Here is a 57,671-nt window from a genome sequence, read left to right on the forward strand (position 1 = left end):
ATAAAGCGGCCGACAACAACAATCAGAACAACAGTTGCGCCGATAAAAATCATACTTCGTGTAATCTTTCGGGCAACAATATTGGTCACTTTCATGTACTTCACCGAACTTTTGTCAAATGCTTTATTGAATGATTTGAAAAAGCGCCCAAGAATACCACCTGGTAATTCTGGCTTTCGCAAGAGTATTGAAGCAAGGGCAGGAGAGAGTGTGAGAGCGTTAATTGATGAGAAGCAAACGGATACAACTACCGTGATGGCAAACTGTTGGTACAGCTGGCCTGTTATACCACCCATGGATGCGACCGGAATAAACACTGCAATTAGTACGAGAGTTGTGGCTATAACGGGTGCCGTTACCTCCTTCATTGCAGCAATCGTTGCTTCGCGGTTATTCATGCCTTTTTCAATATTCACCTGAACTGCTTCAACAACCACAATGGCATCATCAACTACAATACCAATTGCAAGCACTAGTCCTAACAGTGATAAGGTGTTAATAGTGAAGCCTAACATTGGGAAAATCGCAAAAGCTCCGATAAGGGAAACAGGTATGGCAATGGTTGGAATAAGCGTTGCTCGCCAATCCTGAATGAATATGAAAACAACTAATATTACCAGTATCAGTGCAACAATTAAAGTGATAGCAACCTCCTTAAGTCCTGCTGTAATAGGAGCTGTGGCATCAAGCGCCACATCGTAAGTTACGCCTTCGGGGAATGAAAGGGCCAGTTCATCCATGGTTTTAAGGATTTCTTCTCCCATGGTTACCGCATTAGTCCCCGGTGACTGATAGATTGCAATTAAAGCACAAGGCTTACCTTTAAATTGTGCATTTGAGTTATAACTTTCGGTTCCCAGTTCAATGGTAGCAACATCTTTAAGAAGTATTTGGCTACCATCGATATTGGTTCTGATGGCGACCTTGCCAAACTCTTCAGCTGTTACTAAACGATCTGGTAAAGTTACAGTATAGGTGTGTTCGGTTCCTGCCGGGGCAGGTTCTGCACCAAATTTACCACCCGGAACAATCACATTTTGCTCGCGTATGGCAGCTGTTATTTCAGGCACCGTTAGGTTTAACTGCGAAAGCCTATCCGGTTTTATCCAAATTCGCATCGAATAGTCGCTGGCACCCATTACTTGTACTCTTCCAACGCCGTTGGTACGCGCCAAAATATCCTGAATATTAATGATAGAGTAGTTACCTAAGAACTCCTGATCAAAACGTCCATCACTGTAAACAGCAAGTGCCATTACAATACTACTCATACTTTTTTGAGTTGTTACCCCTAGACGTTTAACTTCTTCTGGTAACTTTGCTGTTGCAGCGGATGCTCTGTTCTGTGCAAATACAGTATTCATATCAGGATCTGTACCTACTTCAAATGATATATTAATCGCCATACTGCCATCATTGGCATTAGTCGATTTCATGTATATCATATTTTCAACACCATTTAACTGTTGCTCAAGTGGTGTTGCTACTGATTGCTCCACATTTAATGAATTGGCACCAGTATAATTAGCACGCACCTGAACCATTGGTGGAGTAATGTCTGGAAATTGCTCCATTGGTAGTTGCAGAGCTGAAATACTCCCAACCAATAATATTATAATGGCAATAACCATGGCCACAATTGGCCTTCTAACAAAGAAACTTCCCATAATAATTATTGATTATTGCGTATTGACTTAAATGCTTTCTCTTGTGGTATTATTGTCATTCCAGTACGTATCCTGTTAAGACCTTCCATAACAACTTGTTCATTGGTTTTAAGGCCGGAGGTAATAATGACCATGTCCATGAGTGTTTGACCAATTTCTACTGAGCGATATTCTACTTTGTTATCGGCATCAACTACAAACAAGCTGTATTGTCCCTGCACTTCTTGCAGGCACTTTAAAGGAATAACGACAACATCATTAGGGTTGTCAATGGTTAAACGAAGCTTTGCAAATTGTCCTGGACGAACCAATTCTCTTGGATTTGGAAATGAAGTTTGTACTAATAGCGTTCCAGTTGTGGGATCTACATTTCTTCCAACAAAATCTACTTTTCCTAAGTGTGGATGTCGGCTACCATCAGCGAAAAACAGTTCAACTTCTGCTTTTTCTTCTTTACGAGGGTTTGTAACTGCTTCTTGAGCTTTGGAAAAGTTGATAATATTAAGATATTGTAGTTCTGTGAGGTGAAACTGAACTAAAATAGTATCAAGACGAGATACTGTATTTAATACAACCGGATTTGGTTCTCGACCGACATAATCACCAACTTTAGCTTTCGATCGACCAATTAAGCCATTTATTGGCGAATAAATCTTCGTGTAACTCTGTTGAATTTTAGCATAATCCAAAGAAGCCTCAGCAGCTTCAAGAGAAGCTTGGGCAGCACCATAACTTGCTTTTGCAGCATCGTAATCACTTTGACTCACCGCATTGCTCTCAGCTAATGGTTTATAGCGTTTATAGTCACTCTCCGCTTTAACTAAATTTGTTTTGGCCTGAGCAACCATGCTTAAGGCTTCTGCAACTTTGGCATTTAATGGAGCTGGATCAATTGAATAAAGTAACTGTCCTTTTTTCACTTTACCACCTTCGTCAAAATGTATGCCTTCAAGGTATCCATCTACTCGTGCTCTGATGGAAATGTCAAACAGGCCATATGTTTGTCCTACAAAGTCTTTGTGTAAGGCGATGTTCTCAGTTTGTGAAGTGTAAACGGGTATTTGTGGAGGTCCCATATCTGGGCGTTTGTTCTTACACCCGATAAGTAAGGTTATTAACAATAGAATTGATAATGTGTTTCTCATAATGTGAAAGGTTGATTAGTCTATAGTTTATTAATCTAGGCTGTATAAAAGTATACATTTTAAGGGAATACCTATAACTGTTTAATTGTAATAGTTAAATATATTACAAAAACAGATGATCTTGCTGAATGTTTAGATATTTTAGATTGAAATTTTAATAATTTGCATATATGAGTGAGATTAGAAAAATACGTAACCCTTTTATCGAAGAAAAGGGAGATAATTATAATTGTTTTGGGTGTTCTCCACAGAATTCAATAGGTTTTAAATTGCACTTTTATGAAGAGAATAATGTGGTGTTCACCAAATGGAACCCTGTTAAAAACTTTGAAGGTTATACCAATGTTGTTCATGGTGGCATACAGGCCACTTTAATGGATGAGATTGCCAGTTGGTATATTTATTCGATGTTGGATACGGCAGGCGTCACAAATCGTTTAGATGTCAATTACCATAAGCCTCTATATATTAGTGGTGGTGAAGTCACAATTAGAGCATACCTAGAAGAGCAAACCAGACGATTGGCACGCATAAAGACCGAGATTGTTAATTCAGCTGGAGTCATCTGTAGTTCAGCTATCGTTGAATATTTTTTGTTTCCAACAAACGTAGCCAAAGCCAAATATATGTATCCAGGTAAAGAGGCGTTTTGGGAATAAAAATGCCCCGCTCGGTTTGGAAAGAGTGTCAGAACGGGGCAAGGGGAAAACAACCTGTCAGGAAAGATGTTACGAAGATAAGTAAAAACGTGATGGCTAATACTGGAAAGTTTCTGTATTGTGATAAACGTTTGATTTTTTTAGACTAAAATGGAAAAATATTCCATTAGTAGCATTGATTATTATTTTTAGTAAGAATAGTCATGTTCAAAACCTTATTATAGGTTAATCGCAGTCTTTTATAATTATTTCCTCTGGTATTATCAACTCTTTTCGATGTTGTTGTTAGGCTATGTTGGTAATGAAATTGTTGTCATATAAATGACAAGTTCACGTGATTCTTTAGGAAAGGCTACAATTCCTAAAAAAGATGATTGACCAAATGGCTGATTATATTCATAAGCAGGGATATGCCCCTGTGGCCTAGGATGATGCTGCCGATTTTGGTGTAAAAACTCATACCATTATTCAAAATTGGCAATGGCTCGATACGCCTATTGATGTTGAAGCTTTAAACAAAGGCCTCCAATTAATTCTATCTCCTTCAAACTTTATGTATCTTGACAACCCGGAACATCTGGATGAAGCAGGAGCGGATTGGAAAGGAGTTATTAATGATGTTAATTCAGTTAAGATGATCTATAACTAGAATCCGATTAAAGTGACTTATGAAGCATCAAAACTAGATAATATCTTAGGCATAAAGGCCGCAATATGGACGGAGTTTATTAGTAATCAGAAACGTCTGGAATATATGAAATATCTGCGTTTGATGGCGATTGCTGAAAAAGCATGGACCATAGACAGCTGTCTGGATTGGGATTTATTCCAAAAGAAAATGGTGATGGAATTTGAACGCTATAATAATTTAGGAATTAATTATCGCATTCCGGCAATGGGTATTCAACGACGGAAAGAAATACAACCAGAAGCTTTTGAAGGACCTATACCGAGTGTTAAAAGTAAGTTTTTAAAATAAACGTAATCATTAAGGTACACATGAGTTATTTTTTGAAATTATTTATAGCTATTGCATTATCTTTTTATCTCCTTTCTTGTAATGGTTCATCAGGAAATTTAATGGAGCTTAACTCTACAATTGAAATAAACGATGATGATTCGAAGGATAGCATAATTTTAAAGGCAGCCCATGTAATCCCAACCTCCAATCAGTTTGAAGCATTAAAGAACGAATACATTGCCTTTATTCATTTTGGCCCTAATACATTTACCCGAATGGAATGGGGTAGCGGCATGGAAGATCCAGCAAGTTTTGACCTGCAAAATCTGGATACCGACCAATGGTGTGAAGCCATGGTTGCCGGAGGAATGAAAATGGTTATTCTTACCGTTAAGCACCACGATGGCTTCTGTTTGTGGCAGTCGAGGTATACGACTCACGGCACTATGTCATCGCCTTACAAAAATGGTAAAGGTGATGTTCTTAAGGAGCTTTCCGAATCATGTGCCAAATATGGTTTAAAACTAGGTGTTTATTTATCTCCAGCTGATTTATACCAGATTGAAAATGAACGAGGGCTTTATGGGAACTTGAGTAAGTACACAGAACGTGTAATACCAAGGCGCGTCGATGAGCGTCCTTTTGAAAATCAGACAACATTTAAATTCATTGTTGATGATTACAACGAGTATTTCCTTAACCAGCTTTTTGAGTTATTAACCGAATATGGACCTATTCATGAGGTTTGGTTTGATGGCGCTCATCCAAAACGAAAAGGAGGACAACAATACAACTATCTGGCATGGAAAGAGCTTATTCAAACATTGGCTCCTGAAGCTGTGGTTTTCGGAAAGCAAGATATTCGCTGGTGTGGCAATGAAGCGGGAAAAACGCGTCATAGTGAATGGAATATCATTCCGTATCAGAAAAATCCAGCTTTGATGAATCGTTTTGGTGATTTAACGGCTAAGGAATTGGGCGAAAGAGCACAATTATACGAAGGTAAATTCTTGCATTATCAACAGGCTGAAACCAATACATCGATACGAGAAGGATGGTTTTACCGCGACGATACCGATCAAGGTGTACGCAGTGCCGATGATGTATTTGATATGTATGAGCGATCGGTCGGAGGGAATTCAACATTTTTGTTGAATATCCCACCTAATCGTGAAGGTCAATTTTCTCCACGTGATGTGGCAGCTTTAAGAGAATCCGGCGAACGAATCAATGCTACTTATGGTCATAACATTCTGTCAGGAGCAAAAGGACCGAAAAATGTATTGGATGGTAATATGGATACCTATGTATTATTAGAAAATACGAAGACCATAGAAATTAATACCAAAGAGCCAGTCACTATTAATCGTTTTGTTATTCAGGAATCTATTCAAACTCATAGTGAACGCGTTGAAAGGCATACTATGGAAGCCTGGATTAACGATGAATGGAAAGAAATTGCAACAGGCACCAATATTGGCTATAAACGCATTTTACGTTTTCCGGAAGTGAGTTCTGATAGATTTCGTTTCAGGGTGACTGCAGAAAGGTATACGCCAGCCATTTCAACAATTTCAGCTCATTACTATAAAATGCGTCCGCCACAATTGGAGGTGAAGAGCGATGTCAATGGAGCAATCACCATTCAGTTAAAGCAACACAAATTCGGATGGAAGCAACATGGCGAAGACTTCTTGTCAAACTTAAACAAAGGATTAGAAATCAGATATACTACTGATGGAAGTATCCCTACACATGCTTCAGAATTATATACCGGAACTTTTAATTTCTCTTCCGGGATTGTTCATGCATGCGCTTTTGATAATGACATTGCAGGTCCGCTTACAAAAGCATTCATAGGTCTGGTTAAGACAGATTGGAAATTACTAAGTGCCTCGAGTAATGTTGCGGATAATAATGGAAAGCAAGCTTTTGATGGAAGTGTGAATACCTTTTGGCAATCAAAGCCGAATGAGCACCATAGTAATCTGGCAATTGATTTAGGAGCCATTTATACGATTAATGGATTTATGTATACGCCACCACTTGATAATAAGGAGGGAATGATTGAAAAAGGCGTATTGAAAATCAGTTTCGATGGCAGAACGTGGCAAGCAGTTGAAACATTTGAATTTGGTAATTTAATAAACGATCCATCGCCACGCCGACATTTCTTTGATAAGCCGGTTAAAACCAAATATATTAGGATTGAAACCATTGAAACAGCACAAGGAAGTAGTTCATCTGCCATAGCAGAAATTGATTTGCTTTAGATGTAATACCGGAATTCAAATTGTAGAAAAAAATAGTAGATATGAAAGCTTTTATTCTAAGTTTAATTTGTATTACAATGCTTGCCTCTTGTAAGTCTGAAAAAACTTCAGAGGTAAAGAAAAAATCACGACCCAATATCATTTTCATCATGTCCGATGATCATGCTTATCAGGCAATTAGTGCCTATGATGATCGCTTGATTGAAACGCCTAATATTGACCGCTTAGCAACTGAAGGCATGTTGTTTACGAATGCATGTGTCACCAATTCTATTTGTGCACCATCTAGGGCTACAATATTAACCGGTAAACACTGCCATCTACATGGTAAAATTGATAACCATTTTGCCTTTGACACCACACAGGTAACTTTCCCTCAAATATTTCAGAACAACGGCTATAAAACTTCCATTTTCGGGAAGCTACATTTTGGTAATAACCCTAAAGGCGTTGATGAGTTTAGCATACTTCCGGGGCAAGGTAACTATTTCAATCCCGATTTTATTACCAGTAAAGGCGATACAAGCATACAAGGTTATGTAAGCGATATTATTACCGATATGGCAATTGATTGGTTGGACCGTGAAGCTCAGGATGATGAGCCATTTATGATGATGTATATGCATAAAGCACCGCATCGCCCATGGTGGCCGCGTCCCGATAAGTTTGAAGAGTTTACAAAACGAACATTTCCTGAGCCGGCAACACTATTCGATGATTATAGCAACAGAGGTACAGCAGCCAAAACAGCCGAGATGAATCTTCTAACGCATATGCACTATGGTCATGATAGCAAAATAAGGCCCGAAACTAAGTCTGAAATGGGTGACCAATTGGTACCGCTTGTAGAAGAATGGAAAAATGGCTTTGCCTATCCTTATGGACGCGCTTCAAAAGAGCAAAAGGCACAACTGGATCCTGTTTTGGATAGTATCAATAACTATTTCAAAGCCAACTGGCCAACAATGTCAGATAAGGAAAAAATGCAATGGAAATACCAGCGCTATATGCAGGATTATTTAGCATGTATTTCTTCGGTGGATGATAACATAGGTCGTTTATTGGAATATCTGGATGAAACAGGATTAGCAGAGAATACGATAGTGGTGTACACATCGGATCAAGGCTTTTACCTTGGTGAGCATGGTTGGTTTGATAAACGATTTGTATATAACGAGTCGTTTAAAACGCCTTTGTTAGTTCGATGGCCAGGTGTTGTTCAGGCAGGAACTGTTGAAAACGAAATGGTTCAAAATCTGGACTTCGCTCAAACACTGTTGGAAGCAGCTCAAATTGATAGACCAGCTGATATGCAAGGTGAGAGTATTATACCATTGCTAAGGGGCGACAAAGATAATTGGGAGAGAGAAGCGGTATACTATCATTATTACGAATACCCGAGTATTCACATGGTTAAGCGTCATTATGCCATTGTCACAAAGGAATATAAACTCATCCATTTTTATCACGATGTAGATGAATGGGAGTTGTACGATCGACTTAATGATCCCAATGAGGTAAACAGTATATATGATGATCCTTCGTATGCCGATGTGGTGAAACAGCTGAAAGCGGATTTAGTACAGATGCGTGAAAAATATAAAGATTCACCTGAACTGGATAAAAAGTTTATCGAAAAGTATAATCAGAAATTAATAAACAGATGACAATGAGAAAAATAAGTCTTGAAAAGCTATTAATATTTATTTTTATTGCATTTAACACTTTAGTCGCCTTTAGCGCCTGTGCCGAGAAAGAAAAGAAAGATGAACTGAAAACCATGTCCATCGCCTCATTTAATAGATTTAAAGAGGTATGGGATTTTAATGACTTTTGGAAACGAGGCAATACCTTTGATGCTTGTTTGGTGTTTGCCGATGCTGCGCTAATGAAGTGGCCTAATGACCCGGAGGTTCTTCAAATGCAGCAGGATATAAAAGGAATGCTGGAGGAAAACTTGGTGTTTTTTAATCGCTTCGATCCGGGTAGCTTATGGGCAGATGATTTTGGTTGGTGGGGATTACAGGCATTAAATGCTCGAAAGCACCTGCTTAAAATGGGAGAAAATGAACTAGCTGATAAATTTTGGAAACTTTCAACGGATTTATGCTGGGAGTACAAAAAGAAAACAGCCTATGATCATTCGCCCGATGCTTTACCGGTTGCTCACGGATGTCGTAACGGGGATGCTAATGGACAGAGTTTAGGTGTAAAAAATACAGTTACCAATGCTTTGTTATTTTTGTTATCATCCAGAATTTATAGAGTTGCCTTAGAAGAAAATGTAGCAGATCGGGATAAGTATCTGGATATGGCTTATCGACAATGGGTCTGGTTCGAAAAATGGTTCCAATTGGAGGAATATGAATACCTGAAAAAAATATCTGAAGATGCAGCTTTGGTGCAGGAGCGTCCAATGGCTGAGTTTGAAGGTTCAGGATATATCGAAAAGATTCATCCACCATGGGCCAAAGGATGGGTTTGGACAGGCGATCAGGGAATGATTGTTGGAGCATTAAGTGATATGTTATCAGTTCAGGATGAATTAGAGGTATTTGTGAAGGCCAACTATCCAAATGATGGATTTGATAAATCTATTTTTGACAATCAGGCAAGAACAGTGATAGCCATGATTGGTCAAGGTGTGAAAACAGCACTTGTGGCACAAGTCGATAATATTATTCGTGAGGCACCTTGTTACTCAAGCTTCGGCCCAAATCACGGAAATGATTACCTGGCAGGACGTGGTATTATGATGCGATACCTTGGTGCAATGGAAGAAAAAGCCTTGTTAGCTGTTGATTTGAGTGAGAATGTTACAGCCACCCTTCAGGCTATTTGGAATTCGCGTGATAAAAGTAGTAACCAGTTCCAGCCTGAATTCACTAATGAAGCCAATGATAAAATGTATATCGAACAATTCAGAATACAATGGGGGATTGCTGATGATATTCGTGTTTGGGATATCAAGAATATGAAAGAGATGAACAAGTTTGGAGTCTGTCAATCCATAGGATTGGATATCTTAGGAGCCGCTATCAAACAATAATCATTCATTTGACAATTAGTTGAATATGATCTAATAATACACGCAAATACTAATGTTTGTGTACGCCTTAGCCATATTGGTATTAAATTTTATGTACTCAGCAGAAGCAGCAAAACATCATTTGTATCATGAGTGTTGACCACTCTGCTGTCACCATTTGTGCCTATGGAGAGGCGGTTAACGTGCCATTGGTCGTTCACTATCGGAAGTAGGAAATAACAACAGAAACAGTATCAGATTATTTTTGTTTCGAAGCTTGACTTTGTTGCACGATATTGATTATTCACTATTAGGTTTTCTTAGATAACTTTTCAGCGTATAATGATTTTTTTAGTATAAACACTAAAATTTTTGGGATTGTGTTTTAAATAGGGATTTTCGTCAAATAAAACCTAACGTTCGTCAAACAAAAGTAGCTGTTGCACTGTGGAAAATAGTCTGGTGACATTTATCATATATTACAATACCTGTCTTCTATTATTTTCATATTAAGTATTGCAAAGTATTCCGCCGACTGGTCATCAACCTGGCATTGGAGTGCTCACTTTGGAAGAGGAAGTCGGCGGAACTTCTGCAATATATCACTAAATGAGTAAAAAGTATCATGGCTAGGCATTTTAGAGGTTCTGTTTCTATGAATGGCTATTTACAGACAATGAAAGCATGGTCTTAGCTCATTTAAAAATCCAAATACTATGGCTCTAGATTACAAAGTTGTAGAAAAAGGTCAGCCAGGCGTTGCCGGCGGAGGTATAAAAAAGTTTTATGCCCAAATAATCAATGGCAAAGAAGTGACCATTGATTAGTTAGTTAAGTCAATTGAAAAATTCAGTGCATTATCTGAAGCGGATATCCACGGTGTGATTATCGCTTTAGATAATGTGATTCAGGACATGTTAGCCCAGGGGCGAATTGTTCGATTGGATAAGTTGGGCAGCTTATATGCTACTTTAAGCAGTCAAGGCGAAGAAGAGGCCGATAAAGTAACCGCTAATTCCATTCGTAAAGTTGGCGTTAACTACCGACCGGGTAAGCGCATTATTGAGAGCATCAAACGTGCCGGGTTCACTAAGAAATAAGTACTTTTTAAAAACCTAGTGTGCTTTCACTCAAAACCACACTAGGTTTAACCTAAAACCACCTTAGGTTTTGCTTCAAACCACAGCAGGTTTTACAGAAAAGCACGTGTGATTTTAAAAAAAGCTTTAAATGTGATCATTTCTTTATTGAGTCTGTACAATATTGATGTATGAATAAGGGGGCGGTGAGCTCCCTTTTTTTATGAGTAAAAATGAACACGTATCACTTAATTGGATTGAACTTGAATTAAATAAAGAATCAATAATTCTTCAATAATTATAGATATCTAATCGTTTGCTAGAGACTTCATTTATTCATTACGGTCTAAAAAGAGTCATTTACAAGATAAATCTAAAGGTCATGGTAGTGGTGGAACTTATAGCGAATGGATTCAGATGGATTTTAACGTTCCAAAAGAGGAAATTAAATAGATTATTAATAAAAGGAATCCGAAAGAATTTGATGCTAAAGAAGTAGTAAAGTATATTCGCATTATCGAATTTTTATAAAAAGAATATCACTAGTGACCGATTAAACTTTTAAAAGAGGGTACTCCCTTAAGGTTTCCCCTCAAAGTTGTAAATTGATTTTGCACAAACATTTTACAACATGAGTAAAAATAACGAAATAAATTTTGTCGGTCAGCCGATATTCAAACAGATAATAGATTTGCTTAAAGTCGTAGACATATCATCGCTCATTAAGCTTCACAATAGTGACCATTACTACAAAGCTTTTAAGACTAGAACCCATATTATTACCATGTTGTTTGGGATTTTTAGCCGTTGTGATTCTGTGACTGAAATCTGTGAAGGACTGCGGGCCTTAGGCGGAAAGTTAAACCATTTGGGTCTTGATAAGGCACCTGCCAAGAGTACGGCAGGAGATGGATTACGTAATCGGGACAATCAATTTTTTGAATCATTATATTTCGAATTGGTTAAGAAATACCAAACATTTTTGTCGGACAGCCGAACTTATGGCTTGACCTTCAAAGAGGTGCTTTTGATTGATTCTACAACTATTCGTTTATTTAGTGATGTACTTAAAGGTGTTGGTCGCAATCCTAAAGGAGATGGCAAAAAGAAAGGCGGACTAAAAGTACATATGCTTATTGATGCCGTGCAATCAGTCGGTAGGTTTGTAAAAGTTACAGCAGCTAAGGTGCATGACAAAAACTTTCTCAAGAGCTTAGAACTAATATCGCACAGTATGATAGTTTTCGATAAAGCTTACAACTATTATCATCAGTTTGCTTTGTGGACTAACCAACAGGTGTACTTTGTCACTCGTTTAAAGAAAAATGCTGTTTTCACAGTGGTAGAAACACATAAAACAGGTTATCGAAAGAAAGGCATTGCCAAGGTTCTAAAGGATCAGACCATAGAGTTAGAATACTATCCGGAGAATGAGGATGGCGGCAAACAGTACAAAATTAAGAAGTTGTTAAGGCTAAGAAAAGTAGCTTATCAAGATGAGCAGAATCGCTACTTTGAATTCTTAACTAATAGTTTTGAAATCACAGCGGAAGAAGTGGCTTTTCTATACAAGAAACGCTGGGGTATAGAACTGCTCTTCAAAAAGATGAAGCAAAACTTTCAACTCCACTACTTCTATGGCGAAAATGAAAATGCTATACGCACGCAAGTATGGTGTACTCTAATAGCTCAGCTTTTAATGACTGTTATCCAAAAGAAGGCACAAACCAAGAAGGCTTTTTCTGTGGTCGCATCACTTGTGAGAATTCACTTGATAAGCATGCTTGAATTAACAGAGCTTTTACGCAACACCAGTAGGAGTTTCAAAAAGCAAGTTGGAGGCTCACCAGGTCAATTAAAGCTGAATTGGAATGGGGTCTAACTTGAAAGTAAAAAATGAACGCCCAATAAATGGGCGTTATAGAAGATATTTTTATGAATCCCGACTTTAGTCGGTTAATAGTGAAAGAATATATGACATCAACAGTTCAAAAAACAATGGGAAAGCAATATCTGGTATTGTTATTAGTAATTGTTTCAGCAATTTCCTGTTCCAAGCCAATTGAGCGACCCAATATTATATTTATCATGAGTGATGATCATGCTTACCAGGCTATCAGCGCCTACGATGGTAGTTTAAATCAAACACCTAATATTGATCGTTTAGCTGAAGAAGGAGCTATTTTTAACCATGGTTTTGTTACGAATTCAATATGTGCACCAAGTAGAGCTGTTATGCTTACCGGCAAGCACAGTTTTGTAAATGGTAAAATTGATAACCATTCTAAATTTAACTGGAATCAGGATAATGTAGCTAAGCAATTGAAGAATTCAGGATACCAGACGGCTTTGGTTGGTAAAATTCATATCCCGGGAAAACCTCAAGGATTTGACTACTACAATATATTACCTGGTCAGGGCCACTATTACAATCCTGATTTTATTGAGAATGGTGAGAAGAAAAGATACGAGGGCTATTGTACAACCATCACCACTGATATCGCTTTGGATTGGTTGCAGAATAAGCGTAAGCAGGATAAACCTTTCTTTTTGATTTATAACCAGAAAGCACCTCACAGAACCTGGATGCCAGAAGCCAAATACCTTGATTTGAATGGAGATAAAATATTTACGCCTCCAGCTAATTTCTTTGATAACTACGAAGGAAGAGAAGCGGCTGTAAATCATGAAATGGGGATCTTTGAGCACATGGATTTGGTATATGACTTAAAAATGGTTGATGCTGAGATTGACAGTAAGTATGCCAAGTGGGGAAAAAGTTTATATAACCGTTTAACAGAAGAGCAAAAATTAGCCTGGGATGCACATTACAATCCTATTATTGAAGATTTTAAGGCCAAAGGTTATGAAGGAAAAGAATTAGCCTTATGGAAATATAACCGTTATATGCATGATTATCTGGCTTCTATTCAGTCAGTTGATGATGGAGTAGGTACGATGCTTGATTATTTGGAAGAGAATGGATTAAGTGAAAATACCATTGTGGTCTATACGTCTGATCAGGGGTTTTACTTGGGAGAACATGGTTGGTTTGACAAGCGCTTTATGTATGAAGAGTCATTCAGAACACCATTATTGATGAAATATCCACGTGAGATAGAAGCTGGAACAGTGGTTGATGAATTGGTTCAAAACCTGGATTTTGCATCAACCTTCATGGATTATGCGAACATCGAAATACCTCAGGACGTTCAAGGTGAATCTTTCCGTAAAGTGGTGAGTGGTGAGTCAGACGATTGGCGTGATGCCATTTATTACACATACTACGAAAATCCGGGTGAGCACAATGTGCCGCGACATCATGGTATCAGAACGGACAAGTATAAATTGATTCATTTCTATCATCCATACGACGTATGGGAAATGTATGATATGGAAAAGGATATTGCCGAAATGAACAATATTTATGATGACCCTGCTTACGCTGATGTTCAAAAGCAAATGCACGCTAAATTAGAGGAGGTACGAGAGAAGTATGGAGATAGTGATGAGTTGGATCAGAAGTTCATATCACAAATAAAAAAGAAATAAGTAAAGCATTAGAGAATTTGTAAATGTTGCTGAGCTAATAATAGGAAATAATGAACGGGAAAGAGAATTTAGGTTTTAGCTTAAGTAAAATAGTGTTTGTCGTTACATTATAGTAATGGTGAATCAAAGGGATTTTTGCCTAATAAATTAATGGGTGTTTTTAATGAGTTATCATTGTTAGACTCACCATTGAAAATGGCAGTAATTAACCTTGTACTCAGCAGTAATTACGTGGTTGTTACAAGTGTAAATGAGTTATTAGAAATGTTCGATGTGATAAAGCTAAAGCGCAAGTATGCGAAGAGTTATCATGCATAACATACACCAATATTATTCGCACTTATCTGATAAAAACTTCATTTACTTCGAATCAATCTGTGTTTCAAAAAACTTCCAGATTTCATTACTTATATTTATATCCTTATTACCCCAGGCGCCAGGCCAGTCATGACCACCATTTATAATTTTATAATATTGAACATCGTTCTTGGAATTAGTACTCAGAAAATGGTTTTTAATGACAAAACTGCTATCTTGATGTAATTTGTCTGGTAATGTGTCAACAACTGCTTCATTACAAGAGTTTGTGAGAGCCCAGTAAGCAATACTGCTCTCTATTGACTGATAATCTCCCCATCCATCAGCATTGATAGAATCACCTTCATATCGTGTTACATCATCTGCTGTGCCAAATGTTGCAAATACAGGAACAGGACTATTTTGTGCATTCTCATAAAATGAATGGAGCATCATACCTGCAACAGGAGCTATGGCCTTGAATGCATCGGGTTGCTCACAGGCTACTTTGTAACACATTTCGCCACCATTTGACATGCCTGTAAGGAATGTATTGTGGGATGAAAGTTGATATTTCTTCTTTATATATTCAGTAAGTAGTATTATAAAATCAACATCATCAGTTCGTATGTTTTGATGGAAATCATAACCCACATTCCAAAATGTATTTGAATCATTATCCAAGGTGCCTTGGGGGTATAAGACAGCAAAGTCATTTAACCTGGCCAGTTCATTGAATTTAGTGTAATTCATAATTTTTTCAGCACTGCTGGTAAAGCCATGAAGTACAACCACCAAAGGACTGTTTTGAGTTAGTTCAGATGATTGATAATAGATGTACTCGCGCTGTATTCCATCATGATGGAATGTGCCAACTATTGGTTTGTCAGTTTGTTGGCAGGCCAAAAGCAGAAAAGTAATTAATATAAATGGATGATATTTCCTTAATTTAAGTCTCATTATTAGACTGTTGATTCTATTATATGCAAGCCTGATGTCTGTTTATCGTCAATCGTTTACTCTTTTATCAGCTCATAGGAAAGTTGCTGAAATTGTTCATGTATATTGTGCTTATTGTTAGGGTACATTTGCAACAATAGAACAGCAGATATTTCAGCTTTGGGGTCGGTCCAGCTATAGGTATCAAAAAAGCCTCCAAAGCCATATGTTCCCTCATTGGTAAGGCCAGTTTGTGAACCTTGCTTATTGGTCACCCAGGCTGCATATCCCTGGTAAGAATTTTCTTCGGCCAATGAAGATTGTTTGCTCAACATGGCATGCACCGATTCAGGCCCTAGCACCTGCTGCCCATTAATTGTACCGCTGTTACCCAGCATTTGTAAGAAAAGATGATAGTCTTTTGCGGTTGAACATAAATCGGCTCCTCCTGAAAAAAACTGTCTGTCAGTCAGGCATGGATACGTTGTATCGGCATATGATGCAATTTGTAAGCCTCCATCTTCATTAGGTTCATAAACAGTGGACAGTCGATGATGATGAGCTTCTGGGATAATAAAATAACTATCAGACATGCCACAAGGTGTTAAGATGTATTGAGTGATATAGTCATCGTAACGTAAGCCAGACACTTCTTCAATTAGCACACCAAGTACATCAAAACTTAATCCATAAGTATAAGCCTCACCTGGTTCATGCAATAGAGGCAATGCTGCTATTTTTTTAATATTATTTCTTGATGTTCTGTTATCAAAACCAAACCCTTCACTTACATTGTTTTTCAGAATGAGAGCATTGTATTTATCATCTTGAAAACCATAACCAATTCCCGAGGTATGTGTTAGTAGCTGATGAATGGTTATTTCGGATTTCGCCGCTTGTGCGACAAAGTTTGAATCAGGTAGCACTTCAATTAAAAGCTGTGGTTCTTTAAATTCTGGTAAGTATTGATGAACAAAATCATCAACGTGAAGCTTGCCTTGTTCCTGAAGTTGCAGTACGGCAACAGCTGTCAGAGCTTTTGTCATAGATGCTAATCGGAATATATCATTTACCTTTTGACGTTCATTGTCATGAATGGTATTATAACCAAAAGCCTTATGATAGATGATTTGATCATGATGGGATATAAGGGCTACAGCACCCGGAATTTCATTATTTAACACGGCAGCATTAAACATTGAATCTATGTGGCTAAAATGGTAATTTTCAGGTGAGTAATTGTTTTTGCATCCCAAAAGTATGGATACAACAATGCTTATAGAAATTAATAGATTAATTTTCATACGATTATAGTTTTCTGTCAAATACCACCTTGAAAGTACCAACATGAATTGTAGTCCTTCCAAAAACTACACGTGATGGCCCTATTGTAGATGAAGAAAAAAAAAGTCCACCCTAAATTGATGAAGGTGGACTTGCTTAAACAGGTTATTTTACTCTTGCCAAATTAAGGCACGTTTTAAATAATAATCGAACAGCACAGTGTATGTACCAGCCTGATTCTTAAATTTCAGGTCCTTACTTCCATCACCTTCTTTGATTTTAACCCAACTCACAGGAGCTGTTACTTCTTGTTCACCAACGTCAAAACCAGCATCGTAAGGCCCCCATCCATCAGTTTGTCCAATAAATTTGATGCTAACATCATCACTAAACTCAAGGCCTTCGATTAGGAAAATATGCTCACCATATCCATAAGGATTTGCAGTCATAGGTATGGCTTCTTCGGTATTCCAATTCAGAGCAGGGTATCCAGGGAATCCACTACCTACGATATACATTTCTGTTTTAGGCGTAACAACATCGGTAATATCTTCAACAGAATACTGCATGATGTAAGGATTGAACCTTACTTTTTTATAGGCAGGATTAGCGCCATTGGCACCTAATAATATAGCTGCACTGCTATCGTCATTAAGCATTCCTTTTGATGGGTCAGCTTGATCAACTAATCCCCAGTTATCTGGATTCCAACCTAGTTGACCTAAGAATTTTAATTCGTCAAACCCATCCCAACAATTTACGGGTACTTCAAACCATTTATCATCATTAGGATCCTTATCCATCGGGTATGCTAATTCCGGATTCCATGTCCACCATTGAAAACCACCAGCGATGTAAATATTTTCATAAACGATATCTTCGCCGGATAGGTTAACTTTCATTGGTAAGGTTGTTGCCCGGTTGGCTAAATTGGTCACCTCAACTGTTCCGTTGTGCATTTTCATTTCAGAAGCTACCGGAATAGTATAGGTATAACTTAAATCATAGCTTGTTGGATTGCCTGCCAACTCAATGATATGATCTAAACCAATTCCAGCGTTAATCAATTTAATTTCTGTTAAACCCTGGTCATCTGTAATGGTTCCTTCAAAAACAATATCCTCGCCTGGCAGTGCTACAAAGTCAACACTAATGTCAACAGATGGCGGAGTTGCCACATCAACTTTTGTTGAGTATGTTTCGGTTGCACCACCCAGTGCTTCAGCAGATATGGTGATGTCATAAACCTTTAAAGCAGCTTCTTCAGGTAATGTGAATTTATAATCTAAAAAATACTGGGTTACATGGTTGGCAAATACGATTTGCTTATCAAGCATGATTTCATCGTTTGATAAAGTGATCTTTGAAAAGCCGTCTTCAGCATTAAAGGTACCTTCAAAGACTATTTCATCTCCGGGTTCGGCAAGTATTTCGGTTGTAACATTATCAGCAGTAGGGGGTGTTCCAGCCTTTTCGTCATCGTCGCAGCCCATTAAAAATGTCGTACAAACAATAAAGGCAAATGGTATTTTTAATAAAGATTTCATACGAATAATTTTTTTCGATTGTCGTATAAAACGCACCAATAAGTATTATCCTTCCTTAAGAAAAGTGTTTATTTAGCTCACTGGTTGGTTTCATAAAACTGATTTTTAAAAAGATTATTGTTAATTGACTTCTAGGCAATAACAAATGTATGTCATTAATGCATTACAACCGGGTTGCTGAATGTCCAATTATAAGGGATAATTTGTTCGTCTGTTACGAATGTGTTGAAGTAGCTCAAATATAATTAATTAAGGAGCTTTGTGAGTGAATAATTGAGGCGCTTTGTTCTAATCAATTATTGTACAGAACAAAATACCCCTTACTTAAATTCAGATGGATTCTTACCCATTTGCTTTTTAAAGCTTTCACGAAAGTATTTTAGGTCATTGAAACCAATGTAAAAAGCTGCTTCCGAAACATTCATGCCTTGAGCAATTAGTTCGGCACTCTTTTTTATTTTAACGCTACGAACAAAGGCATTGATAGACATGCCTGTAAGGCTTTTTATTTTGCGATACAAGGTTGTCCGACTGAAACCAAGTTCAGCAGCCAGCTCAAATACAGATATTTCTTTGGTCAGATAATTCTCTAAAACAAAATCTTCGATACGCATCAAAAAATCGATTTCTTTACTGTGTTCTTTACCTGTAGGGCTTATACTAGGTTTATGGCCGTTATGAGTAGCGAAATAATGATAAATTTTTACACGGTTATCGAGTATTGTTTTAATTCGGGCCTGTAATACGCTTATCTTAAATGGCTTTGATATGTAATCATCAGCACCTGCATTAAGACCTTCTATTTCATCGCTGGTTGTTCCTTTAGCTGTTAGCAATATTATAGGAATATGACTCGTTTGTTCATTGTTTTTTAGGGTGTTGCACAGCTCTGTGCCATCAACAATTGGCATCATTATATCCGAAACAATCAGGTTGGGACTATAGGTTTTGGCCATTTCTATCCCTTTTTTGCCATCAACAGCTGTGATAATTTTATAATCATTTCCAAGTTTATCGGTTAGCAGCTCGAGTATTTCTTCGTTATCGTCAACCAGTAGGAGAACTTGTTCGTTATCCTTTATTTCTATTTTAGGTGCAGGTGAATCAACATTTATTTCATCGCTTTCTGATTGATGGCTACTGGATATCTGATCTACTGAAAACTGTTTGTTACCCTTTAGAAAGTGTATGGTAAAGGCAGAACCTTTGCCTATAGAACTATCTACACTAATTGTTGCATGGTGGAGGTTAACGAGCGATTTAGTTAAAGCTAGGCCAATGCCGGTATTAGTCGATTCGTTTTCGCGTTTATAATAGCGTTTAAAAATTTTATTCTGAATGTTTTTAGGAATGCCTTTACCCGAATCTTCAACTTTCAATACAATGTGTTCATCACTTTCATCAATGCTAATGATAATCTGACCACCGGACGGGGTGTGTTTAAAAGCGTTGGAAAGTAAGTTGTTGAGTATCATTGAGAACTTATCGATATCAACCCAGAGTGAAACATCGTTAATGGGAAGTTGCAGTTTAAGATTAACCGTGTTATGCCTGGCCATTTCTCGGAATCCTTGTAAGAATTCACTTAAAAAAGCATTGAGGTGAACTTCACTTACGGAAAGACTCGACACGCCCGTTTCAACTTGTCTGAATTCCAGTATTTTATTAACCAGCTCAATTAAGCGATTGGAATTGCTCAATGCTACATCAATTGGCTTTTTAAGTTTCGTGTAGGTATTCTTAAAGATGGATAACTCCTCAAGTGCCACGTTTATAATCGTTAATGGAGTGCGTAGTTCATGAGAGATATTGGTAAAGAACTCCAGACGCTCATCATGTAGCTTGCCTTCTTTCAAACGCAATTTCTGCTCATATTTCAGGCGGTTTCTTATTTTGTACTGTTGCACCCGATACCTGAAGATGGCAATAACGAATAAGGCCAATAGCATAAAGTAGCTCACATAGGCAAGCTTGGTTTTCCAATAAGGCGGTTTCATAACAATTTTCAAGGTGGCTTCATTGTTTTGAACATTGGCTTTGTCACTTGTACGTACTTTAAATGTGTATTCTCCAGGAGGCAGGTTTCTGTATGTCACTGATTTTTTGCTACCGCTTAAACTCCATGTATCGTCATAGCCCTCCAGTATGTATTGATACGAGTCATCTACCGAAGAAGGGTATCTTACAGATTGAAAATCGATGGTAAAAATGGTATGATGATAATTGAGTTGTATGTCGGGATTATATTCGATGCTTTTATTGATGATGCCTTTGTCTTCTACTAATACATCCTGATTCAGAACTTTCAACCTGGTAAAACGCACATTCGATTGCTTCTGTTTTGTATTAAAGTCCTTTGGATTAAAAAGATTAACACCTGTTATGCCGCCATAAACAAACAAACCAGAACGAGTTATAATACCCGAACCATTGTGAAATTCTTCAGAAAGAACGCCTTGATTCCAATCATAATTTACGAATTTCTCCAAAGCAATATCAAATTGAGAGATGCCACTATTACTGCTTAACCACAATGTGTTTTTATCGTCACTCAATATCTTGTGAATTTTATTGTTGCTTAAGCCATCCTTTGTTTCGTAGGTATTAAACGACTCATTCCGGATATTAAAACGGGCCAAACCAGTATTGGCTGTTCCCAGCCATAAGTGCTGCTCATCGTTAGCAAATAAAGTGAAAATGATTGGGGGACTAATACCATTTTCTTTCTCACGAGGCTCATCATATCTCGTAACTTTCTGATTGATTAAGTTCAAACCAATAAGACCATTGCCGTAAGTGCCTATCCAAAGAGTATTTTTTATTTTTCGAATGGCTCTCACATCTTCTCTAGTTATTTGTGGATGCTGAATAAAACGATCGTTATCTCTGTCGTAATAACAGATGCCACTCTGATTAAGTCCAACCCATAGAGTTTGCTTATCATCTTCGTACAAGCACCGGATATCATTAACTGGTATTCCTTCAGAAGCTTGGTATCTTTTAAAGGATTTACTCTCTGTAATGTAGCGGTTCAGGCCGCCCTCATAGGTTCCGAGCCAAACTGAACCAGTAAAATCTGTGCAGGCACTGATAATGGCATTGTCTGATATCGATGAAGGTTTGTTTTCTTGATGTGTGAGGTGTTTAAACCCCCCTTTTTCTATCGACCAAATGTTGATGCCATCACCATCGGTTCCTAGCCATAGGTTGCCCTCTTGGTCTTCGGTAATACCCCAAACTTTATTATTGGAAAGAGAGTTTTTGATACCTGGCTGGTGTTGAAGGTGTGTAAATCTGTTTTTACGGTTCTCTGCATAATTAAGTCCACCGCCGTGTGTGCCAATCCACATATCTTTATTGTTGTCTTCAAAAAGGCTTAAAACAGTTCGGTAAGACAAACTTCCTACCTGATAATTTGAGTTGTATTTTGAATATTCGGCTGTATTGCCATTATGTATAATATCTGAGTAATTCGTAATGGATAAACCACCATCGCGTGTGCCAATCCAAAGGTTGTCATTATGGTCGATATATAGCGAAATAACATCGTTATCAGGCAAGAAATTTTCTTCGTTTTTGTTGTAAAAGAAATGCCTTGTTGCCTTGGTTTCTAAATTCAAATACGATAAACCTTGTTTGGTGCCAATCCAAATGCCACTATTCGTATCAAGTGTTAGGGTATTAATGTTTTCAGGCGCGGTTTTGTCATTGGAGAATGCTGTGTAGTTTTTGTTCGTCCAGTTTGTTAAATCAAAAATATCTACTCCATTGTCCCAGTAACCAATTACCAATAGCGAGTCTTCATAAAGGGCCAAACTGCTGATATGGTCTGATGAAAGCGCAGCTTCATTTTCAGGTTCATTAAAAATATACTTGAACACATCATCATTCTTTTTCTTGTAACTGATACCCGAGTAATAAGAACTGATGTAGATATCTCCATTCTTACTTTCAACAATGTCTGTTGGCGATAAGTCAATTAGACCTCCAGTTGGATTAGCTTTAATTCGACTGATTTTTTGTTGTTGTAAATCAAAGTAATCCAGTCCGTGCGCTGTCATAATATATAAATTACCTCTACTGTCTAGAAACAGGTTTTGGATGGTGTTATCTGATATCGAATGAGGATTATTGGGAATGGATTTGAAAATTTTAAAATCCTGACCATCATAGCGACATAAGCCATCATTGGTGCCAATCCATATAAAATCAAGTGAATCTTGAATGATGGTATTGATGGAACTACCTGGCAATCCATCTATCATTCGTAGGTTGCGAAAATACAAACTGTCGGTAGTTGTATTACTGGCAATTGTTTGACTGATTAAAAGAAGTAAGTATAAAAGGATTTGCTTCACAAAGTTTTTTATTTCAAATGTAAATAAAAATGACTGGATAAGTAGAGGAAGTATAATCGAGGGGTAATGGCTTATTTGGCCATTACTGTGGTGAAACTGTTCATATTTGATCAAAAAATCATTGTTTGGACAATTGAGCGTTAGTAATGGACAATTTGCCTATTTTGTATCGAATGGCGATTCCATAGGTTTGTAATTGTTAATTGGCACAAAAGGCAAACAAGATTGAAAACATTTTAATAATCTAAAAATTCAAGTGGACTATGAAAAATATATCCAGACACTTTCAGGTGTTCCTGGTAGTTCTACTGCTTAATGTGTTACATTTTCCGTCGGTATTCGGACAGGAGACTATAACCATAACCGGTAAAGTACAATCAGGTGATGAAATGCTTCCCGGTGTTTCAATTGCGATTAAAGGTACTACCGTTGGAACTATTACCAATATCGATGGAGACTATTCAATACAAGCTAATACAACTGATATACTTGTTTATAGTTTTATTGGCTTTAAATCGGTTGAAGAACCAATTAACGGGCGAATGGTCATAAATATTAATCTAGAAGAAGAACTAACAGAACTAAGTGAAGTCATTGCCATTGGTTATGGCTCTGTGCAGAAAAAGGATTTGACGAGTGCCATCTCAACAGTTAAAGGCGACGAACTGGCTAAGCGTAATGTAGCCAATGTTTCGCAAGCTTTACAAGGACAATTAGCTGGTGTTCAGGTATCCTCAAACGGTGGTTCTCCTGGTAGTGAAGCATCCATTTTAATTCGTGGTATTTCAACCATTAATAATAACAACCCACTTTATGTAGTGGATGATGTGCCCATGGATGATATCAGCTGGCTAAATCCTAAAGACATTGAAAATGTGCAGGTATTAAAAGATGCATCAGCCAGTGCAATTTTTGGTTCGCGTGCATCCAATGGGGTTATTGTTATTGAAACTAAAAAGGCCAAAGATGGTCGTACCAATATTTCAGTCGATGCCACTTACAGCATTCAGGATGCTGCTAAAAAGCCAGATATGGCTGATGCCACCGAATATGCAAAAATAGTTAATAAGGCTGCTACTAACTCAGGATTAGATGCACCATTTGCCGATCCTGAAGCGTTTGGTAAAGGCACCAATTGGTGGGATGAAACCACTCAGCTTGCACCTATTCAAAACTATTCACTCAGCATAAATAAAGGAACCGAGGAGATGAAGATTGCATCTGGTTTCTCTTATTTTAACCAGGATGGCTTGGTTAAAGGTGGTGGTTACGAACGTATAACCATGAAGCTGAATACTGAATACAAATTAGCAAAGTGGTTAACAGTAGGTCAAAATTTAAGCCTTAGTAAGGATAAGACAGATAATGGGCCTGATTTGGTATGGGATGTACAACGTGTAGAACCAAATATACCAGTTTATTTACCAGATTATGAGCAGGAAGGTAAAAATGAATACAGTATTTACCACCCAACCTTGTATACTGATGTTCCCAACCCTATGGGTACATTGGCACGCTCATTTAAGGAAACAGATTATTTACGAACCATTGGTAATGTGTTTGCTAATTTTGATTTTGGTTATGGAATAACTGCTGAAAGTAAATTTGCTTTTTACCTCAGTGAATGGGAAGAGAATGACTTTGGTCCTACTTACTTTATTGAATCAACCGATTACAATAACGAAAACTGGGTAACACGCAGTCATAACAATCGCACACAGTTTACCTGGAACAACTTGATTCATTACAAAAAACACTTCGATGTACATAAGTTGAATGTAACAGCTGGTATGACGATGGAAAGTGATGAGAACCGTTATTTGTATGGCGAAGGGTATAATGCGCCAAACAATCATCCCGATTTACGATACATTGATTCAACTGAGGATACCAAAAGGTTTGCCACAGGAAGCGATAATAAAAATACGCGTCAATCCTTTTTAGCTCGTGCCAATTATTCACTCGGAGATAAATATCTGTTAACAGCTTCTTTCAGGGCCGATGCTTCCTCACGTTTCAACGAGGAAAACCGTTGGGGTTATTTTCCGTCGGTATCCGGAGCCTGGAATATGGCTGAAGAAGGGTTTATGGATGGTTTCGGATGGTTAAGTCAGGCTAAACTAAGAGCAGGATGGGGGCAAGTAGGTAACGATAATATCGATAATGATGCTTTGTTGACCACCTTGGGAAGAACCGTATATGTAATTGGTACTGAGCGAGACATTGATCTGGGTCAGGCACCTGCTTCGGTGGGTAATGCCGATTTACAATGGGAAATTGTAGAAGATATGAATATTGGTGCTGACTTGGGTTTTTGGAACCAGCGTTTAACAGCGTCTGTTGATTATTTCGAACGACGCTCCAAGGACATGCTTTTGGCCACATCAATTCCCTATTATCTGGGTTCGGCCTGGAGTACACCATACGCTAATATCGGAACCTTAACAACAAAAGGATTTGAAGTTATTCTTACCTATCGTAAAGAATATGCTTCTGGCTTTAAAATGACACATTCATTAAATGTATCTAAAGCCAGTAGTAAAATCACTAAGTTGGTCGAAGGTGAAGCAATCTGGAGTGGTAATCATCAGCGCCTTGAAAACCTGACACGTACAGTCCAAGATGGTGTAGCAGGTGAGTTTTATGGCATGGTGACGAATGGTATTTTCCAGAACGAGAGTGAAGTAATCAATTACACCGATGAGTTTGGCAATGTGCTACAGCCACATGCACAACCTGGAGACATGCGTTTTAAGGATGTTAATGGTGACGGTCAAATAAATGCTGATGACAGAGCTGTGATTGGTAATCCGGAAGCTGACTTTACTTTTGGCCTAAATATGAATTTGGCCTACAAAAACTTCGATTTAAGTATGTTGTTCACAGGTTCTTATGGTAATGACGTATTAAATGCCGTTAAACCATATGCAGGAACAGGTAGCGAACGATATAATTCATTTGCCGGATTATTGGACAAAGCATGGGATGGAGAGGGAACTAGCAACTCGCAACCGCGACTGGCGGCAATTGATAATAATAATAACTTTATCTATTCAGATTATTACATTGAAGATGGTTCACATCTTCGATTAAAATCCTTACAGCTTGGTTATAACCTGCCAAAAGACTGGATAGAACGCGTGGCGATAAGTAATGCTCGTCTGTTTATCGGTGGCGAAAACTTGTTTACACTAACCAGTTTTGATGGTTTAGATGTGGATTTGGGTGGTAGTGCATTGGAAAGAGGCATTGATTGGGGACAATACCCATTACCACGTATTTTTATGGTAGGTGCAAACATTTCTTTTTAACCCTTTGAATTGAAAGAATGATGAAACGAAATAATCAACTTATTATAGTAGTTAGTGTATTGGCGGTACTATGGTCGTCGTGTAGTGATTTTTTAGACCAGCCTATTCAAGGCAAGCAAGTGTTAGAAAACTATTTTGCCAATGAGGATGAATGTCTAAAGGCACTCTCAGGCTGTTATGCCTCTTTAAGTCCCGAAGACTGGTGGGAAAACGATTTGTTTTATCTGGTGGGGGATATCTGTTCTGATGATGCTTTTAAAGGCAACTCACTAGAGGGAGACCAACGTGATTTTGGCGAGTTAGCACGATTTAATATTACACCACAAAATGAGTGGATCCAATATAAGTGGCAGTATGCCTATGAGCAAATTTATCGTTGTAACTTGGTAATAAAGAATGTGCCGGAAGCACCAGTTAGTGATGACTTTAAAACACGCGTCGTTGCAGAAGCCAAGTTTCTTAGAGCCTTTGCTTACTTTGAACTAGTGAAAAACTTTGGTGATGTGCCACTTTTATTGGAGCCATTAACGGTTAATGACCCTAAGCAAGAGCGAGTAGCAGCGTCTTTAATCTGGGAGCAGATTGAAAAGGACTTGAATGATGCAGCACTGGAATTATCGGAACGCTCGTCTCAAGGAGCAGCTGACATTGGCAGAGCTACAAAAGGAGCTGCTTTAGCTTATTTAGTTAAAGCCTATGTGTATCAGGAGAAATGGAGCGAGGCTGAAACTTTAGCTAAACAAATTGTTGAAACGGGCGAATATAACCTGAACGATCCATTTCCAACAGTTTGGAGCATTCACAATCCAAATGGTAATGGTTCCATATTTGAAATTCAAACAGTATTCGATAATGTGTTAGATGCAGGAACCGTATTGCCTGTTTTTACACGAAGCAGAGCCGATGGCGGTTGGGGATTTGCAACACCTTCCAGTCACCTGGATAACTTTATGGCTGGAGATCCCCGTCGTGATGCAACCATTATTAAAGAGGGAGATTATGTAGACGCTGATTATCCGAGTTACGATACTCAATTATCAGAGAATGAAACAGGGCGTATCAATCGCAAATATTGGGTGGCCTGGAACGATCGTCCATCGCAATCGGAGCACACTCGCACACCTCTTAACCACATTTTGTTTCGTTATGCCGATTTACTTTTGCTACATGCTGAAGCAGCTTGGCACAATGGAAATGAAGGAGAAGCCATTTCTTCGGTGAATATGGTGCGTAATCGTGTTGGCCTTGGAGGTTTAAGTTCTTCGGGTGAACAACTGCTTACGGACATATATAACGAACGCCGAATGGAGCTTGCTTTAGAAGGTCATCGTTATTATGATTTAAAACGTCAGAAAGGGATTATAAGCCCAAATTCATCGCGTTTGAAAGAGGTGATGGATGAATTTGTTTCGTATAATCTGGGTGCTAACTCCGATTACGATGCTGGTAATGCTAAAGGCTCTTTGTTTGATGAAGATGTTCATTTGTTATTTCCTATTCCACAAGCAGAGATTGATTTGTCGGATGGTACTATAACACAAAACAGAGGTTATTAATAATCTGAGTGGGGCATTTATTTGCCCCCAATTTTATCGACTTATGAGACATATAATAATTATATTTCTTCTGAGCATTTTTGTTTCAGAAGGGATGAGTCAGGTGCCCGATAAATGGCAGGATCCGGCTATTTTCAGGGAAGGGAAGCTACAGCCTTTCGCCTGGTCTTTCCCTTATCGATCAATTGAAATTGCTAAGGCAGGAGACAAAGCAGAATCATATTATTATCAAAGCCTAAATGGACAATGGAACTTCAAATGGTCGGTTAATCCAGCACAACGACCTGTTGATTTTTATAAAATGGATATTGAGCTTACTGATTGGAATACGATAAACGTTCCATCCAGCTGGCAAATGGAAGGGTATGGTGCGGCTATATACACCAATGTGAAGTATCCTTTTAAAATGGATCCGCCTAATATTCCGGAAGAATACAATCCGGTAGGTTCCTATTTGCGTTCGTTTACCGTTCCGGAGAATTGGGATGGTAATAAAGTAATCTTGCATTTTGGAGCTGTTAGTTCGGCCATGTATGTGTGGGTAAACGGTCAGAAAGTGGGGTATTCGCAAGATTCAAAAACACCGGCTGAATTTGATATTACTCCTTTCATTATAAAAGGAGAAAACAAGCTGGCAGTTGAAGTGTATCGCTGGTGCGATGGTAGCTATCTGGAAGATCAGGATATGTGGCGATTAAGTGGTATCGAACGTGATGTGTATTTGTATGCCTTGCCTCAGTCGCACATCAAGGATTTCTATGTGAAAGCCGGATTGGACCAAAAATATAGCGATGGCTTATTTCAATTGGATGTAGAGCTTGAAAATTTTACTGATGCTTCAATTGTTGAGGTCCAACTTATAGATAATAGTGGAAACATTGTTTATCAAGAAGTGAAAACAGGAAATGCTGGCAGTTTGAGTTTTGACAAAAGCTTGCCTGAGGTAGAAAAGTGGAGTGCTGAAGTACCTTACTTATACACCTTATACGTGACCTTAAAGAATAAAGCAGGAGAAGCCATTGATATCAGAAATACGCATGTGGGTTTCCGAACTGTTGAAATTAAAAACAAACAGTTACTGGTTAATGGTATGCCGGTATTATTAAAAGGTGTTAATCGTCATGAGCATCACGAGTACAAGGGGCATGTAGTGACTAAAGAATCCATGTTACGCGACATCACCCTGATGAAACAGTTTAATATTAATGCGGTACGTTGCAGTCATTATCCGGCTGACCCATATTGGTATTATTTATGTGATAAATATGGCCTGTATGTTATCGATGAGGCCAATATTGAGAGTCATGCAATGGGCTCTTTATGGAATGATGGCTACAGTCTGGAAAAGACTTTAGGTAACAATCCGATATGGAAAGAAGCGCATCTGGATCGTACCATTAATATGGTGGAGCGTGATAAGAACTTCCCATCAATTATCATTTGGTCATTAGGAAATGAAGCTGGTTCGGGACAAAACTTCGAAGCAACAGCTCAATGGATTAAAGAGCGTGACAATAGTCGATTGGTGCAGTACGAGCAAGCGTGGTTAGAGTCCTATACGGATATTGTTTGCCCGATGTATTACAAAATTGAGCAAATGGAAGAATTCGTGACCATGAATGATCATCGACCAATGATACAATGTGAATACAGTCATGCCATGGGTAATAGCAATGGTAACCTGATGGATTATTGGCAACTGATTCGTCAAGAACCTCAATTGCAAGGAGGATTTATCTGGGATTGGATGGATCAGGGCATTGCTCAATATTTACCCAATGGAACTAAGTACTGGGCATATGGTGGTGATTTTGGCCCACAGGATGTGCCTTCGGATGGCGACTTTTGTTTAAATGGGCTTATTTTTGCCGATCAAACCCCAAAGCCGGCATTGCACGATGTTAAAAAAGTCTATCAGGATTTTTGGATTACAACAACAGATCTTGCAAAAGGTAAGTTTAGTATTTTTAATGAAAGCTTCTTCAGAAGTACTGATGGTCTTGAATTAAGTTATGAGATTAAAACCGAAGGTCAGGTTGTTCAGCAAGATGTTGTTAAATTTAAAAAAGCTCTTAAGCCACAAGAAACCAGAATATTTAAAATAAAGTACGATTATGTGCCTGAAAAAGGTGCTGAGTATTTTATCAATTTCCATATTAAAAACACTCAACAAAACGGATTACTTGAGAAAGGTCACGTATTGGCTTCTGAGCAGTTCTTGTTGACTGGTTTCAAATCGCCTGTCTTTAGTAATTCTTCAGAAGGAACATTAACACTTTCTGAAGATGAGGTGAAGCACTATGTTTTTGGGAACGACTTTACGATTGTTTTTGATAAACAAACAGGCAACATTACCGATTGGAAGTACCAAAGTCAGGATTTACTACGTCGAGGTTTGCAACCTAATTTTTGGCGCGTTCCTACCAACAATGATCGGGGTAATAATATGCATAACCGTTGTAAAACATGGTACGATGTACAATCGAAACGTAGCATCAAAGGCATTACTATTGAAAAGCTTGAAGGCCTCGTAAAAGTATCCACACAATCCGTCATCAATGTTGGGAAATCAATCTATAATGTTGATTACACGATTTACCCCAATGGAGCTGTACAGGTTGAGGTAGATTTTACAAAGAGTGAGGGGAAATTGCCTGAGCTTCCGCGTTTTGGGATGAACCTGGTTATGCCTGATGGTTTTGAGTTGGTTGAGTGGTTGGGCAATGGTCCGCATGAATCCTACAATGATCGGAGCAATGGGGTGATGATTGATGTATACAGTGGCAAGGTAGCCAAACAGCATACGCCTTATGTATGGCCTCAGGAAAGCGGTAACAAAACGCAGGTGCGCTGGATGAAGGTAACAAATAAGCAAGGCCGCGGATTTGTGGTGAAAGGTCACCAGCCATTGGAAATGAGTACGTATCATTTTACTATTGACGACCTAGATAACAACCTGACTCACTATTATCAGATACCACAAAGTAATATTACCGAGCTGAATATTGACCTATTACAGCAAGGTGTTGGTGGAGATAACAGTTGGGGGCACGACACACATGAGGCCTATAAATTGTTGGATAATGCGTATCATTACACCTTTACAATTTGTCCTCTATAGTAGCAGAAGAATGATTTATATGAAGCAAAAAAACATGATTCTTAAAATATATTTAGCAGTTTTTATTGCTCTTTCATCATGTCAAAAAAATGATGAGGGCAAGCCGGTTGATTCCTCGGTTTTGAAGCTGACCATACAGGCCGATGCTACCCGACAGACCATTCATGGTTTCGGAGCCTCTGATGCCTGGAGTTGTCAGTTTGTGGGGAAGAACTGGCCAGAGAATAAAAAGGTGCAAATGGCCGATTGGTTATTTAGTACCCAATTAGATGACAACGGTCAACCATTGGGGATAGGGCTTAACACCTGGCGCTTTAATATTGGAGGTGGTAGTTCAGAGCAAGGTTCTGCAAGTCAAATAAGTGATGAATGGCGTCGAGCCCAATCGTTTATGACCTGTAAAGGTGTTTATGATTGGAATAAACATATGGGTCAACGATGGTTTTTAAAAGCAGCAAAGGAGCGAGGAGTTGAGCAATTTGTTGGTTTTGTTAATAGTCCGCCCGTCAGCCTGACAAAGAATGGTAAAGCTTTTTCATCAGATAAAAACCATTTTAATCTGCCGGAAGAACATTATTCGCTCTTTGCAAATTATTTGGCTGATATCAGTTTAAAGCTTAAAGAATTGGACGCCATCGATTTTAAATACATCAGTCCGTTTAATGAGCCTCAATGGGATTGGACCAATAAAAGTCAGGAAGGAACACCTGCTCAAAACACTGAAATAGCAACAGTGATAAAATTGGTCAACAACGCATTTGAAGAAAAAAATGTGGAGTCTCAGATTGAGATCCCTGAATCTGCACAATTGAACTTTATGTATGAGAATGGTGGTAAATCAGGACGTGGCTATCAGATATATAGTTTCTTCGATCCAGCATCACCAGAGTACCTGGGTAACTTGTCACATGTAGCACCTAAAGTAGCAGCGCACAGTTATTATACCACCTGGCCGGTTAATGATATGGCCACTACTCGTCGTAAGGTGAGTGACGCCATAAAAGGTAATCCGGAGCCAGTTGAGTTTTGGATGAGTGAATACTGCGTATTGGAAAACAATTCTGAGATAGAAGGAAGTGGTCGTGATTTGGGCATGAAAACAGCACTCTATACATCGCGTGTTATTTTTGCCGATTTGGCCATTGGTAATGCTTCTTCGTGGCAATGGTGGTTAGCCATCAGTCCATACGATTATAAAGATGGATTGGTATACATTGATTACAATAAAACCGATGGTAATATATACGATTCCAAAACCTTATGGGCCTTAGGAAACTATTCTCGCTTTATTAAAAAAGGAATGAAGCGTGTTTTAATAAATAGGAGTGATGCAAAAACGGATGAACAATCTCTTAACAGCATTATGACCTGTGCTTTTGTATCAGAAGATAAGAAGAATGCTTCTGTAATCATTACAAATTATTTAAGTGCAGATGTTCCTGTTCAGCTTGATCTAAACGGAATGTCTTTAAGTGGTAAATTAAAAGTTTATTTAACAGACGGAAAAAGTGACAATAATTTAGCATTCATACAGGAAGCTGAACCTGGAGAATCGATTACTGTTCCTGCACGAAGCGTTGTAACACTTACAAATGTAAAATAACATCCAACAAGGACATATTTATAAACGGGAGTTCAATTATTTGAGCTTCCGATTGTAATGTGTCAGCATCGTTAAGGTTGCAATTGTGAGTTTGTAAAAAAAAGAATAATGGAATATCGATTCTAAATTCAATGGGAGAGAGCGAAGCGTTTTATCATGAAGTAGAGAAGCTGATGAGATAGCAGATTTCTATTTGACTTATTAAATCAATAAAGCCAGTAAAACTAATTTTTACGGGCTTTATTGTTTTTCAGTATTCGTGGTTTCAGAATTGGATTATTGTAGCAGACAATGATTGTAGACTTAAACTTCTACAGGGCAACACAATAATTACTAAATCTTCGGGGAAGGGAACAGGATTATTTTCGACTTATGGTTTAATAACCTTTAGCTTTTATATATATCGTTTTGCAATACATTTGAATCGAGTAGAAATGCCACCTCGCCATTGCCTAATACACTAGCTGCCGAAAATTCCCTTTGTTCTTTAACTAGTTCACCCATCGGTTTTAGTACTGCTTGGTGTTGCCCAATTATAGTATCAGTAACGATGGCTATTTTAGTGTTGTTTTTATTGATTATAACAACTTTGGCATGCATTGGAATGTCATTTTCCAGCTCGAAAAGATGTCGTAATGATACAAAAGGAATCAACTTCTTTTCATACGATAGTGTACCATGTCGCAAACGCATTTTAACTTCATCGTATGGCACCTGCACGCACTCCTCAACATCAGTAAGAGGTAATAAACACTTCAATTTTTCTGCGCTGATCAGGAGAGTGTCAATAATCGCAATCGACTGTTGTAATTTGATAATGAATGTGGAACCTTTCTCTTTTTGACTGCGAATTTCTAACTCACCTCGCATTTTTGATATTTTTTGCTTAACCACATCCATGCCAACTCCTCTTCCCGAAATGGATGTCACTTCTTTTGCAGTAGAGAAACCTGGATGGCAAATTAAATTGTATAATTCTTTATCATTTAATTTCTCTCCTTGTGCGATTATGCCAATGTCAACGGCTTTGTTATAGAGTTTATCCTTATCAAGGCCTCTGCCATCATCTGATACCTCAATATAAATATTATTGCCCGAATTGTAGGCTTTGAGTCTTATTTGACCTTTAGAATTTTTACCACTTTCAAGGCGTTCTTCAGGTGATTCTATCCCATGATCAATAGCATTACGGAGCATATGTACCAATGGTTCGGCAATCAAATCAATTGAGCTTTTATCGAGTTCCGTATCCATACCGTCAGTCACAAATTCAACTTCCTTCGATAAATCATTTGAAATATCCCTTACCAGGCGACTAAATTTTGGCACCATATCGCGTATGGGAATAAGGCGGATCTCAAGTGCGTTATTTCGAAAACTCTTCGATAATTTATCAATCTTCTCAGTTTGTGAACGGATGGTATCAAACATTGAATGGTTCGTCATCAAATTTAGTTGTGAGCTTGTAGTAATGAGTTCACTTACTAAATACATGAGGTGGTCAAGTTTCTCTGAATCAACTGATATTCGATTATTATTCTGTCGAATGGAATCAATTATTGATTGAGATTTATTGGCATTATCAATGTTTGATTTGGTTTCATCGGTGCTAAACGGCGAAGCATCCATTGCTTGTGATTCCATTTCTTGTTGGCTGACTGGTGATTCTTCATCTTTAATCAGTGCTTGGTGTTTATCAATTAATTCTGTGTTAAAGATATCATATTCAGCAACTTTTTTGATGATGCAATATTCATATACAAACATTAATGCATCTTCAATCGACTCATCATCTAATTCTCCAACAACGAAAATGCTCCAACGTTCCTCATCTGAAGTTGAAGATGGTAAGCGGTTAATTGAGCGGATTTCGCCAATCTCACTCAAATCTTTAATGGTATAAAAAATATTGATTCGCCTGTCAATAATACTTTGCGGAGTGTGTAAAACTATATTATACGTAACTATTGGTGAAGATTCTTTCTTGTAACTAACTTTAGCTTTAGAATTTGATTTGTTTATCTTTTCAATAATGGATTCAGCCTTGGCAATAAGAACTGATTGCGTTTTTATATTCTTTGCGCTTCCTAAATCTTTGTCGTCAATTAGAATAAAAAGCTGGTCAACAGAACCTAAGGTAAGATCAAGAATTTCTTTATTGACAGGAATAATCCCATTGCGAACCAGATCATAAACATTTTCAATATGATGCGTTAATTCGCTCATGTGGTCAAAACCGTACATGCCACTAACACCTTTGATGGTGTGCATTACTCTGAACACTTCCTGAATAAGGTCAATGTTATTAGGGTTATTCTCTAATTCAAGAATGATACCTTCCATTGAATTAAGCAGAGTAGTTGCTTCGTTAATGAAAAGCTGTTTAAATTTTGAGATGTCGTTGGTGTTCATATTGGGTATTGTTATTGTTCTAATTGTCAATTAATAGGTCACTCGAAAAATGGTATTTCCCTTCAAAAACTCTTGAAATTGCAAGAGGAAGCTCTTCAAATGCACAGTTTTTACAAATGCATCCACTAAAACCCGATGAAAGTAACTGCCGTTTGGTTATATATTCCCGGCTATTGGTGACAGCTATAATTTTTAATTGAGGATTTGTTTCGGTTAAAATTGTGCTTGTGCTAAAACCATCAAGGTATTTCATTACAATATCCATGATGATTACATCAGCATCAAAAATACGATTGTCAGAGATGGCTAATTTACCATCGGACGATGACCCGATAATTGTTCCTTTGAGCTCATATTCGATGTATAATTTAATTGCTTCTATAAATTCACTGCTGTCATCAACAAGATAATATTTAAGCCTTTGCTGTTTTTTCATACATTATGGCAGATAAGGAATAGGTTTGATGATCATTATTTTTTGGATGAAGAATTATGTGTTTAACTGACTTCAAAAATACTTCATTATTATGGTGTCAGAATGGTTATAAGTATTGAAATGATTTGGAATAAAGTATTGATTTTTAATTATAAAGTATTGGTTGGTTTGGCCCTTTAGTATGATTCGGAGGAGAACTTCAAGTTAAGTTGAATAGGCTAATTCTCCTCCAATAATTTAGTGTGTACGATTTCCGGCTCCATAATAGGATTGTGGACAATCTATCGCACCCATTTTATTATTAGAACCACATGATGTTGCTATTACACTAAGAATAATAAGTATTGTAAAAACTAACTTCTTCATAATTGTTTCTCGCTATTTTTAATTAATGACTTATTACAAAAATCACACTTATTTTTCTGATGAAAACAACCCTAAAGGGTTGAAGTTTAATAGAACTTTGGTAGGGTTTTGATTTGGTGGTTTTATCAAAAATGATTTGTTTAAAAAATAATCATCATAATTGAGCAAATTCTTTGAATTGAATTACTATTTTTATGGACAACTCTGATCGGTATTCTTAAATTGGATATCCCTTAATTTATAGAAGAAATTATTCTGCCTGATTATAAATAACATCAGGTATGGATAAATTGAAATAGCATGGAAAGTTTATTAATAGTTGATAATGATAGAGATACCTATAGGTTATATGAGCTTGTTTTTAGAGGTTTGTATAAGCTTGAATATACAAACAGGTTTGATGAAGCAGTTGATATTATAAAAGAAAAACGGATTAAAATTGTAATAGTCGAACCCCTAATTCAAACAAGCTCAATCACAGAATTATTACAAGAATTAAGGCTTGAGTTTCCGCTTGTGAAGGTGATACTAGTGAGTAATATTCACGATCACCTCATCATACAAGAGGCAATCAATAAATATGGGATCTATAGCTATTTTGTTAAACCGATTGAGCCTCATCGAATTCAAGTAGCTACTGAACGAGCAATCGAACAATATAACCTGGAGATTCAGCAAAAAAAATTAATCAATAGCCTTAAAAAAAAGACTACCTGTTTAAAAAAAGTAGTTAAACAATTAAAGTATGAAGAGGAAAAGTTCAGGATGATGTATGAAACACGTCCGGAACCAACATTTATTATTAGTAGTAAAGGCGAGGTGCGTAGCTATAACCCAAGTGCGTTAGAAATGTTTCCACATCTAAATAACTCTTCTGAGACTGATTTATTCATTAATTACTTTAAAGGGGAAAGAGCCGAAATAATTAAAAACTATCTCTCGTCATTGATAAAAGGGGAGAATAATTCTTGTGAAATAGAGTGGTTTATAAATAATGAAAAGGTACACTTTGATATATCGGGATTTAAATTGGTTTATCAGGATGAAGAAAGCTTCTTACTAACTTTTAGAGATGTTTCTTTGAAAAAAGAGATGGAAAACCGTGTACTTACTTCAATAATTAATACAGAAGAGAAGGAAAGGCGACGCTTTGCCCAAGAGTTACATGATGGAATTGGACCATTGCTATCGACAACGAAACTTTATTTGCAGTGGTTTAATAAGCCTGATTCAAAGGCTAATAAAAGTGAGATAATAAACAAGGCAGAGGAAACGCTTGAAGAAACAATTTCATCATTACGTGAGATTTCTAATAATATAAGTCCTAATACGCTGATTAATTTTGGACTTGATACAGCACTCAAAACCTTTCTCGATAGAATACGTAATGCCACAAGTCTCAAAGTCAATTACCACAGTGTCGTTAGAAAACGATTAAAAAATGAACTTGAAACAACATTGTACCGATTACTTTGTGAATGTGTAAACAATACCATTAAACATGCGAATGCAGATAAAATTGATATTGAAATTTTGGATGATAAGGATGGTTTAACAGCTAAATATAGAGATAATGGGAAAGGCTTTGATGTTGTTAATATGATGAGAAATGGTAAAGGCAATGGGCTTTTAAATATGAAGTCGAGAGTTAAATCATTGGGTGGTTTTTTTGAATTGAAATCAGCTGATGGTAAAGGAGTAGAAATGAATATAAAATTTAATATAACCTGATTCAAAAAATGAAAAACGTTAATATTTTCTTAGTTGATGATCATCGAATATTTAGAGAAGGCGTTAAAAGCCTTATAGAAATGGAAGGTGTAGGAAAAGTATGTGGCGAAGCTTCAAATGGTCAAGAGTTTTTAAATGCAATTGAAGATACGGTACCGGATTTAGTTTTAATGGATATTTCGATGCCCGTTATGAATGGTATTGAAACAACAAAAGCTGCTATAGAAAAGTATCCAGATATAAAAATAGTTGCTTTGTCAATGCATGGAGATGAAGAGTACTACTATAAAATGATAGAATCAGGTGTAAAAGGGTTTTTACTAAAAGATAGTGGAATAAAAGAAATAGAAAAGGCAATATATTCTGTAATAGATGGAGATAGCTATTTCTCTAATGAATTATTAAGGCGAATAATCACCAATATTAATAATCCGGATAAGAAAGAATCAAGCAATACATCTGATTTATCTAAAAGGGAACTTGAAGTATTACGAGAAATATGTAATGGTTTAACCAATGATGAAATAGCAGAGAAGCTTTTTATTAGTGCCCAGACGGTTAAAGGTCACCGTAGTAACTTGCTATCGAAAACAAATTGCCGTAATAGCGCAAGCCTGGTGATGTTTGCCATCAAAAATAAGATTGTTGAGCTTTAATAGTAGGGTTAATTAATAGTTTGTGCTGATGTTAAATATTGAAATTCTTAAAAGGTGGAATGTACAACTCAATACAATTAACAAGGTGGTTGGTTGTGACTTTTCATGTATTGTGAATCAACATTCTGAAAGAATTCAAATAGTAAGTGAAGCAAAATGTGGAGAGAAGAATCAAGATTATCATCAGGAGATATTAACGATACTAAATACCCAAGTAAAAGGATTTGAACTTACTGATGAACTTCAAAGTGTTTTAAAAAAGCATCTGGAGATTGGGAAACTAATTGCTATAAAGCCTATTAGGAAGGATTGCTCTAATCAATGGGGCTATTTAATACTTATTAGCTCTGCTTATAACGAACTAACACATGAAGAGTTGGAAATGCTTGAAGCTATGATTACTAATTTTAGTAATGATTTAGAACTCTTTTATCAGGTTGTTACTAATCAAAGACCTTTTGATCAGCGATTAATAAATTTCTTAGTGGAATCGACCAGCGGTGTGCCATGGCGGATGGATTTTAAAACCAATGAATTCAAATATGTGGGTTCTGAAGGCAAGCGAATTCTTGGCTATGAACACGAAGACTGGCCAACTTTTGAGAAGTGGGCAGCCTGCATCCATCCTGATGATCGAGAATGGGCAACCAACTATTGCTATAACTGCAGCATACAAGATCTTAATCATGTTTTTGAATATCGTCTAATTCAAAAAGATGGTAAGATCATTTGGGTACGTGATATCGTTATTGTTAAGCGCGATAAGCAAAATGAGATAGCCGAGTTAGTGGGCTTTATGATTAATATTACTCACATTAAAGCCAATGAAGAAGATTTAAAAGAGGCAAATAATCGTCTGGAGAAAGAAAAAAATCTTTTGAATAATTTTATAGATACAATCAGTGCTTTTGTATTTATTAAAGATTTGGATGGCAAATGGCTGACAGTTAATAGATTCTATGAGGAATTTTATGATTTGCCACGAAGTTCTTTTATTGGTAAACCATTAGATGGCTTTATTCCTGATGATGTTGCATCATACCTTAAAGAGAAAGAACAGCTCGTCGTTTCTCAAAAAGATGTTGTCAATTTTGAATATTCAATCTGTGATTATAGAGGAGATAAAAAATGGTTTTATGCATCTTACTTCCCAGTGTTGAATGAGAAGAACGAAGTCGAGAATGTTTGTGGCACATCAGTTGACATAACAAAAATAAAAGAGCTGGAGAATGAATCAGAAAAGCTAAATCAACAATTAGAATTTGTATTGAATGTTACAAATACTCAGTTGTTTATAGTTGATGAACAGCATGAGATAATATACAATAGCAAAAAAGGAGAGGCAATAAGAGAGAAATGCTATAAACATTTGAGAGGGCAAGAGAAAAAGTGTAGTAAATGTCCAAGAGATCACTCCTCTCTTGATACCCTAACAACCTATTATCAAACCTCACATGAAAACAATAGTGTTAACTACCAGGTTACAACTTTCCCGTTTAAAAACAATCAGGGGAGAGTAAACATCGCGGTTGTTAGGGTTGATATAACCGATAGAATTGAAATTGAAAAAAAAATAGGCCAGTTAAATGAGCAGTTGGAAATGTCTATGCTGGCAGGGCATATTGCTTTTTTTGAGTATGATTTCAATAAGAACACTTTTACTTCAAATAAGCACGTCAGTGATATTGTAGGGTTTGATATCTCAGACAATATTGATAACAACTGGTTATTGTCACGTGTACATCCAGCTGATCAGTCAAAAATAAATGAAAGAATTAAAGGCTTCGTTGGGGGGGCTTCAGATAATAGTGAGTTAGAGTTTCGTTTTCTAAACGCCAAGCAGCAGTATTTATGGTTAAGTGTTTATATCAATCTCGGAAACAAAGAAAGCCAATCAATTACGGGAATCATTCAAAATATTACGCGTCATAAAGAATTATTGATTGAGCTTGAAATGGAGCGAAAGAAATCTAAAGCTGCCAATGAAGCTAAAACTAATTTTATAGCAAGCATGTCGCATGAGATCAGAACACCAATGAATGCCATTTTAGGTTTTTCTGATATCATGAGTAAGAATTTGAAGGATTCAGTTTACAAAAACTATATACACTCAATAAAAACAAGTGGCAAGCTTCTACTTTCCCTAATCAATGATATACTCGATGTGTCTAAGATAGAGGCTGGTAAGGTTAGTTTAAAATATGAGCCAACAAATATCAAACAGTTGTTGGTTGATATCTCAGAGACATTAAGGTATAGTGTTAATGTCAAAGGGTTGGAAATGCAAGTAGTTCATCCAGAGAATATTCCAAATCGTTTATTTGTTGATGAACTGAGGATGAAGCAGATTTTTCTTAATCTGATGAATAATGCGGTTAAATATACCAATGAAGGAAGCGTCACAATATCATATTACTTTAATAAGAATCGAGAGCAAGGCAAAGGCGAATTATTTTTTACAGTCACCGATACGGGAGTAGGTATTAAGGCAGACAGACAAAAGGCTATATTTGAACCTTTTGAACAGGAAGGAAAAACCATTAATAAACATGTTCAGGGTACTGGCCTGGGATTATCTATTATCAATAAGCTGGTAAAACTAATGAATGGAAGCATTAGTCTAAAAAGTATTGAAGGAAGTGGAAGTCAGTTTTCTATACAAATTCCGGGTGTAATGTACGATGAAAATGATGATGAAATGACATCTGTTCCTGAGAATAGTTTGGTTAAGTTTAATGATGAATCAATATTAATTATCGATGATATTGAATCAAATCTTGATATTCTGGAACTCTTACTAGTTAATCTAGGATTAAAAGTAGAAGCAATCGATAATGGAAGAGAAGCTTTAAAAATAATAGAGAAAAGGACATTTGATATTGTTATGTGTGATATCAATATGCCTGATATGAATGGTTTTGAGGTTTTAGAGAGGATGCAAATGGGTGGATTAAATAAAAACCTTAAGGTTATTGCAGTAACAGCATCAACACTTGATCAGGAAGTAGAGGAAATTATGAATGCTGGTTTTGATGACATTTTAACGAAACCCATTTCAGAACAAAGTATTATAGATGTAGTTAGTAAATACTGCATAAACTCAGCTGAAAGTGTGAATGAGGATTGTGGTGAAGATTTAAATGAGGTGTTTAGCAAAGAAGATGGATTGAAGTTATTTAATTTATTAGATGATAAAGCAACAAGTATCTATCTGCGTTTAAAGCAGCGTACTTCAACCAACGACCTGAACGCGTTTAATCAAGCTTTGGAAGATTGCTTAAATACTGTTACGATCCCGCTTGTGTTAAATTATCAGAAAGATATTGACATCGCTATTAAATCATTCGATTTTGAGTCAATTCAAAACTTAATAAATAATTACGAGTCTATTTTGAATAAGCTAAGTAAATAATGACAAATAATTCCAGACATATGACCAAATCTAAAGTTCTCATAGTTGATGATAATCCTAAAAATTTACAGGTTCTAGCAAGTCTCCTGACAGATAATAATTACAGTATTGAGGTGGCATTGAATGGTAATGATGCCATCGACTGGGTGAAGGATCAAGTATTTGATGCAATTTTATTAGATATCATGATGCCTGGAATGGATGGTTTTGAAACTTGTAAACAAATCAGACAAGTAAAAATTTGTAAAGATATTCCCATTATTTTTCTTACGGCACGAGAAGATATTGAGAGTATTACAACAGGGTTTAACGTTGGCGGAAACGATTACTTAACCAAACCGTTTAACCATGAGGAGTTATTGGTTCGCCTGGCCAACCATATAGAACTAAAAGAATCACGTAGGAAGTTGGCTGATTTAAATGAATGGCTTAATGAAGAGGTGGATAAAAAAACCATTGAATTAAAAGAAGCTAACGACAAACTTAGGCGCCTGGATGATTCGAAAAATGACTTCCTGAAATCCATTAGTCACGAAATCAGAACGCCTTTAAACGGTATTGTAGGTTCTTTAAATTTATTAAAGGGTTATTCAGAAGAATCCTATTTCACTGAGGTGATTGAATTATTAGATCGATCGGTTACGAATCTGGAGAAATACTCATACGCAGCACTGCAAATTGCGAATCTGCAGTTGCGAGGTAAAACACAATTGAATCTCCAACAAGTAGACTGGGGTGTGATTATTTGCGATTGTGTCAAGCAATTATCAGTAATAGCTGAAGAAAAAGATATTAAGATCGAAATTCAAAACGACGAACCTGTAAAAGTAAATGCAGATTTTCAATATCTACAATCAGCTATGGATGCTTTAATCAATACTTGTATAATATTCACAGAATCTGGACATATTAATATAAAATTATTAAAGGATGAAGGAACGATTGTAATGGAGATGGAGGACAGTGGTAGCTTATTCAATGGTAATAATGTTGAGCATTTTTTCGATTCAATCAATAATCAAAACTATAACTTCGAGCGCAACAATGCCATGGAATTGTATTTGGCAAAAATTATAATTGAATCGCATGGCGGTACTTTATTATTTGATAATAAGGAAGACAAAAGCGGAGTGATAACAAAAGTGGTGTTGGAAGAAGTTTAGTATCCCATTATGACGATTGATTGGATGTTTTTGATAACTGAAATATCGGTTTGTGATAAATAATATGATGAGCCAATAGCTCTTGAAAATGTTTACCCGAATGAATGAACAACAGAATCGAATTAAGCAGCTTGAGGATTCAAATAAAACGTTAGAGTATACGCTGCAAAGATATCAGCAATTTTTCAAGCTGAGTGCTGAAGGGATTCATTTATGGCAATTTAAAGAAGCAATAAATTTAGATAAGAGTTATAATGAACAGGTAGACTTGTGTCTGAAAAACATGATTCTATCGGATTGTAATCAAGAATTTGCTAGTGCCTATGGATATAAGGGAATCGACCAAATCATTGGCATTACACTCGTTGAACTTTTGCAAGATGAAGATTTAGCCAAAAGCCTGATTAAAAGTTTGGTTAATAAAGAATATCGTTGGGTCAACTTTCAGACTAAAGAGTCTGATATAGAAGGGAACACACTGTACTTTCGGAATAATATTGTAGGTGAGGTAAAAGATAATCATTTGCATTATTTGTGGGGCACACAAATAGATATTACCGAACAAAAAACAACATCTTTAGAATTAGATCGGCAGGAAGAACTTTTTCGCTTAGCAGTAAAAGCTGGAAATGATGGCGTTTGGGATTGGCGTTTAGAAACAAATGAAGTTTACTTTTCAAAGCGCTATATGGAAATGCTAGGGTATGGAGAGCACGAATTAGGCGGAAGTTTAAGTACTTTTGAGTCACTCATTTATCACGAAGATGCCAAAAGAGTATTTAGCCATATAAGTGAATTCATAAAAGGTGAAGGTGAAACTTACCAGACTGAGTTTAGAATGGTGCATAAAGATGGTCATTTGGTCAATATCATGGCAAGAGGCTTCTTAATGCGTAACGAATATGGTAAAGTTTATCGTGTGGTTGGAACGCATGTTGACCTTACAGAGCGTTATCAAATAGAAAGTCGCCTGAGGCAACAGGTTGACGAAAACCTCTCACTTTATGAAGAATATCGAACAATTAATGAAGAACTGCATGAAAAGAATAATGATTTATTAGCCATTGAAGAAGAGTTACGAGCTAATAATGAAGAATTATATTCGACAAACAACCTACTTTCTGAAAGTGAAGAAAAGTATCGTGCTTTATTTGAAAACATGAGCGAGGCATTTGCCTTGTATGAAATTGTACTTGATGAGCAGAAGAATGTGATTGATTATGTGACGCGCGATGCCAATGCCACTTACCTTGCTTACATGCAAATGACTAAGGAACAGGTGATTGGTTTGAAGCATAGTCAAATGGTGCCTGAAGGTGCACATTCTGATGAATCGTGGTTGAACTTACTAAAACAAGTTGCTTTTGATGGAATCTCTGCAAGAATAGTTCGCCAAGCTCAATATAATGAGCAGTATTATGAAGGTAATTTATATTGCCCAAGAAAAGGCTATGTGGCAGTCGTTTTTCATGATATTACACAAGATGTATTAAGTCATCGTGAAATAAATTCTATCCGAAAGCGTAATCAATTTGTCATTGAAGGTACCAATGCCGGCACCTGGGATTGGGATGTACAGACTGGCAAACAGGTTCTAAATAACCGATGGGCTGAAATAATAGGTTATTCATTAAATGAATTAAAACCAACCTCCTTAAAAACCTGGGAGGAGTCTTTGCATCCCGAAGACATAAGGATAGCAGAGGTAGAAATTGGAAAGCTGCTTAACAAGGAAATTGAAAACTATGATGTTGAGTTTCGACAGAAACACAAAGAGGGACATTGGGTTTGGATTCAATCGAAAGGTAAAGTTGTTGAATGGTCACTAAGCGGTGAGCCTATAAGAGTAAGTGGTATTCATATTGATATAAGCAAACAAAAAGAAGCAGCGTTAGAGTTAAAGGAACAGGAGGAGTTATTTCGACTGGCCTTAGAAGCTTCAAATGATGGAGTATGGGATTGGAATCTCGAAAATGATAAAGTCTTTTGGTCGAAACGATACAAGGAAATAATCGGATTTAAAGACACTGAGATAGAGGCAAGCTTGGATGCACTTAAGGATCTGGTTCATGTTGAAGATTTCAACAATGTGATGTCACCAGTAAGGGAGTTTATCAAAGGAAAGTTGCCACGTTACAAGGTCGAGTTTAGGATGCGACATAAAAAAGGCCATTATGTGCCAATTGTAGCTAACGGCTATTTATTACGAGATGATAATGATAAACCTTATCGAATCATAGGTACACATCACGATTTAACAGAGCGTTACAATTCAGAAAAACGATTGCGAGAGCAAGTCGATGAAAACTTGTCATTATATGAAGAATACAGAACCATCAATGAAGAGTTGCATCGCAAAAATAATGATTTACTGGCCACCGAAGAGGAGTTAAAGGCCAATAATGAAGAATTATACCTCACTAATGAACAGTTAGGAAAAAGTGAGGAGCGCTATCGTAGTTTATTTGATAATATGAATAATGCTTTTGCTTTGTATCATGTGATTTGTGATGATAAAGGGAAAGTGATTGATTACCAGCCTGAGGATATCAATGGTGTTTATGTTCAATATGTTCAAAAAACAAAACAAGAAGCATTAAACCTAAAGGAGAGTGAGTTAATTCCGATGAATGCTCGTTTGGAAGATGAATGGCTTGAGTTGATTGAACAAGTTGCATTACAGGGAATTAGTGCTAAGGTGGTTAGGCATGATCCATACGATGAGCATTATTATGAAGCTAATTTATTTAGCCCTCATAAAGGTTATTTTGCAGCCATATTTAAAGATGTCACATCAGAGGTGGAGTCATATCGCCAGTTAGAAGAATCAAAACTTCGAAATGATTTTATTTTAGCAGGAACAAATGCCGGTACCTGGGATTGGAATATAGAAAATCAAAAGTTCATTGTGAACAAACAGTTTTTGAATGTGCTTGGTTTACCTGAAGATAAACTAGTCATTAGTGAAGCTGAAATACGCAGTTCAATACACGATGACGATTTAGTTAAGGTAGATAGTGAATTGAGTAAACACTTGCGTGGTGAAGCGGAGAACTATAATATTGAGTTTCGTGTCAGACACCCCAAAGGGTATTGGGTTTGGGTTAATTCGCGAGGTAAAGTCGTTCAATGGTCGCATGATGGGAAACCTGTTCGCATGAGTGGGACTCAGATAGATATGACAGAAAAAAAACATGCAGAAATGAAACTGCATGAAAAAGTGATCGAATACGAATGCTTAAATGAGGAATACAAAAAGCTAAATGAAGAATTAGAACATAGCAAAGAGAACCTTGAAGAACTCGTTTTAACAAGAACTTCAGAGCTAGTGGTTGCTAAAGAAAAAGCAGAAATGGCCAGCAAGGCAAAAGGTGACTTTATTGCTAATATGAGCCATGAATTAAGAACACCGTTAAATGCTATCCTAGGTTATGCACATATTCTGCAAAAGGATACAAATATCAATAATAAACAGCGTAAAAGCCTTTTAACAATTCATCAAAGTGGTCAACACCTGCTTGACATGATCAATGAAATATTAGATTATGGAAAGATGGATGCCAAAAAGCTTTCAATAGAGGCAGAGGTAGTGAACTTGTCAGATGTTCTGCAAAGCGTATTGGAAATAATTAAAATTAAGGCTGAAGAGAAGCAACTTTATCTTAATTATGAGCCTGCCTTTAATGTGAATTCTTTGGTGAAAATTGATGCTCGGAGATTAAAACAAATACTGTTAAACCTTCTGAGTAATGGCGTTAAGTATACAAATGCGGGTGGTGTCACTCTTAAAATTAATGTGATACAGCAAAAAACCTCCATGTTGGAGCTTACTGTTATTGATACGGGAATTGGAATAAAAGAAGAACATGCCGAGAAGGTATTTGAACCATTTACTCAAAACCTTAAAGATAAAAAGTTTGTGGAAGGTACTGGCCTGGGCCTGCCTATTACACGCGAATTAGTTCTACTAATGGGCGGAACCATTCAATTACAGCAGAATAAAACAGAGGGAAGTACATTTGTAGTAGAATTACCAATTAAGTTTATCAGCGACTATGGAATTGAGAAGCAATCGGTTGCAAAAGCTAATGTAATTGGTTATACAGGAGAAAAACAATCGATTTTAATAGTGGATGATAACCAGGCGAATAGTAGCTTATTAAAGGACTATTTAACACCTTTAGGTTTTAATGTTCAATTATCATCCAATACAAACGATGCAATTGGTTTGAATACCAAGCGGTCATTTGACTTAATCATTCTGGATTTTATGATGCCTGATAAAGATGGTTTGGATTTGTTACACGAACTTCCTGCAAAAAGACCGAAAGTACTTGGGGTATCTGCCACCTTAACGAATGCCGACAAGAGAAATGTGTTTGAAAATAAATGTGATGCATTTCTTTGTAAACCTATCGATCTTTCTGTTTTACTTGGTAAAATTGAGTATCTGCTACCAATCGAATTGCAATATGAACACCACGAAATCATAGAATCAATTGACTTTGTTCTGCCTGATAGCAATGTATTGGAAGCTGTAAAAGAATATGCTTTATTAGGTGATTTTAATTCTATTGAAAACATATTGTCAGAGATGGATGAAAATAAGTGGTCCTTATTTATCAGTAAGGTGAATGAGGCAATTGCTAAGTATGATGATGATACCATTATTGACTTATGTACCATGTCAATATCATAAATAGTTTTTGAAATGAATTCGACAGCATACAATAAAATATTAATTGTTGATGACACGCCTTCTGTCATTGATATCATTAGAGAAATCCTTATACGAGCAGGTTACGAAGTGGCCATTGCCACCTCAGGAGAGAAGGCTCTTAAAAAGCTGGATGTAATTCATCCCGATTTAATATTAATGGATATCATGATGCCCGGAATGGATGGTTATGAAACATGTCAGGCTATTAAGAAAAATAAAGCATTTTCAGATGTTCCAATAATATTTGTTTCTGCCTTAAGTAATTCATTTGATAAAGTAAAAGCATTTAAAAGTGGTGGTGTCGATTATGTGCCGAAGCCAATCAATGATGAAGAGCTTTTAATGCGTATTGATGTGCACTTAAAGAATGCAGCATATCGAGCAGATATTGAAAGCCTGAATAGAAAACTTGATAAAAAGGTTAAGAAGCGAACCCTTGAACTTCAGCTTTCAAATAAAGAATTAATAGGCAAAAATATAGAACTTAACCAATTATCGAAAGAATTAAAAGAAGGTAAAAAGAGTCTTCAATTGGTAATTGAAGGAGCTGAATTAGGGACTTTTGAGCTTGACTTAACCAAGAGAACAATCAAGTATAATAAAATTGCAGCATTAACTTTAGGATACCAGGAAGGTTTGAAAGAACCTGATTTAGAGTTTTGGCTCGCGCTTGTGCACCCCGATGATCTATATATAATAAAAGATGTTCTTAATATAGAACACTGTCGTAGCAATGAGCATTTTGATATGTGTTATCGGATTAAACACCTTAATGGACAATGGATATGGCATCATGTCAAAGGGAAGATCAAGTACTCAATAGATGGAGAACCGATAAGTGCCAGTGCGATAATTATTGATGTAACAGAGCAAAAGACATCGGAAGTAGCCTTATTAGATAGTGAAAAGAAATTTAGAATATTATCGAATTTTACCAGTGAAGGTATTTTTATTCATAATAATGGGACGGTTGTAGAATGTAATCAGGCTTTCGTTAAGTTAATGGAGATGGAATCAAAGACCAATATCATAGGTAAGCCTATTCCATTTAATAAAGTTGTTCCCGGAGATCGTGAAAAGGTAATGGTCAACATGAAGAATAAGTATGTTGGAACAACTGAAATCATTATAGAAAGAAACAATGGTGATTTAAATACTTTGGAGCTGGAAACAAGTGATATTAACTACCAGGGTGAAGAAATGCGTTTAGTAGCATTGCGAAATATTACCACGCAAAAGCAGGAACAGCACCTGACTCAAAAGCGACTGAACCTTCTGGAGATGTATCCAAAAGTAAATTTGGAGCAACTATTAATTATTATTCTGAATGATTTAGTGGAGCTGATAGCATGTGATGGGGCCATCCTTTTACCTTTTAAAGAAGCATTGTATTATGACACTATTCAGACCTGGTCAAGTTCGTTAAGTGATAAGCTGGTCAACAAGAAACCAATAAGTATTTCACTCGATTTAAAGCCTGAGATTAACAATTGTATTAAGACTAAAAAGCCAATATTGGTAGAGAACTTATCGAATGACGGTTTGGATATTTACAATAGTTTATTGTATCCCGTTGTTCGATCCGGGCAGGTTGTTTCTATTATGCATTTCATCAATAAAGCAAAAGGATTTACTGCCTCGGATATACTACTGGTAGATCAAATAATTGATTGGTACAGAGAAACAGCAGAACGTAAACGGACAGAGTATGAATTGCAATTAAGTGAACAGCGTTTTGAAAATATTTTTAAGAATAGTTTAACTCCCATGTTGCTTATAGAACCTTCAACAGGTGAGATAACAAATGGAAATACTGCAGCAGCAAACTTATATAAATGTACGTCTGAACAACTAAATAAAAGGTACTTTTATAGCTTGAATAATTGCCCAAGGCGCTCTACGATAAAAAAGCTGCAAGAGGTCGTTAGCGGAAAAAGCAACAGCTTTAAGTTTGTACAAAAAATAAATGAAGAAAAAACCATTCATGTTGAAGTGTTTTTTAGCTTAATAAAAGGGGTACAAGGTGATATTTTATTTTCGATTGTTATCGACCAAACAAAGGAATTTGTATCAAAGAATGAATTACTTAAAGTTAACAGACGTTTAAAAGGCTTGGATAATATAGTGCATTACAATGCAACATCTATTCATGGTTTATTAGATTATGCGGTTGACGAAGTGAAACAATACACATTAGCCAATCGGGCTTATCTTTTTATGTATCAAAAGACTAGTAATGTGTTTGTTTTGAGTAATTTTGACAAAGAAATTCGATTAACACATACTTTCAAAGGAGAAGACAATGCTCAACAAGTAAGTATATTAAACAGGGCTGTGTTTCAAAAGAAAATTATTATTGACAGTGGTAAATTTAACGATGAAGAATTAGCTGTTAACAAAGAAGATAATTCATACTACTTCACTGCTGCAATACCTATTATTTTTGAAGACCAAGTCGAAGCTGTTATATGGTTGGGGCGACAAAGTCGCGCCTTTGAGTATTTTGAATTGGAACAGGTTAGCTTGTTGTTGGAAACAACCTGGTTATTAGTAGAGAAACAGCAACTACAGGAACGTATGGAGGCATTAAGTTCTTAATCCTTCAATTTGGTTTACATTAATTGATACCGAAAATTGCTTATTTAGAATGAGTGCTAAAGGAGCTTGCAAGTCTTTGTACATAAAGGTTATTGAATCTAAATTATAAAAGTGTTTAAACTAACTCTCACAAAATATACCGCGTTTATTTGAGCATTAGTATATTTGCGGCCAACAACCTATCTCACCATCAATAAAAAGTGGGGAATGAAAATGGATGGTCGATTACAATTGCTACAGGAAGAAATAGGATTGCAACATGCTAATTTGGTAGCTATTGCCGAGAATATAAAACTGTCAATCAGTGAGGATATTAAGCACAGTTATGTCTATGCATTGGCAATGCGTTTACTTAATTTAGCCGAGTTACACTTCGCTACGGAAGAGGAGCTGATGAAAATAATTCAATATAAGGGATTGAATGAGCATTGTTTGGCGCATAAGACAATTGTTCTTGCTCTTAGAGAGAAAATAACAGTTTTAACTCCTGATATGGAAACCTATTATGATTTGGTTTCTAGTGTGAATGACTGGCTAATTGAACATATGCAGCAGGAAGATAAAGTCTTAACTGAGCATTTAGATAGTTGTGGTTATAAGAGATAGAATTATAGGGTTTTATGATTGATTGTGTTCTATTTCTTAAAACATTGTAACAACCCATTCAAGCGCTTTAATGCAAAGGTAATAGTTCGAAAGTTTGGTAGTATTTGAAAACCTAAGTTTAAAAGTTTAAGTGTTTGAATATAATTCTCTCCAATAACCTAAAAGAACGATAATACATTGGGTAGTTAAATGCATTTAATTACTATCTACTAGATAGGTAATACCATACTTTAAATCTCATTCAGTAGTACTAAAGGGTTGTGAAAAACAGCAATAATAGGGGGTGTTATCGCTGAAACATTCCATTACTTTCGCAGTAGAATTAATTGAGTAATTAATCTTCCATATAGCATATAAGTATTTGGAAATGTATTAGATGTGATTTTTTGCTAATAACTATTTTGATATGAACAACTTACTATTTGTAGCTTTATTGTTAATCGCTAATTTGCCTGTTTGTTATCTGATTTTAAAGGCAATGTTTAAAAAGTCATTTTTAACCAATGTATTTTTTGCAGTCACTGTGTATGTCTTATTGGTTCTTTGGTTGGGGTTTTACACTGGTCAAGCAGGAATAAAATCATTGTTCTGGGTATTACCAATTGCATATGTAGTAGGATTAAGCATGTATCAGGTAATTAAAACGAGTGTGCAAAAACCATTGGAGAATGCTATTTCCAATCTTCAGAATGTTGCAGGAGGTGATTTGACCATAAAAACAGAACAATCAGATAAACAAGATGAATTAGGGAATTTGACAAATTCATTAGCCTCTTTAGTGGCTAATTTAAGAATGACCATTGCTGATATTTCAACTGGAGCCAATCAATTAGCCAATGCAAGTAATGAAGTCCGAATCACAGCAAATCAACTTTCTGATGGGGCCAGTGAGCAAGCTGCATCAGTGGAAGAAGTTTCATCAACAATGGAAGAAATGGCCACGAACATTCAGCAGAATAGCTCCAATGCCAATCAAACCGGTTCCTATTCAAAAGAAGCTAGTTTAGGTATTAAAGATGTTTCTGTAAAATCGGATCGAGCGGTGAAGGCGAATGCTACCATAAAAGAGCGTATTGAAATCATTAATTCAATTGCTGATAAAACAGACCTATTGGCTATTAATGCTGCTGTTGAAGCAGCCAGAGCCGGGGAACATGGTAAGGGTTTTGCTATTGTAGCTGGAGAGGTCCGCAAATTGGCAGAAACCAGTAAAAAAGCAGCCGATGAAATTATTGAACACAGTGAGCTAGGGTATCAGACTATATCAGAGGCAGTAAGTGTATTAAGTAAAACGACACCAATAGTTGAAAAAACATCACATTTAGTTGAAGAAATTGCGATTGCCAGCAGTGAACAAGCGCATGGTACTAACCAGGTTAACGTAGCAGTTCAACAGTTGAATACCATTACACAACAAAATGCTGGTTATTCACAAGAGCTTGCAAAATATGCCGTTGCTTTGGAAGAACAGGCCGATCAGCTAAGAAACCGAATAGCTGTATTTAAGATATAGAAAGAATGCACGATTAAGAGACCTAGTATAATTATATGGTATAATTATTATTAAAAGCCATGGAAGCCATTTTCCATAGCTTTTTCATAATGCAGGTATTCAATGATTTGAATTTGATTGTTTACTAATTCCTGTTAAGGTATGTTAAAGTGAAATAATAAGAACGTCATCTGGAAACCAAATTTATATGAATTCGTTACTGATGTTGTTAATCCAATACATAAGACCACTATAGAATTTTGATAAAGTATTTAACCTGAATATAGTTATTAATGCAAATACTTATAATCGACAACAATCGAATAGAGCGAGCACAGGTTGTCAGAAAAATAAAAGAGGTAACATCTTGTGTTATTCATGAGTCAGAAACATTATTAGATAGTAGAAATGCCATAAGTAAACATGCAATCAAATTGGTAATTGCAGCTTCAAACTTTAATGCTGTTAATATCATTAATAATATTAAAAAGAAATTTGATTTACCTGTTATTATTATATCTAAAAATTGCAATACCCATGAAGCTGTGGATGCTATTAGAGCTGGAGCTCACGATTATGTACTAGCGAATAATTCAGGTATTTCGAGGTTAATAAAACAAGTATGGGAATTAGAGAAAGTCGAATTAACAGATAACAAGAACTTAGAAGGGCATTTATCAATTGTACATGAAGATGTGCTTACGTGTCAAAGTCAAAGTGACCTTACGGGTTTTATGGAGCGCTATCGCTTGTTTTTCAAAAATATGGTGAATGGCGCAGCATTATACAAAGCCATCGTTAATGCCAAGGGAGAAATAATAGATTTTATTCTGGAAGAAGTGAATCCATCATTCATCAAGTTTACTGGCTTGGATGACATCAATTTGACTCAATATCGACTTAGTCATATTATGAGTTCATTGGATGATATTAATTTTAAAAGTAAACTAGAAGCATATGCTCTGGTTACAAAAACGGGTGTTAGTAAGGAGTTTATTCATTATTCTAAGGGTTTAAACAAATGGTTTAAAATATTTGCATTCAGACCATGTTCTGGTTATTTAGCTTCCATCGCTGAAGATATAACGGAACAGTACTTTATGAATGAAAAGCTGAAGCTGGAACGAAAGAAAGCCCTCAATGTCATCGAAGGTAATTTGGCAGGAACATGGGAGTGGAGTCTCAAGGATGATTCAGTGCAAATAAATGCATATTGGAAGCATCGACTGGGATATAATTTGGATGAACTTGGGGAGTTGACCAGAAGGACTTGGGAGGCCTTAATACACCCTGATGGAAGGCAAAGTGTCGTTAATGTAGTCGATAGGTTCATCAATCAGGAAATTGAACATTTTAATGTAGAATTTCAGCAACAGAAAAAAGATGGAAGCTGGATCTGGGTGAATGCACGTGGTAAAATCGTTGATAGAGATGTCAATATGCACCCAAAGCAGGTTGCCGGAACTTTAATTGATATTACTGTTAAAAAAGAATTAGAATTACGTTTGCTGGAAAATGAAAATCGCTTGCAAGTCATATTTGATCATGCTCCGGCGACCATGTTTGTTGTTGATGACGCAGGCAAAGTTCTTAAGGTGAACCAAACAGGTATGCGGACCAATAAATTAGCCAATAGTAATATTTCAAACCTAAAAAAAGGTGATGTAGTACAGTGTGCAAATGCGAATACGACCAAGGAAGGATGCGGGACAACATCTTTTTGTGATGATTGCAAGTTGCGATTATTTGTGATGGATGTTGTTAAAACTGAAAAACAAAAGCTGGCTCAGGAAATAACTTTGCAGGTTTATAGTAATGGTCAATTGGAAAATAAATATTTCTTAGCATCGGCTTCTCAATTAACTGATAATTTTAAGGTGAATTACCTGATAACACTGGTTGATATTAGTGATCAGAAAAAGCAGGAACAAGAATTGAAGGAGAGCAACATCCGTTTTAAACAATTGGCTGAGAACTCTTCAGAAGGTATTCTCGTACATAAAAATGGGGTAGTAGTCAATACCAATGCAGCGATATCTAAATTATCAGGTTACAATAGTGAAGAATTGAATTTAAAGGTCATTAAGGAGGCTATTCCGGTTAAATATCATCACCTTTTAGACTTTAATTCATTGTTAGATGTATCTGATAATTACGAAATAGAACTGTTGCATAAAGATGGGTATCTGGTACCAGTTGAAATTAAATCGAGAAAAATCTCAGACAATGAAAAAGGCTTAAGGGTGGTATCAGTGAAAGATATGCGCGAAAGTAAGCGAATTAGGGAACGAATTGCGAAAGCGGCTATTGAAGCGGAGGAGTTAGAAAGACAGCGTATATCACAGGAACTTCATGATGGACTCGGACCATTATTGTCTATGATAAAGATGCTCAACCAAGCCTACTTAAACACCATTAACCCTATTCAACGTCGAAAGCTGAGCAAACAATTGAATGATAATATAGAGGCTGCTTTGAAGCATAATTCAGAATTATCACGAAATCTGTTTCCACAATTGTTAAATGACTTTGGTTTACAGTCGGCAGTTGAACAAATGCTAAAAAATATCAGATCGGCTTCGGGTATTGGATGCCATTCTGAGTTTAAATTGCAGGCACGCCTACCAAGGGTTATTGAGTTAACATTTTACCGAATAATAGCAGAGTTAATCAATAATACCATAAAGCACACAACCGCCACTTGTATCGATATTGAAATAAGCGAACAAAACGACTGCGCTGTCTTGAATTTTTACAATGATGGTGACGTTTTTGATTTTGATAAGATTAAAACAGGGCATAAGGGCATGGGCTTGTTCAATGTTTATAACCGGGTGAAAGCTTTGAATGGTAACCTAATATTTCAAGCCCATGAAGTACGTGGTATTAATTATTCAATTGACTTACCGTTAAGCTTGGAGAGTTTAAAAAATTAATCCTTACTTTTTTGAAGAATATTTACGTTCTTTAGGTATAAACAAGCAGAGAATGAATAGAAAGATTCGAGTAGCAATTGTAGAAGATCAGGAATTATTCCGTTCAGGAATAATCACTCTTTTAAATGGTCATAATAAAATGGAGGTGGCCTTTGATTCGAGTAACGGTCTTGAATTCTTGCAAAAGCTAAAAAAAGATCAGCCTGATGTTGTATTGATGGATCTCTCCATGCCTCAGATGGATGGGAGTGAGGCAGCGCAAAAAGCACTTGCTTTGTTTCCCGATTTAAAAATCATTGTATTATCCATGTTGGATCAAAAAGATTACTATGCCAGAATGATAAAGTACGGAGTAAAGGGCTATGTTAATAAAGATGTTAATTTGTCGGACCTTTATGACGCCATAGAAGAGGTAGCACAAGGAGGTTTGTATTTCTCTCAAGACATATTACGTCAGTTGGTGTTAGATAAAGAAAGAGGCAGTGATGAAAATAGCTATGAGTTGACCGATAATGAATTATCAACTTTGGAAATGATTTGTAAGGGGTATACGAATAAAGAGATAGCCGATCAGATGTGCTTAAGCATTAAAACCATTGAGAAATATAGAAATACCTTGATAAAAAAGACCAATTCTCGCAATACAGCACAACTGGTGATGAAGGCGATAAAAGAAGAGTTGGTATTGATTGAAGGGTAGTGCGAATATTAACCAATAAGATTCCATAAGAACTGCTTCGCATTAATAATTATAAGTATACAAAAGCTCGGTTCTGTATGGATTAGAGTGGGTAAGCCCAAGAGTTACCCTATGGCCTTGGCTGGTGAGCCATAAAACAAGGTTGTATATGACGTTTAAGAATCGTTTTCTGTTCGAGCGAAGTGAGTTTAAACGATTCCAGTCATTCAACCGCAGTTTTATGAGCCTAAGCAGGCGTAGCCAATGATTTTTTTGCTTGCGTTTTTTCATCTTTGAAAAAATGAAGTCGGGGTTTGGGGTTGAAAACCCCAGAATGATAGTAAGAGAATTACCCACTAAATATCTTATTGAGCCAAAAGCTCTGAACTTTCGGCAAGGCCTATGCATTTAAAAAAAAATGCCCAATAGCATGATACTATTGAGCATTTAAACTATGAAATCGGAAGTGCTATCCTTAAATATTCTCGTAATCCTCTAGTGATTCATTAACATTTCCCAAATCAATTAAAGAACCATTTGAATGTCCATTGCCATTTGAATGCTTAAAACTTGCTGGTTTTTGAATGGCTGTCGGTTTTCTTAAAGTATTTCTTCTTATCTGACCGTGCTTTTCAATCTTAAAGAAGCTGGTTACATCCTTTAAATCATTAGCTAGTGAGGCTAATTCTTCAGAGCTGCTCGACATTTCTTCAGACGAGGAGGCATTTTGTTGTGTCACATTGTTTAGCTCCTGTATGGCAGAGTTTACCTGGTTGGCACCTGTTTCCTGCTCCATGCTGGCCGAAGCAATTTCATTTACCAGCTGTGATGTTTGCTGAATATCAGGTACAATAGCCTTAAGCTTACTGGTCGACTCTTCTGTTAATTTTAAACCATTCTCTGCTAAGGCAACAATTTCGCTTGCTGCATTCTGGCTTCGTTCCGCTAGCTTACGAACTTCGGCTGCTACCACTGCAAATCCACGGCCTTCATCACCGGCACGGGCGGCTTCTACCGCTGCGTTAATAGCTAAGAGGTCTGTTTTCTCGGCAATCTCTACTACAATGTTAATTTTCGAATAAATGTCTCTCACAGCTGCCATGCTGTCCTCTGAGGCCACTGCCACTTCCTCAATTGACGTAGAGGCCTTGTTCGACATCTGGCTGGTCTTATTGGCATTCTCTGTATTTTGCTGAATGTTTGCCGCCATTTCTTCCATCGATGACGAAACTTCTTCTGCTGATGCTGCCTGCTCACTTACCCCACTTGAAATAGCTACCGAATTTTCTCTCAATGTATTGGACGACGCGGCCATTTGTTCCGATGCTTCTACTACACTGCCAATAATGTCTTTTAATTTAGTTGACATATTAATGATGGCTTTATAGATACCCGAACTACCGGCATCCAGATTGTAATCAAATGACAGGTCGCCATTGGACACCTGCTCAGTGATACGCGCTACTTCATCCGGTTCACCACCGATGTCTTTCAGCACTTTGCCCGATACATATAATACGATTAGTATAGAGATGATGATAGCCGCAATAGTGATAAAAATCAATAGGTTCTTAGTTGTTGAGGCGGTGCTTTCAGATGCTTCACGACGTACAACAAGCAATGACTCTTCCTCCGAAGAGAAGGTCTTTATCAGGCTACGAATTTCATCCATGTACTTTTTGCCTTCTTTCTTGGCAAACTCTGCATACAGTTGCGACATTTCGGCTGTTTTCATGGCCTCACGGTTAATGGCGATGGCTCTCTCGGCATAATCATTTATCCAGTTTCTGGCTGCACTTTTGACCGAAGCTGGTGCGCTGAAGGCAATAAAGTCGTTCTCAATCATGGCTTTACCTTCGTTATAGGGCTCCAGGAATTCTTCTTTACTGTTTAACATGAATCCGCGTAAGCCCGTCTCCATGTTCACCATGTCCAGAATAATCTTATCCTTAGCCTGAGCAATCATCGACGAACGCGCCACTAAAGCACGTAAGTTATCCATGTTACGCTTACCAACACCTGATTCAATCAGTTCAAACATGCGCTGACGCTCATCTTCACCATCTTTAATGTTTCGGCGCAAA

The 57,671-nt window shown here is 36.8% G+C and carries 32 protein-coding genes and 1 pseudogene (2 of these 33 cut by a window edge); 23 read left to right on the forward strand and 10 right to left on the reverse strand.

The window, feature by feature from the left end; translation table 11 throughout:
• Both JIV24_RS05835 and JIV24_RS05840 read right to left on the reverse strand, forming a co-directional pair.
• Positions 1–1,667, reverse strand: the 5' portion of a protein-coding gene (locus JIV24_RS05835; protein WP_200464078.1) for an efflux RND transporter permease subunit. 1,477 nt of this gene lie to the left of the window's left edge; the window shows 1,667 of its 3,144 coding nt (coding positions 1–1,667); it begins with the start codon at positions 1,665–1,667; its stop codon lies beyond the left edge, outside the window.
• Positions 1,668–1,672: 5 nt separating this feature from the next.
• Complete coding sequence (locus JIV24_RS05840) at positions 1,673–2,812, reverse strand: efflux RND transporter periplasmic adaptor subunit (RefSeq protein ID WP_200464079.1); 1,140 nt, start codon at positions 2,810–2,812, stop codon at positions 1,673–1,675.
• Between the two features lie 170 nt (positions 2,813–2,982).
• On the opposite strand from JIV24_RS05840, the gene JIV24_RS05845 reads away from it, so the two are divergent.
• The 9 genes and pseudogenes from JIV24_RS05845 (at position 2,983) to JIV24_RS05885 (ending at position 14,682) form a co-directional block, all read left to right on the forward strand.
• Positions 2,983–3,471, forward strand: a complete 489-nt coding sequence (locus JIV24_RS05845) for a PaaI family thioesterase (protein ID WP_200464080.1) — start codon at positions 2,983–2,985, stop codon at positions 3,469–3,471.
• 460 nt (positions 3,472–3,931) lie between these two features.
• A pseudogene (locus tag JIV24_RS05850) lies at positions 3,932–4,450 on the forward strand (family 20 glycosylhydrolase); the annotation flags it as partial.
• Between the two features lie 20 nt (positions 4,451–4,470).
• The gene (locus JIV24_RS05855) at positions 4,471–6,705 is read left to right on the forward strand and encodes an alpha-L-fucosidase (RefSeq protein ID WP_200464082.1); all 2,235 of its coding nucleotides are present in this window, start codon (positions 4,471–4,473) and stop codon (positions 6,703–6,705) included.
• A 41-nt stretch (positions 6,706–6,746) separates the two neighbouring features.
• A complete protein-coding gene (locus JIV24_RS05860; RefSeq protein ID WP_200464083.1) occupies positions 6,747–8,372 on the forward strand; it encodes a sulfatase family protein in 1,626 nt (541 codons plus the stop codon).
• 2 nt (positions 8,373–8,374) lie between these two features.
• Positions 8,375–9,754 carry a hypothetical protein gene (locus JIV24_RS05865; RefSeq protein ID WP_200464084.1) on the forward strand — a complete coding sequence of 460 codons (1,380 nt, stop codon included), beginning with the start codon at positions 8,375–8,377 and terminating at the stop codon, positions 9,752–9,754.
• Positions 9,755–10,572: 818 nt separating this feature from the next.
• Complete coding sequence (locus JIV24_RS05870) at positions 10,573–10,833, forward strand: HU family DNA-binding protein (RefSeq protein ID WP_200464122.1); 261 nt, start codon at positions 10,573–10,575, stop codon at positions 10,831–10,833.
• A 610-nt stretch (positions 10,834–11,443) separates the two neighbouring features.
• On the forward strand, positions 11,444–12,694 hold the full coding sequence (locus JIV24_RS05875) for an IS4 family transposase (RefSeq protein WP_200464085.1): 1,251 nt from the start codon (positions 11,444–11,446) through the stop codon (positions 12,692–12,694).
• A 29-nt stretch (positions 12,695–12,723) separates the two neighbouring features.
• The gene (locus JIV24_RS05880) at positions 12,724–14,364 is read left to right on the forward strand and encodes a sulfatase family protein (RefSeq protein WP_234445721.1); all 1,641 of its coding nucleotides are present in this window, start codon (positions 12,724–12,726) and stop codon (positions 14,362–14,364) included.
• A 96-nt stretch (positions 14,365–14,460) separates the two neighbouring features.
• On the forward strand, positions 14,461–14,682 hold the full coding sequence (locus JIV24_RS05885; protein ID WP_200464086.1) for a hypothetical protein: 222 nt from the start codon (positions 14,461–14,463) through the stop codon (positions 14,680–14,682).
• 42 nt (positions 14,683–14,724) lie between these two features.
• On the opposite strand, the gene JIV24_RS05890 is transcribed toward JIV24_RS05885, so the two are convergent.
• The 4 genes from JIV24_RS05890 to JIV24_RS05905 form a co-directional block, all read right to left on the reverse strand.
• Positions 14,725–15,621: an extracellular catalytic domain type 1 short-chain-length polyhydroxyalkanoate depolymerase gene (locus JIV24_RS05890; protein ID WP_200464087.1), complete on the reverse strand. Its 897-nt coding sequence runs from the start codon at positions 15,619–15,621 to the stop codon at positions 14,725–14,727.
• A 56-nt stretch (positions 15,622–15,677) separates the two neighbouring features.
• A complete protein-coding gene (locus tag JIV24_RS05895; protein ID WP_200464088.1) occupies positions 15,678–16,904 on the reverse strand; it encodes a serine hydrolase domain-containing protein in 1,227 nt (408 codons plus the stop codon).
• Between the two features lie 150 nt (positions 16,905–17,054).
• On the reverse strand, positions 17,055–18,431 hold the full coding sequence (locus tag JIV24_RS05900) for a cadherin repeat domain-containing protein (RefSeq protein WP_200464089.1): 1,377 nt from the start codon (positions 18,429–18,431) through the stop codon (positions 17,055–17,057).
• 320 nt (positions 18,432–18,751) lie between these two features.
• The gene (locus JIV24_RS05905; protein WP_200464090.1) at positions 18,752–22,789 is read right to left on the reverse strand and encodes a hybrid sensor histidine kinase/response regulator transcription factor; all 4,038 of its coding nucleotides are present in this window, start codon (positions 22,787–22,789) and stop codon (positions 18,752–18,754) included.
• A 263-nt stretch (positions 22,790–23,052) separates the two neighbouring features.
• On the opposite strand from JIV24_RS05905, the gene JIV24_RS05910 reads away from it, so the two are divergent.
• The 4 genes from JIV24_RS05910 to JIV24_RS05925 are packed head-to-tail and all read left to right on the forward strand — an operon-like array spanning position 23,053 to position 32,380.
• The gene (locus JIV24_RS05910) at positions 23,053–26,100 is read left to right on the forward strand and encodes a SusC/RagA family TonB-linked outer membrane protein (protein WP_200464091.1); all 3,048 of its coding nucleotides are present in this window, start codon (positions 23,053–23,055) and stop codon (positions 26,098–26,100) included.
• 20 nt (positions 26,101–26,120) lie between these two features.
• Positions 26,121–27,656: a RagB/SusD family nutrient uptake outer membrane protein gene (locus JIV24_RS05915; RefSeq protein ID WP_234445722.1), complete on the forward strand. Its 1,536-nt coding sequence runs from the start codon at positions 26,121–26,123 to the stop codon at positions 27,654–27,656.
• A gap of 43 nt (positions 27,657–27,699) precedes the next feature.
• Positions 27,700–30,777: a glycoside hydrolase family 2 TIM barrel-domain containing protein gene (locus JIV24_RS05920; RefSeq protein WP_200464093.1), complete on the forward strand. Its 3,078-nt coding sequence runs from the start codon at positions 27,700–27,702 to the stop codon at positions 30,775–30,777.
• 19 nt (positions 30,778–30,796) lie between these two features.
• Positions 30,797–32,380 carry a glycoside hydrolase gene (locus JIV24_RS05925; RefSeq protein WP_200464094.1) on the forward strand — a complete coding sequence of 528 codons (1,584 nt, stop codon included), beginning with the start codon at positions 30,797–30,799 and terminating at the stop codon, positions 32,378–32,380.
• Positions 32,381–32,767: 387 nt separating this feature from the next.
• Here the strand turns inward: JIV24_RS05925 and JIV24_RS05930 are convergent, their stop codons facing one another.
• The 3 genes from JIV24_RS05930 to JIV24_RS22625 form a co-directional block, all read right to left on the reverse strand.
• A complete protein-coding gene (locus tag JIV24_RS05930; RefSeq protein ID WP_200464095.1) occupies positions 32,768–34,792 on the reverse strand; it encodes a chemotaxis protein CheA in 2,025 nt (674 codons plus the stop codon).
• A 19-nt stretch (positions 34,793–34,811) separates the two neighbouring features.
• Positions 34,812–35,228 (reverse strand): response regulator, encoded by a 417-nt coding sequence (locus JIV24_RS05935; protein WP_200464096.1) that lies wholly within the window; start codon positions 35,226–35,228, stop codon positions 34,812–34,814.
• A 237-nt stretch (positions 35,229–35,465) separates the two neighbouring features.
• Positions 35,466–35,594, reverse strand: a complete 129-nt coding sequence (locus tag JIV24_RS22625; RefSeq protein WP_262896388.1) for a hypothetical protein — start codon at positions 35,592–35,594, stop codon at positions 35,466–35,468.
• 300 nt (positions 35,595–35,894) lie between these two features.
• Between JIV24_RS22625 and JIV24_RS05940 the strand changes: the two genes are divergently transcribed.
• The 10 genes from JIV24_RS05940 (at position 35,895) to JIV24_RS05985 (ending at position 55,608) form a co-directional block, all read left to right on the forward strand.
• Complete coding sequence (locus JIV24_RS05940) at positions 35,895–37,325, forward strand: hybrid sensor histidine kinase/response regulator (RefSeq protein ID WP_200464097.1); 1,431 nt, start codon at positions 35,895–35,897, stop codon at positions 37,323–37,325.
• 8 nt (positions 37,326–37,333) lie between these two features.
• Positions 37,334–37,981 carry a response regulator transcription factor gene (locus tag JIV24_RS05945; protein WP_200464098.1) on the forward strand — a complete coding sequence of 216 codons (648 nt, stop codon included), beginning with the start codon at positions 37,334–37,336 and terminating at the stop codon, positions 37,979–37,981.
• A 28-nt stretch (positions 37,982–38,009) separates the two neighbouring features.
• Complete coding sequence (locus tag JIV24_RS05950) at positions 38,010–41,393, forward strand: PAS domain-containing hybrid sensor histidine kinase/response regulator (protein WP_200464099.1); 3,384 nt, start codon at positions 38,010–38,012, stop codon at positions 41,391–41,393.
• Between the two features lie 20 nt (positions 41,394–41,413).
• Entirely contained in the window at positions 41,414–42,556 is a 1,143-nt protein-coding gene (locus JIV24_RS05955; protein ID WP_200464100.1) for a hybrid sensor histidine kinase/response regulator, read from the forward strand.
• Between the two features lie 100 nt (positions 42,557–42,656).
• Positions 42,657–47,255 (forward strand): hybrid sensor histidine kinase/response regulator, encoded by a 4,599-nt coding sequence (locus JIV24_RS05960; RefSeq protein ID WP_200464101.1) that lies wholly within the window; start codon positions 42,657–42,659, stop codon positions 47,253–47,255.
• A gap of 12 nt (positions 47,256–47,267) precedes the next feature.
• Positions 47,268–49,874 carry a response regulator gene (locus JIV24_RS05965; protein ID WP_200464102.1) on the forward strand — a complete coding sequence of 869 codons (2,607 nt, stop codon included), beginning with the start codon at positions 47,268–47,270 and terminating at the stop codon, positions 49,872–49,874.
• Between the two features lie 207 nt (positions 49,875–50,081).
• The gene (locus tag JIV24_RS05970; RefSeq protein ID WP_200464103.1) at positions 50,082–50,480 is read left to right on the forward strand and encodes a bacteriohemerythrin; all 399 of its coding nucleotides are present in this window, start codon (positions 50,082–50,084) and stop codon (positions 50,478–50,480) included.
• A 406-nt stretch (positions 50,481–50,886) separates the two neighbouring features.
• Complete coding sequence (locus JIV24_RS05975) at positions 50,887–51,993, forward strand: methyl-accepting chemotaxis protein (protein WP_200464104.1); 1,107 nt, start codon at positions 50,887–50,889, stop codon at positions 51,991–51,993.
• 272 nt (positions 51,994–52,265) lie between these two features.
• Positions 52,266–54,908, forward strand: coding sequence for a PAS domain S-box protein (locus JIV24_RS05980; protein ID WP_200464105.1), 2,643 nt, complete (start codon positions 52,266–52,268; stop codon positions 54,906–54,908).
• A 52-nt stretch (positions 54,909–54,960) separates the two neighbouring features.
• Positions 54,961–55,608, forward strand: a complete 648-nt coding sequence (locus JIV24_RS05985) for a response regulator transcription factor (RefSeq protein WP_200464106.1) — start codon at positions 54,961–54,963, stop codon at positions 55,606–55,608.
• 454 nt (positions 55,609–56,062) lie between these two features.
• On the opposite strand, the gene JIV24_RS05990 is transcribed toward JIV24_RS05985, so the two are convergent.
• A protein-coding gene (locus tag JIV24_RS05990; RefSeq protein ID WP_200464107.1) for a CHASE3 domain-containing protein crosses the window boundary here: on the reverse strand, positions 56,063–57,671 show its 3' portion. 383 nt of this gene lie beyond the right edge of the window; 1,609 of the gene's 1,992 nt are visible here — the last part of the coding sequence; its start codon lies off the right edge, out of view — the gene reads right to left on this strand; the stop codon is at positions 56,063–56,065.

This window comes from Carboxylicivirga marina, from assembly GCF_016612505.1.
Lineage (GTDB): Bacteria > Bacteroidota > Bacteroidia > Bacteroidales > Marinilabiliaceae > Carboxylicivirga > Carboxylicivirga marina.

Coding starts and splice junctions, on each gene's coding strand:
- JIV24_RS22625 (WP_262896388.1), bottom strand. CDS start 35,594: ATGAAGAAGTTAGTTTTTACAATACTTATTATTCTTAGTGTAATAGCA.
- JIV24_RS05855 (WP_200464082.1), top strand. CDS start 4,471: ATGAGTTATTTTTTGAAATTATTTATAGCTATTGCATTATCTTTTTAT.
- JIV24_RS05935 (WP_200464096.1), bottom strand. CDS start 35,228: ATGAAAAAACAGCAAAGGCTTAAATATTATCTTGTTGATGACAGCAGT.
- JIV24_RS05840 (WP_200464079.1), bottom strand. CDS start 2,812: ATGAGAAACACATTATCAATTCTATTGTTAATAACCTTACTTATCGGG.
- JIV24_RS05950 (WP_200464099.1), top strand. CDS start 38,010: ATGTTAAATATTGAAATTCTTAAAAGGTGGAATGTACAACTCAATACA.
- JIV24_RS05975 (WP_200464104.1), top strand. CDS start 50,887: ATGAACAACTTACTATTTGTAGCTTTATTGTTAATCGCTAATTTGCCT.
- JIV24_RS05865 (WP_200464084.1), top strand. CDS start 8,375: ATGAGAAAAATAAGTCTTGAAAAGCTATTAATATTTATTTTTATTGCA.
- JIV24_RS05895 (WP_200464088.1), bottom strand. CDS start 16,904: ATGAAAATTAATCTATTAATTTCTATAAGCATTGTTGTATCCATACTT.
- JIV24_RS05875 (WP_200464085.1), top strand. CDS start 11,444: ATGAGTAAAAATAACGAAATAAATTTTGTCGGTCAGCCGATATTCAAA.
- JIV24_RS05930 (WP_200464095.1), bottom strand. CDS start 34,792: ATGAACACCAACGACATCTCAAAATTTAAACAGCTTTTCATTAACGAA.
- JIV24_RS05965 (WP_200464102.1), top strand. CDS start 47,268: ATGAATTCGACAGCATACAATAAAATATTAATTGTTGATGACACGCCT.
- JIV24_RS05970 (WP_200464103.1), top strand. CDS start 50,082: ATGAAAATGGATGGTCGATTACAATTGCTACAGGAAGAAATAGGATTG.
- JIV24_RS05890 (WP_200464087.1), bottom strand. CDS start 15,621: ATGAGACTTAAATTAAGGAAATATCATCCATTTATATTAATTACTTTT.
- JIV24_RS05860 (WP_200464083.1), top strand. CDS start 6,747: ATGAAAGCTTTTATTCTAAGTTTAATTTGTATTACAATGCTTGCCTCT.
- JIV24_RS05940 (WP_200464097.1), top strand. CDS start 35,895: ATGGAAAGTTTATTAATAGTTGATAATGATAGAGATACCTATAGGTTA.
- JIV24_RS05910 (WP_200464091.1), top strand. CDS start 23,053: ATGAAAAATATATCCAGACACTTTCAGGTGTTCCTGGTAGTTCTACTG.
- JIV24_RS05945 (WP_200464098.1), top strand. CDS start 37,334: ATGAAAAACGTTAATATTTTCTTAGTTGATGATCATCGAATATTTAGA.
- JIV24_RS05845 (WP_200464080.1), top strand. CDS start 2,983: ATGAGTGAGATTAGAAAAATACGTAACCCTTTTATCGAAGAAAAGGGA.
- JIV24_RS05920 (WP_200464093.1), top strand. CDS start 27,700: ATGAGACATATAATAATTATATTTCTTCTGAGCATTTTTGTTTCAGAA.
- JIV24_RS05880 (WP_234445721.1), top strand. CDS start 12,724: ATGGGCGTTATAGAAGATATTTTTATGAATCCCGACTTTAGTCGGTTA.
- JIV24_RS05900 (WP_200464089.1), bottom strand. CDS start 18,431: ATGAAATCTTTATTAAAAATACCATTTGCCTTTATTGTTTGTACGACA.
- JIV24_RS05955 (WP_200464100.1), top strand. CDS start 41,414: ATGACCAAATCTAAAGTTCTCATAGTTGATGATAATCCTAAAAATTTA.
- JIV24_RS05960 (WP_200464101.1), top strand. CDS start 42,657: ATGAATGAACAACAGAATCGAATTAAGCAGCTTGAGGATTCAAATAAA.
- JIV24_RS05925 (WP_200464094.1), top strand. CDS start 30,797: ATGAAGCAAAAAAACATGATTCTTAAAATATATTTAGCAGTTTTTATT.
- JIV24_RS05915 (WP_234445722.1), top strand. CDS start 26,121: ATGAAACGAAATAATCAACTTATTATAGTAGTTAGTGTATTGGCGGTA.
- JIV24_RS05980 (WP_200464105.1), top strand. CDS start 52,266: ATGCAAATACTTATAATCGACAACAATCGAATAGAGCGAGCACAGGTT.
- JIV24_RS05985 (WP_200464106.1), top strand. CDS start 54,961: ATGAATAGAAAGATTCGAGTAGCAATTGTAGAAGATCAGGAATTATTC.